This window comes from Actinomadura sp. RB99, from assembly GCF_014706005.1.
GTDB lineage: Bacteria > Actinomycetota > Actinomycetes > Streptosporangiales > Streptosporangiaceae > Spirillospora.
In genome coordinates, this window is the sequence record NZ_JABMCA010000037.1 from 1 (window position 1) to 57,293 (window position 57,293).

Annotated in this window: 52 protein-coding genes and 1 riboswitch (1 of these 53 running past the window's edge); of the genes, 14 read left to right on the forward strand and 38 right to left on the reverse strand. The window is 74.2% G+C overall.

What is annotated here, in order from left to right; genetic code table 11:
• A partial coding sequence (locus tag amrb99_RS28515) for a PucR family transcriptional regulator ligand-binding domain-containing protein (RefSeq protein ID WP_241756028.1) occupies positions 1-1,254 on the reverse strand: 1,254 nt, incomplete at its 3' end.
• A gap of 212 nt (positions 1,255-1,466) precedes the next feature.
• Here amrb99_RS28515 and amrb99_RS53345 point away from each other — a divergent pair.
• The 6 genes from amrb99_RS53345 to amrb99_RS28545 all read left to right on the forward strand — a co-directional run bounded on the left by amrb99_RS53345 (position 1,467) and on the right by amrb99_RS28545 (position 7,997).
• Positions 1,467-2,465 (forward strand): DUF2877 domain-containing protein, encoded by a 999-nt coding sequence (locus amrb99_RS53345; protein ID WP_347256903.1) that lies wholly within the window; start codon positions 1,467-1,469, stop codon positions 2,463-2,465.
• Positions 2,466-2,544: 79 nt separating this feature from the next.
• Complete coding sequence (locus amrb99_RS28525; RefSeq protein ID WP_190861739.1) at positions 2,545-3,987, forward strand: FdrA family protein; 1,443 nt, start codon at positions 2,545-2,547, stop codon at positions 3,985-3,987.
• On the forward strand, positions 3,984-5,396 hold the full coding sequence (locus amrb99_RS28530) for a DUF1116 domain-containing protein (RefSeq protein WP_190861741.1): 1,413 nt from the start codon (positions 3,984-3,986) through the stop codon (positions 5,394-5,396). Before amrb99_RS28525 ends, amrb99_RS28530 begins: the two co-directional genes overlap by 4 nt.
• Positions 5,397-5,425: 29 nt before the next feature.
• Positions 5,426-6,334, forward strand: a complete 909-nt coding sequence (locus amrb99_RS28535; protein ID WP_190861743.1) for an aldose 1-epimerase family protein — start codon at positions 5,426-5,428, stop codon at positions 6,332-6,334.
• Between the two features lie 119 nt (positions 6,335-6,453).
• Positions 6,454-7,581: a hypothetical protein gene (locus amrb99_RS28540; RefSeq protein WP_190861745.1), complete on the forward strand. Its 1,128-nt coding sequence runs from the start codon at positions 6,454-6,456 to the stop codon at positions 7,579-7,581.
• Between the two features lie 155 nt (positions 7,582-7,736).
• A complete protein-coding gene (locus tag amrb99_RS28545) occupies positions 7,737-7,997 on the forward strand; it encodes a peptidoglycan-binding domain-containing protein (RefSeq protein ID WP_190861746.1) in 261 nt (86 codons plus the stop codon).
• Positions 7,998-8,056: 59 nt separating this feature from the next.
• Here amrb99_RS28545 and amrb99_RS28550 read toward each other — a convergent pair whose 3' ends face one another.
• Positions 8,057-9,634, reverse strand: coding sequence for an MDR family MFS transporter (locus amrb99_RS28550; RefSeq protein ID WP_190861747.1), 1,578 nt, complete (start codon positions 9,632-9,634; stop codon positions 8,057-8,059).
• A 153-nt stretch (positions 9,635-9,787) separates the two neighbouring features.
• On the opposite strand from amrb99_RS28550, the gene amrb99_RS28555 reads away from it, so the two are divergent.
• Positions 9,788-10,999: an aldolase gene (locus amrb99_RS28555; RefSeq protein ID WP_190861748.1), complete on the forward strand. Its 1,212-nt coding sequence runs from the start codon at positions 9,788-9,790 to the stop codon at positions 10,997-10,999.
• Positions 11,000-11,025: 26 nt separating this feature from the next.
• Here the strand turns inward: amrb99_RS28555 and amrb99_RS28560 are convergent, their stop codons facing one another.
• Positions 11,026-11,904, reverse strand: a complete 879-nt coding sequence (locus amrb99_RS28560) for a nitroreductase/quinone reductase family protein (protein ID WP_347256904.1) — start codon at positions 11,902-11,904, stop codon at positions 11,026-11,028.
• A gap of 90 nt (positions 11,905-11,994) precedes the next feature.
• Here amrb99_RS28560 and amrb99_RS28565 point away from each other — a divergent pair, with 90 nt between their 5' ends.
• Complete coding sequence (locus amrb99_RS28565; RefSeq protein ID WP_190861749.1) at positions 11,995-12,465, forward strand: MarR family winged helix-turn-helix transcriptional regulator; 471 nt, start codon at positions 11,995-11,997, stop codon at positions 12,463-12,465.
• A 91-nt stretch (positions 12,466-12,556) separates the two neighbouring features.
• Here amrb99_RS28565 and amrb99_RS28570 read toward each other — a convergent pair whose 3' ends face one another.
• From amrb99_RS28570 to amrb99_RS28585, 4 genes are read right to left on the reverse strand one after another with little or no spacing between them, the layout of a single operon-like run.
• Complete coding sequence (locus amrb99_RS28570) at positions 12,557-13,159, reverse strand: nucleotidyltransferase family protein (protein ID WP_190861750.1); 603 nt, start codon at positions 13,157-13,159, stop codon at positions 12,557-12,559.
• Between the two features lie 21 nt (positions 13,160-13,180).
• Positions 13,181-14,302, reverse strand: coding sequence for an XdhC family protein (locus amrb99_RS28575; protein ID WP_190861752.1), 1,122 nt, complete (start codon positions 14,300-14,302; stop codon positions 13,181-13,183).
• Positions 14,283-15,410 (reverse strand): VWA domain-containing protein, encoded by a 1,128-nt coding sequence (locus amrb99_RS28580; protein WP_347256905.1) that lies wholly within the window; start codon positions 15,408-15,410, stop codon positions 14,283-14,285. The genes amrb99_RS28575 and amrb99_RS28580 overlap by 20 nt, the downstream gene beginning before the upstream one ends.
• Before the next feature lie 4 nt (positions 15,411-15,414).
• A complete protein-coding gene (locus amrb99_RS28585) occupies positions 15,415-16,317 on the reverse strand; it encodes a MoxR family ATPase (RefSeq protein ID WP_190861754.1) in 903 nt (300 codons plus the stop codon).
• A gap of 128 nt (positions 16,318-16,445) precedes the next feature.
• Here amrb99_RS28585 and amrb99_RS28590 point away from each other — a divergent pair, with 128 nt between their 5' ends.
• Genes amrb99_RS28590 through amrb99_RS28600 form a run of 3 tightly spaced genes read left to right on the forward strand, consistent with a single transcriptional unit; the run spans position 16,446 to position 19,836 of the window.
• A complete protein-coding gene (locus amrb99_RS28590; protein WP_190861756.1) occupies positions 16,446-17,783 on the forward strand; it encodes a sulfite oxidase in 1,338 nt (445 codons plus the stop codon).
• A gap of 11 nt (positions 17,784-17,794) precedes the next feature.
• Positions 17,795-19,195, forward strand: coding sequence for a selenium-binding family protein (locus tag amrb99_RS28595; protein WP_190861758.1), 1,401 nt, complete (start codon positions 17,795-17,797; stop codon positions 19,193-19,195).
• A 2-nt stretch (positions 19,196-19,197) separates the two neighbouring features.
• Positions 19,198-19,836, forward strand: coding sequence for a hypothetical protein (locus amrb99_RS28600; RefSeq protein ID WP_190861760.1), 639 nt, complete (start codon positions 19,198-19,200; stop codon positions 19,834-19,836).
• On the opposite strand, the gene amrb99_RS28605 is transcribed toward amrb99_RS28600, so the two are convergent.
• Positions 19,833-20,585, reverse strand: a complete 753-nt coding sequence (locus amrb99_RS28605; RefSeq protein WP_190861762.1) for a GntR family transcriptional regulator — start codon at positions 20,583-20,585, stop codon at positions 19,833-19,835. The two genes, amrb99_RS28600 and amrb99_RS28605, sit on opposite strands and share 4 nt — an antisense overlap.
• A gap of 16 nt (positions 20,586-20,601) precedes the next feature.
• Positions 20,602-21,612 carry an adenosine deaminase gene (gene add / locus amrb99_RS28610; protein WP_190861764.1) on the reverse strand — a complete coding sequence of 337 codons (1,011 nt, stop codon included), beginning with the start codon at positions 21,610-21,612 and terminating at the stop codon, positions 20,602-20,604.
• A gap of 140 nt (positions 21,613-21,752) precedes the next feature.
• Between add and amrb99_RS28615 the strand changes: the two genes are divergently transcribed.
• Entirely contained in the window at positions 21,753-22,679 is a 927-nt protein-coding gene (locus tag amrb99_RS28615) for a serine hydrolase (RefSeq protein WP_347256906.1), read from the forward strand.
• Between the two features lie 15 nt (positions 22,680-22,694).
• Here the strand turns inward: amrb99_RS28615 and amrb99_RS28620 are convergent, their stop codons facing one another.
• The 15 genes from amrb99_RS28620 to amrb99_RS28690 all read right to left on the reverse strand — a co-directional run bounded on the left by amrb99_RS28620 (position 22,695) and on the right by amrb99_RS28690 (position 37,677).
• Positions 22,695-23,279 carry a Uma2 family endonuclease gene (locus tag amrb99_RS28620; protein WP_190861766.1) on the reverse strand — a complete coding sequence of 195 codons (585 nt, stop codon included), beginning with the start codon at positions 23,277-23,279 and terminating at the stop codon, positions 22,695-22,697.
• A gap of 102 nt (positions 23,280-23,381) precedes the next feature.
• The gene (locus amrb99_RS28625) at positions 23,382-23,774 is read right to left on the reverse strand and encodes a PH domain-containing protein (protein ID WP_347256907.1); all 393 of its coding nucleotides are present in this window, start codon (positions 23,772-23,774) and stop codon (positions 23,382-23,384) included.
• Positions 23,775-23,820: 46 nt separating this feature from the next.
• Positions 23,821-24,696, reverse strand: a complete 876-nt coding sequence (gene hisG, locus amrb99_RS28630; RefSeq protein WP_190861768.1) for an ATP phosphoribosyltransferase — start codon at positions 24,694-24,696, stop codon at positions 23,821-23,823.
• 46 nt (positions 24,697-24,742) lie between these two features.
• Positions 24,743-25,255 carry a 6,7-dimethyl-8-ribityllumazine synthase gene (gene ribH, locus amrb99_RS28635; protein ID WP_190861770.1) on the reverse strand — a complete coding sequence of 171 codons (513 nt, stop codon included), beginning with the start codon at positions 25,253-25,255 and terminating at the stop codon, positions 24,743-24,745.
• Complete coding sequence (locus tag amrb99_RS28640; RefSeq protein WP_194737268.1) at positions 25,252-26,502, reverse strand: bifunctional 3,4-dihydroxy-2-butanone-4-phosphate synthase/GTP cyclohydrolase II; 1,251 nt, start codon at positions 26,500-26,502, stop codon at positions 25,252-25,254. The genes ribH and amrb99_RS28640 overlap by 4 nt, the downstream gene beginning before the upstream one ends.
• Entirely contained in the window at positions 26,499-27,140 is a 642-nt protein-coding gene (gene pnuC, locus amrb99_RS28645; RefSeq protein ID WP_190861772.1) for a nicotinamide riboside transporter PnuC, read from the reverse strand. Before pnuC ends, amrb99_RS28640 begins: the two co-directional genes overlap by 4 nt.
• Positions 27,137-27,778 (reverse strand): riboflavin synthase, encoded by a 642-nt coding sequence (locus amrb99_RS28650; protein WP_190861774.1) that lies wholly within the window; start codon positions 27,776-27,778, stop codon positions 27,137-27,139. Before amrb99_RS28650 ends, pnuC begins: the two co-directional genes overlap by 4 nt.
• Positions 27,779-27,868: 90 nt before the next feature.
• Positions 27,869-27,999, reverse strand: a riboswitch (FMN riboswitch).
• A 295-nt stretch (positions 28,000-28,294) separates the two neighbouring features.
• On the reverse strand, positions 28,295-28,933 hold the full coding sequence (locus amrb99_RS28655; RefSeq protein WP_190861776.1) for an HAD-IA family hydrolase: 639 nt from the start codon (positions 28,931-28,933) through the stop codon (positions 28,295-28,297).
• A gap of 15 nt (positions 28,934-28,948) precedes the next feature.
• Positions 28,949-29,626: a ribulose-phosphate 3-epimerase gene (rpe, locus tag amrb99_RS28660; protein WP_190861778.1), complete on the reverse strand. Its 678-nt coding sequence runs from the start codon at positions 29,624-29,626 to the stop codon at positions 28,949-28,951.
• A 12-nt stretch (positions 29,627-29,638) separates the two neighbouring features.
• Entirely contained in the window at positions 29,639-30,586 is a 948-nt protein-coding gene (locus tag amrb99_RS28665; protein ID WP_190861780.1) for a phosphatase PAP2 family protein, read from the reverse strand.
• A gap of 7 nt (positions 30,587-30,593) precedes the next feature.
• Positions 30,594-32,015 (reverse strand): transcription antitermination factor NusB, encoded by a 1,422-nt coding sequence (locus tag amrb99_RS28670; RefSeq protein ID WP_190861782.1) that lies wholly within the window; start codon positions 32,013-32,015, stop codon positions 30,594-30,596.
• Complete coding sequence (gene fmt / locus amrb99_RS28675) at positions 32,015-32,941, reverse strand: methionyl-tRNA formyltransferase (protein ID WP_190861784.1); 927 nt, start codon at positions 32,939-32,941, stop codon at positions 32,015-32,017. Before fmt ends, amrb99_RS28670 begins: the two co-directional genes overlap by 1 nt.
• A 59-nt stretch (positions 32,942-33,000) precedes the next feature.
• Positions 33,001-33,546 carry a peptide deformylase gene (gene def, locus amrb99_RS28680; protein ID WP_190861787.1) on the reverse strand — a complete coding sequence of 182 codons (546 nt, stop codon included), beginning with the start codon at positions 33,544-33,546 and terminating at the stop codon, positions 33,001-33,003.
• A gap of 107 nt (positions 33,547-33,653) precedes the next feature.
• Entirely contained in the window at positions 33,654-35,480 is a 1,827-nt protein-coding gene (locus amrb99_RS28685) for a hypothetical protein (RefSeq protein ID WP_190861789.1), read from the reverse strand.
• 100 nt (positions 35,481-35,580) lie between these two features.
• Positions 35,581-37,677 carry a primosomal protein N' gene (locus amrb99_RS28690; protein WP_190861791.1) on the reverse strand — a complete coding sequence of 699 codons (2,097 nt, stop codon included), beginning with the start codon at positions 37,675-37,677 and terminating at the stop codon, positions 35,581-35,583.
• Between the two features lie 151 nt (positions 37,678-37,828).
• Between amrb99_RS28690 and amrb99_RS28695 the strand changes: the two genes are divergently transcribed.
• Positions 37,829-39,499: an MFS transporter gene (locus amrb99_RS28695; protein WP_347256908.1), complete on the forward strand. Its 1,671-nt coding sequence runs from the start codon at positions 37,829-37,831 to the stop codon at positions 39,497-39,499.
• A 372-nt stretch (positions 39,500-39,871) separates the two neighbouring features.
• Here amrb99_RS28695 and metK read toward each other — a convergent pair whose 3' ends face one another.
• The 13 genes from metK to pyrR all read right to left on the reverse strand — a co-directional run bounded on the left by metK (position 39,872) and on the right by pyrR (position 54,838).
• On the reverse strand, positions 39,872-41,065 hold the full coding sequence (gene metK, locus amrb99_RS28700; protein ID WP_190861793.1) for a methionine adenosyltransferase: 1,194 nt from the start codon (positions 41,063-41,065) through the stop codon (positions 39,872-39,874).
• A 167-nt stretch (positions 41,066-41,232) separates the two neighbouring features.
• Positions 41,233-42,453 (reverse strand): bifunctional phosphopantothenoylcysteine decarboxylase/phosphopantothenate--cysteine ligase CoaBC, encoded by a 1,221-nt coding sequence (gene coaBC / locus amrb99_RS28705; RefSeq protein ID WP_190861795.1) that lies wholly within the window; start codon positions 42,451-42,453, stop codon positions 41,233-41,235.
• A gap of 124 nt (positions 42,454-42,577) precedes the next feature.
• On the reverse strand, positions 42,578-42,832 hold the full coding sequence (rpoZ, locus tag amrb99_RS28710; protein ID WP_151542026.1) for a DNA-directed RNA polymerase subunit omega: 255 nt from the start codon (positions 42,830-42,832) through the stop codon (positions 42,578-42,580).
• Between the two features lie 61 nt (positions 42,833-42,893).
• Complete coding sequence (gene gmk, locus amrb99_RS28715) at positions 42,894-43,442, reverse strand: guanylate kinase (protein WP_190861798.1); 549 nt, start codon at positions 43,440-43,442, stop codon at positions 42,894-42,896.
• A 136-nt stretch (positions 43,443-43,578) separates the two neighbouring features.
• Positions 43,579-43,905 carry an integration host factor, actinobacterial type gene (gene mihF / locus amrb99_RS28720; RefSeq protein WP_021597647.1) on the reverse strand — a complete coding sequence of 109 codons (327 nt, stop codon included), beginning with the start codon at positions 43,903-43,905 and terminating at the stop codon, positions 43,579-43,581.
• 999 nt (positions 43,906-44,904) lie between these two features.
• Positions 44,905-45,630 (reverse strand): orotidine-5'-phosphate decarboxylase, encoded by a 726-nt coding sequence (gene pyrF / locus amrb99_RS28725; protein WP_190861800.1) that lies wholly within the window; start codon positions 45,628-45,630, stop codon positions 44,905-44,907.
• Entirely contained in the window at positions 45,627-46,619 is a 993-nt protein-coding gene (locus amrb99_RS28730) for a dihydroorotate dehydrogenase (protein WP_190861802.1), read from the reverse strand. Before amrb99_RS28730 ends, pyrF begins: the two co-directional genes overlap by 4 nt.
• Positions 46,616-47,503: a dihydroorotate dehydrogenase electron transfer subunit gene (locus amrb99_RS28735; RefSeq protein ID WP_190861804.1), complete on the reverse strand. Its 888-nt coding sequence runs from the start codon at positions 47,501-47,503 to the stop codon at positions 46,616-46,618. Before amrb99_RS28735 ends, amrb99_RS28730 begins: the two co-directional genes overlap by 4 nt.
• 67 nt (positions 47,504-47,570) lie before the next feature.
• Entirely contained in the window at positions 47,571-50,954 is a 3,384-nt protein-coding gene (carB, locus tag amrb99_RS28740; protein ID WP_190861812.1) for a carbamoyl-phosphate synthase large subunit, read from the reverse strand.
• Positions 50,954-52,072: a glutamine-hydrolyzing carbamoyl-phosphate synthase small subunit gene (carA, locus tag amrb99_RS28745; RefSeq protein ID WP_190861823.1), complete on the reverse strand. Its 1,119-nt coding sequence runs from the start codon at positions 52,070-52,072 to the stop codon at positions 50,954-50,956. Before carA ends, carB begins: the two co-directional genes overlap by 1 nt.
• Complete coding sequence (locus amrb99_RS28750; protein WP_190861826.1) at positions 52,069-53,355, reverse strand: dihydroorotase; 1,287 nt, start codon at positions 53,353-53,355, stop codon at positions 52,069-52,071. The genes carA and amrb99_RS28750 overlap by 4 nt, the downstream gene beginning before the upstream one ends.
• Positions 53,352-54,293 (reverse strand): aspartate carbamoyltransferase catalytic subunit, encoded by a 942-nt coding sequence (locus tag amrb99_RS28755; RefSeq protein WP_190861828.1) that lies wholly within the window; start codon positions 54,291-54,293, stop codon positions 53,352-53,354. The genes amrb99_RS28750 and amrb99_RS28755 overlap by 4 nt, the downstream gene beginning before the upstream one ends.
• A complete protein-coding gene (gene pyrR / locus amrb99_RS28760; RefSeq protein ID WP_194737279.1) occupies positions 54,290-54,838 on the reverse strand; it encodes a bifunctional pyr operon transcriptional regulator/uracil phosphoribosyltransferase PyrR in 549 nt (182 codons plus the stop codon). The genes amrb99_RS28755 and pyrR overlap by 4 nt, the downstream gene beginning before the upstream one ends.
• Before the next feature lie 474 nt (positions 54,839-55,312).
• Between pyrR and amrb99_RS28765 the strand changes: the two genes are divergently transcribed.
• Complete coding sequence (locus amrb99_RS28765) at positions 55,313-55,807, forward strand: transcriptional regulator (RefSeq protein ID WP_030145002.1); 495 nt, start codon at positions 55,313-55,315, stop codon at positions 55,805-55,807.
• Positions 55,808-56,055: 248 nt separating this feature from the next.
• Here amrb99_RS28765 and amrb99_RS28770 read toward each other — a convergent pair whose 3' ends face one another.
• Positions 56,056-57,293, reverse strand: partial view of an MFS transporter gene (locus amrb99_RS28770; RefSeq protein ID WP_347256909.1) — the 3' portion only. It continues 175 nt past the right edge of the window; 1,238 of the gene's 1,413 nt are visible here — the last part of the coding sequence; its start codon lies beyond the right edge, outside the window — the gene reads right to left on this strand; the stop codon is at positions 56,056-56,058.

Consider the following 57,293-nt stretch of genomic DNA (forward strand, 5'->3'; position numbering starts at 1 on the left):
GAGGAGCGCGCCCCGCACGCCGCGCATCGCCGCGTCCGGGTCGGCCGCCCGCGCCTTCGCCGCGTCGGCGGCACGAGGGTCGGACCCGCGCGGGTCGGACCCGCGCCGGGTGTCGGCGGCGCGACCGCGCCCGGTATCGCCGTGCTTGCGGGTTCTGCCCTCGTTCTCCGGGCTCGGCGTCGGCGCCGGGACGGTCACGCCGGCCGCGCCCGGGGAGCCGGCCGTGCCGCGCGGGCGGCCGTCCAGCTCCGCGACGACCACCGCCACCGGGCGGTCCAGGTCCCAGCCGAACCCGCCGCAGTGCGCGATGACCCGGTCGTCGTCGCCCGCGCGGCCCGCCAGGATGTCGCGCAGGAAGTCGGCGCGGTACTTGCTCTCCACCGCCGCGACGGCCTGCTGCTTGGTCACCACCAGAGCCGCGACGGTCGCGGCCCGCTCCAGGATGCCGAGGTCGGATCCGCGCAGCGTGCCCGCCGGGCTGAACGCGATGATCCGGCCGTGGTCGAAGCCGCCCGCGACGACCGGGACCACCAGGTGGTCGCCGGTGCCGTGCGCGCCGATGATGCCGCAGCCGCCGCGCCCGCAGGCCGCGTGCCGGCCCGCGTCGAAGCCCCGCATCGCCTGGACGTGCTCGTCCGGGCCCGCGCCGGCGAGCACCCGCTGCTCGCCGTCCAGCACCACGACCGCCACGTCCAGCAGCGTCGCGACCTCGTCGACGACCTCCTGCAGGCCGCCGCCGCACAGCACGATCTGCACGAGCGCCCGGTGCACCTCCTCGGTGCGGGCGAGGACGGCCGCCTGCCGGTTCAGGATGTCGGTGAGGACCTGGTTCAGGATGTCGTCGAAGCCGACGTCGTTGGGGAGCAGGATGAGCGGGAAGCCGCGCCGGTCCGCCTGGGCGATCATCTCGGCGGGCAGCGAGTCCAGGTAGCGGCCGAGCTTGATGGCCAGGGCCGCGAGGCCGCGCTCGTCCAGGTCGGCGACCAGGTTGTCCAGCGACTGCGGGGTGTTGCGGAGGGGGTAGCCGGTGGTCAGCAGCAGCTCGTGGGGTTTGACCCACGACAGGATGTCGGGGACCTCCATCACGTTGAGCCGCTGCACGACCCGGTCGAGTCCGGACCGTCCCGCGATGAGGCGCGCGCCGTTCAGGGTGCTGGCGCCGAGGACCTCGCCGACGGACAGGCCGTAGGTCAGTGTTCCGGTGCTCGCGAGCCGGAGGGCCGGTGGGCCCGGGTCCGCGCTGGTGTAACTCATGCCAGGGGTCACCTCGCCTTTTGGTGCGTACATCGCCGCGTGTGGCGTGATCGCTACCGGTTCCTGATCAACACTGACAACAAAGACGAACGATGACAACCATCCTTGGCAGCTTTCCCCATACGTCCGCGCGGAGGCCCGTTCTACCGTCTCAGCGGAGGCCGGGTCGCCCGCGATCCGGGCGGCAGCCGACACCGGCTCCGGGAGGATCCGTGACCGCACTCGTCCGCGACCCGATCCCGCTCCCGGCCCGTCCGGGACGGCGGCCGCCCGCCGCCGGCGCGGCGAGCCTGGCGCTGCGGCCGCTGCTCGACCCGCCGCGCCGCGCGGCCCGGGTCATCGCGGTGTTCCCGTCCGCGCTGTACCTGGAGACCCGCGGGGGCCCCGAGCCGCGCGTGCTGGCCGTCGTCACCTGCGACGCGGTCCGGCTGCCGAACGCCGTGGTGGTCGCCGCCGAGCGCCGCGAGCAGCCGTTCCGGTCCGTCCGGGAGGGCGACGAGGCGACGGTCGGCGACGGCCGCGTGGAGGCGGGGGCGCTGTGCGTGCGGGTGCGCCGCTGGTGGGACCCGACGCCCGTGCTCGGCCCGATCCAGCCCGCCGCGCTGGCCTGCGGCGTCGCCGTCCTGGAGGACGCGTTCGTCGCCGCCGGGATGGCGGGCGGCGGGCTCGCCGGGCATCCCGACCCGCTGGCGCTCGCCGAGTGCTGCGCCGCGGGCGACCTCGCGGGCGCCGTCGAGGCCGCCGAGCGGATCGTCGGCCTCGGTCCCGGGCTGACGCCGAGCGGCGACGACATCCTGTGCGGGCTGCTGGTGTCGCTGCGGCTGGTCGGCGGCGCTGTGACCGCCCCCTCCGTCCGAGCGGGGAAGACCGCCCGCACCCCCCGGGGCGCCTTCGGCACCGTTCCGGAGAGCGGCACGGCGGTGTGGCTGGCCGACTGGCTGGGCGCGGCCGTCACCGCCGACGCCGGGACCCGCACGACCGCGCTGGCCGCGACGCTGCTGCACTGCGCGGCGGAGGGCGGCGCCGGCGGTGAGATCGCCGCGGTGCTGCGCTGCGTCGCCGGGCACGAGCCGCCGTCCGCGGCCGTCCGCCGGCTGCTGGCGATCGGCCACACCTCCGGCACCGACCTGGCGTGGGGGGTCCTCGCGGGCTGCCGCGCCACCCTCGCGCTCGCCTCCCCCGGCCGCCGCCCGGCGGAGCACACGGCATGAGCGAAGCGAACCGGGGGGTGCGGGGGGTCGTCCCCCCGCAAGAGACCCGCATGCCCGGTCCGGGCGGGCGCGGGGCGGCATGAGCGCCGACTGGGTCGAGGTGCGGCGGGGGGCCTACCGCGATTCGGTCACCCTGATGCGGGTGAGCCGCCGGCTGGCGGAGCGGCCGGACGTGGCGTCGGCGATGACGGCGATGGGCACGGAGCCGAACCTGGAGCTGCTCGCGCGGATGGGGTTCGCGGTTCCGGCGGACGCCGGGCCGGCGGACATGGTCGTCGCCGTGCGGGCGGAGGGCGGGGACCTCGACGGGGCGCGCGAGGCGCTGGACGCCCTGCTGCAGGAGGCCGCGCACGTCCCGGACGGTGGCGGGATGCTGGGCGCGCCGCCCGCCCCGCGCACCACGGCGTCCGCCGCGGCGCGCGGCGAGGCGTCGGTCGCGCTGGTCTCGGTGCCGGGGCCGCACGTGTTCCCGGAGGCGATGGACGCGCTCGACGCCGGCCTGAACGTGATGATCTTCAGTGACAACGTGCCGGTCGCGCAGGAGATCGCGCTGAAGGAGGCGGCGGCGCGGCGCGGGCTGATCGTGATGGGCCCGGACTGCGGGACGGCCGTCGTCGGCGGCGCCGGGCTCGGGTTCGCGAACGCGGTGCGGCCGGGGCCGGTCGGCGTCGTGGCGGCGTCCGGGACGGGCGCGCAGCAGGTGATGTGCCTGCTGGACGCGGCGGGCACCGGGGTCCGGCACGTCCTCGGGGTCGGCGGGCGGGACCTGTCGCCGGAGGTCAGCGGCCGGTCGGCGCTGGCGGCGCTCGCCGCGCTGGACGCCGACCCCGGCACCGAGCTGATCGTGCTGGTGTCCAAGCCGCCGGCGCCGCAGGTCGCGGACCTGATCCGGGAGGCGGCGCGGCGGCTGGACACGCCGGTGGTGTTCGCGCTGCCGGCGCCCGGCGAGGACGACCTGACCCGGGCGGTGGAGAAGGCGCTGAGGGCGCTCGGCGCGGCCGTCCCGCGGTGGCCGTGCTGGGCCGCGCCGCGGACCGCGCGGGTGCCGGCCGGCCGGTCGCTGCGCGGGCTGTTCGCCGGCGGGACGCTCCGCGACGAGGCGGAGGTGATCGCGCGCGACGCGCTCGGCTGGGACCTGGAGGCGCGCGGGCACCGGTTCACCGACTTCGGCGACGACGCCTACACCCGGGGCCGCGCCCATCCGATGATCGACCCGACGCTGCGGCTGGAGGCCCTCGCGCGGGAGGCGGCGGACGCGGCGTGCGGCGTGCTGCTCCTGGACGTGGTGCTCGGCCACGGCGCCGAACCCGACCCGGCCGCGTCGCTGGCGCCGGTGCTCGCCGCCGCGCTGCGCGACCGCCCGGATCTCGCGGCGGTGGTGTCGCTGTGCGGGACGCCCGCCGACCCGCAGGGCCGCGACCGGCAGGCGGAGGCGCTGCGGGACGCGGGCGCGGAGGTGTTCGCCTCGAACGCGGAGGCGGCGCGGCACGCGGTCGCGCTGGTGGAGGGGGTGCCCGGATGACGGACGCGCGGCCGCCGCTCGGCGGGCTGCTCACGCGGGACCCGCGGGTCGTCGCGGCGGGCGTGGACGTCCTCGCGGACGCGCTGGCCGGCCAGGCCGTCCCGGTGGAGCGGGTCGACTGGCGGCCCCCGCCGCCGGGGACGGCGGCGGCGCTGGCGGCGGTGCTCGGCGACCCGGGCCACGCGGACGCGAACGCCGAGGCGGTGCGGCGGATGACGACCGCGCGCCCGCACCTGGTGGACGTCCGCCCGGCGCGCGACGTGCTCGGCCTGGAGAAGGGAACGTTCCTGCACGCGGGACCGCCGCTGGAGTGGGACCGCGCGTCCGGGCCGATGCGCGGCGCGCTGATCGGCGCGATGATCCTGGAGGGCCTCGCGGAGACGCCGCGCGGCGCCGAGCGGGAGCTGGAGCGCGGCGCCGCGGTCCTGGAGCCGTGCCACCACCACGGCGCGGTCGGCCCGATGGCGGGCGTGGTCTCCCCGTCGATGTGGATGCTGGTCGTGGAGGACGCCGAGCACGGCGGTACCGCGTGCTGCTCGCTGAACGAGGGCCTCGGGAAGGTGCTGCGGTACGGGGCGTACGGGCCGGAGGTGATCGAGCGGCTCGCCTGGATGGGCGAGGTGCTCGGCCCGGCGCTGCGGGCGGCCGTCCGGCGGCACGGCCCGCTCGACCTGATGGCGGTCATCGCGCAGGCGCTGCAGATGGGCGACGAGCTGCACAACCGGAACCGGGCGGCGACGTCGCTGCTGCTGCGGGAGCTGGCGCCGGACCTCGCCGCCGCTGAGGAGGTGCCGCGCGACCGGGCCGCCGAAGTGCTCCGGTTCGCCGCCGGGAACGACCACTTCTTCCTGAACGCGGGGATGGCGGCGGCGAAGGCGTGCGCGGACGCGGCGCGGGGCGTCGCCGGGTCGAGCATGGTCGTCGCGATGTCGCGCAACGGCACCGACTTCGGCATCCAGGTGTCGGGGACGGGCGACCGCTGGTTCACCGGCCCGGCCGGGGTGCCGGACGGGCTGTACCTCGGCGGGTACGGCCCGGACGACGCCAACCCCGACATCGGCGACTCGGCGATCACCGAGACGGCCGGGACGGGCGGGTTCGCGCTGGCCGCCGCGCCGGCGATCGTCCGGTTCGTCGGCGGCGAGGTGCCGGACGCGGTGGCCGCCACGCAGCGGATGTACGAGATCACCCTCGCCGAGCACCCGGTGCTGCAGATCCCGCTGCTGTCGTTCCGCGGGACCCCCGCCGGGATCGACGTGACGCGGGTCGTGCGGACCGGGATCCTGCCCGTCATCGACACCGGGATCGCCGGGCGGGAGGCCGGGACCGGCCAGGTCGGCGCGGGGATCGTCGAACCGCCGTCGAACGTGTTCAGCGCGGCCCTGCAGGCCCTCGCGGAGATCGCGTAGCGGGTCGGGCAGGGGGTACCGTCCGGGGCATGACCGAGTCGATCACCGGAGCGCAGTACGCCATCGGCGCCGGGCCCTACCGGGCCGTCATCACCGAGTCGGGCGCGAGCCTGCGCGAGCTGACGCACGAGGGGCGGCCGCTGGTGCTGTCGCACGGCGCCGACGAGCCGGCGCCCGCGGCGTTCGGGCACCTGCTGATCCCGTGGCCGAACCGGGTCGACCGCGGCCGGTACGAGTACGCGGGCACCGCCTACCAGCTGGACGTGTCCGAGCCCGACCTGGACTGCGCGATCCACGGGCTCGTCCGGTGGGCGGCGTGGCGGGTCGCCGAGCACGCCGAGGACCGGGTCCGGCTGACGCACCGGCTGCTCGCCACCGCCGGGTATCCGTTCCGCCTCGACCTGGAGGTCGAGTACGTCCTGGATGCCGCGGACGGGCTGCGCGTGCGGCTGACAGCCGCCAACACCGGCGCCCGGACGGCGCCGTACGGGCACGGCGCCCACCCCTACCTGACGGTCGGCGTCCCGATCGACCAGTGCACGGTGACGCTGCACGCCGACCGGTACGTCCCGGTGAACGAGCGGATGATCCCGGTCGGCGGGGACGCGGACGTCGCGGGCACCGACCACGACCTGCGCGACGGGCCGGTGCTCGGCGCGCGGAGGATCGACAACGCGTTCGCCGGGGTGCACCGCGACGAGGACGGGCTGGCCTGGGTGACGCTCAGCGGCAACGGCCGGACCGTCCGGCTGTGGGCCGACGACGCGCACCCCTGGATGGAGATCTACACCGCCGACAACGCCCCGGACCCGCGCGAGGGCCTCGGCGTGGAGCCGATGACCTGCCCGCCCAACGCGTTCGCGTCGGGCGAGGGCCTCATCGACCTCAAGCCGGGCGAGCGCTTCACCGGCACCTGGGGAATCGTGACCCTGCCATAAACGCCCCTTGGCGGCCGTTCGCGTCGGCCATCCCGGGGGGACGTCACCATTGTCATGAGCGGAAATCCGCGACGGCGACGAATTCTCGGTGACGTTTCCTCCGGGAGGATGGCGACGCGATGAACGAGCACTCTCCGCGGCCGCCGTTCGCGGCCAGGTTCCACGAATGGCGCCGCGAGCGCGGTTCGTGGACGCTGTGCGAGCAGCTCCGCTCCAACGCGCGCGAGCTGGAGTCCCTCATCGAGGCGCGTGAGGCTTCGACGGAGATCTCCGCGGAGCACGCAAGGCTGCTGCAGAGCGCGCGCGACGAGCTGCGCCAGGCCCGCGCCGTCATCGATTTCGGCACGCATCGGCGCAGCCCGCGGGCCTCGCACGTGACCGCCGCGCAGCTCCACATCAACTCGGGCCTCTCCCTCTGGTTGCGGACCCTCCCGGCGAAGGAGCTCGAGCCGTGCCTGCCCGGCATGTTCGCCATCGTCAGGCGGCACCTCAGCGCCGAGGACGAGCGCAGGACCGCCGTCGAGCGGATCGCGCTGGAGGTGCGGGCCGCCCAGGAGGCGTCCAGGGACATCGGCCTGGCGCCCGACCGGCTCATGACGATCGTGGAGGCGCTGAAGGCCGCCTGGGACGCCGAACTGCGCGAGAAGCTGCGCGCCCAGAGCTTCGCGCGCCTCGTCCGGTGGATCACCGCCTTCCTGACCGGCCTCGCGGTCGCGGTCGCGGTGATCTCGATGGTCTGGCCGAGGGCGGTGCCGCTGTGCTTCAACCCGCCGGCGGCGCCCGTGCTGGGGGGCGGGTTCGCCGCCGTCTGCCCCACGGCGTCCAGGGAGCGGATCCCCGACATGGGCAAGGCCCGGGCGACCGCGGACGCCGCCGGGCGCGGCGACTACCTCGCCGTGGAGTTCATCGGGCTGACGGCGGCGAGCATCGCCGCGGCCGCCGCCCTGCGGAAGGTCCGGGGGACGAGCACCGCGTTCGGGATACCGATCGCGCTGGCCCTGCTGAAGCTGCCCACCGGGGCGCTCACCGCCGTCCTCGGGCTGCTCCTCATGCGCGGCGGGTTCGTCCCCGGGCTCAGCGCGCTCGACTCGCCGGGCCAGATCATCGCCTGGGCCGTCGTCTTCGGGTACTCGCAGGAGCTGTTCACCAAGTTCGTGGACCGGCAGGGGCAGGCCGTCCTGGCGGACGTGCGGGGCCCGGTGGAGCCGCCGCGCGCGGCCGTCGTTCCCCGACCGGCGCATCCTTGAACGTTGAATTTCCGAACGCCGCATAAATAGCCGCTCGAACGGCTAAGTCGATCTTATTCGCGGCTGTTTGCCGGAATCTTCCCGGGAGCGGATTGCTCGCTTAACGGGCCGTCCGGGAATCTGGATGGGAACCCGACAAAGAAGGGAAGCGACCGATGACGCAGCAGACCGCTCCGGTCAAGGCACCGCCGTTCCCCGGCCGGAACCTCGAGCAGCCGCCGCCCATGAAGGGCGACGACGTCCGGACGTGGCAGGCGCAGATGGGAAACCGGGGGTGGACGATCACCGTGGACGGCGTCTACGGCGCGGACTCGGAGGACATCTGCCGCGAGTTCCAGCAGCGCAAGCACCTGCAGGTCGACGGGATCGTCGGGCCGATCACGTGGAAGGCCGCCTGGGAGGCCCCGATCGACTAGCGCACGGGCGAGGGGAGACGGAGCACGAACGGCTCCGTCTCCCCTCCTCTGCGCGTGCGTCAGGCCGACTCGGCGACCACGTCGGCGGACGGCACGTCCTCCACCGGGGCCTTCGGCGCGGGGGCGCTGCCGCGCAGCGGGACCTCCTTGATGAACCACGCGACGACGAACGCGATCGCCGCGAGGACCGTCCCGCCGATGGCGATGCCGTGCACGCCGCTGGTGACGCCCGCCTCGAACGCGTCGCGGACGGCGGCGGGGAGTTTGCTCAGCATGTCGGGGGTGACGTGCTGGCCTCCGGAGGCGAGCTTGTGCCCGGCGTCCGCGCCGAGCCTGCGCACCGCCTCGTCCTCGAACCGGTTGTTGTAGATGGAGCCGAGGAGCGCGACGCCCAGCGACCCGCCGACGGTGCGGAACAGGGTGACCGACCCGCTGGCCGAGCCCATGTCGCGCAGCTCGACGCTGTTCTGGGTGACCAGCATCGTGTTCTGCATGATCAGGCCCATCCCGAGGCCGACGCCCATGGTCAGGAACGAGCTGGTGAGCGTGCTCGTGTCGACCTTCAGCATCAGCAGGAGCAGCATCCCGCCGGTCAGCACCGCGCCGCCGATGATCGGGAAGTGCCGGTAGCGGCCGGTGCGGGTGATGAGCTGGCCGCTGGTCAGCATCATCGCGAGCATGCCGAACATCAGCGGGAGCAGCAGCAGGCCGCTGGTGGTGGGGCTCGCACCCTGGACGGTCTGCATGTAGAGCGGCAGGTAGTTCACCGCGCCGAACATCGCGGCGCCGACCATGAAGCTGAGGATCTGCGCGGCGGTGAAGTTGCGGCTGCGGAACAGCCGCGGCGGCAGGATCGGCTCGGGCACCTTCGTCTCGGCGAACACGAAGACCACGAGCGCGACGACGCCGACGACGCCGAGCGCGATGATCCGCGCGGAGCCCCACGGGTACTGCGAGCCGCCCCAGCTCGCGACCAGCGTCACGCACACGATCCCGATGGTCAGCAGGGTCGCGCCGACGTAGTCGATGCGGGCCTTGATGCGGGCGGTGTGCAGCCGCATCCCGAACGCGATGACCAGCAGCGCGATCGCGCCGATCGGGACGTTGACGTAGAACGCCCAGCGCCAGCTGAAGTGGTCGGTGAGGAAGCCGCCGAGCAGCGGGCCGCCGACGAACGCGACCGGCATCATCGCGCCGATCAGGCCCTGGAAGCGGCCCCGCTCGCGGGGCGGCACCAGGTCGCCGATGATCGACATGGCGCCGACCATCAGGCCGCCGGCGCCGAGGCCCTGCAGCGCGCGGAAGCCGATCAGCTCGCCCATGTTCTGCGCCAGGCCGGACAGCATCGAACCGGCCAGGAACACCACGATCGACGTCATGAACATGCCCTTGCGGCCGTACAGGTCGCCGAGCTTGCCCCAGATGGGGGTGGCGGCGGCGGTGGCCAGCGTGTAGGCCGTCACCACCCACGACAGGTGCTCCAGCCCGCCGAGGTCGCCGACGATCGTGGGCAGCGCGGTGCCGACGATCAGGTTGTCGAGCATCGCCAGGAACATCCCGAGCATCAGCCCGAAGATGGCGATGTAGATCTGCCGGGTACTGAGCGCCGGGCGCTCGGCCGTCCCGTGTTCGGTCATGGTCACCTTCCCCTGAGGTCCCGCGACACGGGAACCCACTTACTTGCCGCCCGGCTAGTTATAGTAGCCCTAATCCGGAGGAACCGGTCCCGGTCTCCGGTCCGGAAGGGGCGTCTCCTGACAATCGCCCGGCTCTTGGGGGATCATGGCGGGGTGAACCTCAGCGTCTCCTCGTTCGACGACCTGTCCGCGCGCATCGCCGCCGTCCGCGACGAGCACCGCGAGCGCTTCCCGGGGGGCGCCGACGGCCGCCAGCCGGTGCACACGGTCTACGTCCCGGCCGACCGGTTCTCCCGCTCGACGCCCGCCGACTTCGGCGCGGAGGCGCTGCGCCTGCTGAACACCCACACCCCCGGCGCCGGGTCGTTCGGCGCCGCGTTCGGGCTCGACCCGGAGCTGGCCGGCCCGGTCCGCGAGCGGGTCGCCGCCAAGCTCTCCCGCGAGCCGATCGAGGACGTGCGGATCGACTTCGAGGACGGTTACGGGGTGCGCTCCGACGACGAGGAGGACGCGCACATCGCCCAGGTCGTCGAGGCCGTCGCCGCCGCCTACCAGGTCAAGGGGCTGCCGCACTACTGGGGCGTGCGGGTCAAGTCGTTCGCCGACGGCGGCCAGGACCGCGCGATGCGCACCCTGGACGGGTTCCTCACCGCGCTGCGCGACCGGCTGGGCCGGCTGCCCGGCGGGTTCACCATCACCTTCCCCAAGGTCGTCGCGGCCGACCACGTCGCGCTGTTCGTCGAGTACCTGGACCGGCTGGAGACCGCGCTCGGGCTGCCGTCCGGCATCCTGCGCTTCGAGGTCCAGGTCGAGACCACCGAGGCGATCTTCACCCCGGACGGGCGGATCGCGCTGCCCGGCATCGCGGCCGCCGCGGGCGGCCGGCTCACCGCCGCGCACTTCGGCGTGTTCGACTACACCGCCGCGCTCGGCCTGCCGCCCGAGGAGCAGCGCCTCGACCACCCCGCCTGCGACTTCGCGCGGCACGTCATGCAGGTCGCGTTCGCCGGGACGGCCGTCCGGCTGTCGGACGGCTCGTCCAACGTGATCCCGCGCAACGACGGCCCGGACGAGGTCAACGCGACCTGGCAGGCGCACGCCGCGCAGGTCGGGCACTCCCTGCGGCACGGCTTCTACCAGGGCTGGGACCTGCATCCCGCGCACCTGCCGAGCCGCTACGCCGCCGTGTACGCCTTCCACCTGACCGGCGCCGACGAGGTGATCGGCCGGGTCCGCGCCTGGCACGAGCAGGCCGCGGCCGGCGGCTTGCTGGACGAGCCCGCCACGATCCGCGCGCTCACCGACCGGCTCCGCCGCGCCGTCGACTGCGGCGCCCTCGACGAGAGCGTCCTGCCCGCGTCCTGACCCCGCGCGCGCCCAGCCCCCGTGCTCTATGCCCGGTGCGGGCCGGTGCGCCAGATGGGGCCGATGGCGTTGAGCACGGCGCCGAGCTGCTCTTCTTCGTAGGCGAAGTGCGCGTCCAGCTCGGCGGTGATCCGGTCGAGTTCCGCGCGCACACGGCCGGGGTCGGCGGAGCCGAGGTCGTCCACCATGGCCTGGAGCTCCTTGCGGGCGCCGGTCACCTCGACGTGCTCGCGGCGGAGCCGCTCGATGACCGGCGCGAGGCCGGGGAACTGCGCCTCCAGGCGCGGGAACGCGCGGCCCTCCTCGTTGTCGTGGTGCTCGCCGAGCACGTCGCACACCGACACGCAGTGCTCGCGCAGCTGCCCCCGCAGGTCGGGCAGCGGAGCGGGACGCCCGTCGAGGGAGGCGAGGACGGCGTCGCGAAGGCCGGCGAGCTGCGCGCGCAGGTCGTCGTGGATCCGCACCAGTTCGTCGCCGACGGCCCACGCCCGCCCGTCCAGTTGGGCGCGGTGCAGCGCGACGACCGGAATGACGCGGGACGTCTGGCGCTGGTACTCGGCGTAGGCGGGGACGAGTTCGCCCTGGCGCGCGTACAGCCGGTCGCGCTCCTCCCCCTCGACCGGGAGCGCGACGCCCTCGAAGGTCTCCGTCCCGACCTCGACCGTGACGCGCGGGTCGGCGCGGACGTTGCGGTACCACTCCGGGTCGTGGTCGGCGCCGGCGTTGGACGCGAACACCAGCAGCCGGTCGCCGTCGGCCAGGTACCCGAGCGGCGTGGTGCGCCGCCTGCCGGTCCTGGCGCCGGTGGCGGTCAGCAGCAGCAGGTCGGCGCCGGCGAACGGGCCGCCGACCGCGCCGCCGTTCGCCCGGAACTCCTCGATGATCGCCCTGTTCCAGTCGCTCACGAGCCGGTCTCCTATCCTGGACGCACGGAACGAGACTTTGCTTTGCAAGCAAAGTCTTTTATAGAGCAAAGCTATTTTGGACGCAGAGGCATGTCAACCGAAGAGAGCGCGGGACCGGACGTCGACGACGGCATCCGGACGATGCTGCTGCTGATGCCGCGGCTGGTGTCGGCGGCCAAGCGGATCCGGGTCCCGGACGAGCTGGCGGCGTTCGACCTGGCGCCGCGCCACCTGTCGCTGCTGGCCTACCTGCTGTTCGACGGCCCGATGAGCGTCAACGAGCTGGCCGGGCGGCTGGAGGTCGCGCCCGCCACGGTCAGCCTGATGGTCGGCGACCTCAGCCGGCAGGGCATCCTGGAGCGCCGCGAGGACCCCGCCGACCGGCGCCGCACCATCGTCAGCGTCGCCGGCGCGCACCTGCCCGCGATCAACGGGTGGCTCGGGCAGGGCGCGGGCGCGTGGCGCACCGCGCTGGAACCGCTCACCCCCGCGCAGCGCCGCCTGTTCATCGACACGCTCCTGACCTACGAGCGCGCCGTCACCGAGGCCCGCTCCCGCTGACCAGGCGAGCCGCCACGACGAGCCGCCCTGACGAGCCCGACCCGGCGGGTCCGGCCCGTCGGGCCAGCCCGCCGGCCCGCCCCGCGGCGGGTCAGCGGTCGCCGGTGAAGGCGGCGAGGTCCTCCGGGGTGTCGATGTCGTCCGGGGACGCGACGCCGTCGCAGGGCACCCGGGTCACCAGGTCGGGATGGGCGCGCAGGAAGCCGCGCGCGCCCGTGTCCCCGACCGCCGCCTCGGCGGCGGCGGCGAAGTGCTCGGCCCGCAGCAGGACGGGGTTGCGCGGCGCGCCCCCGTAGGTCGCCACGGCGATCTCCGCGCCCGCGTCGTAGGCCGCGACGAGCAGGGCGACCGCGGCGGCGGTGACCCGCGGCTGGTCGACGAGCGCGACGACCGCGGCGGGGCAGCCGGGCGGCAGCGCGGCGAGCCCCGCGCGCAGCGACGAGCCCATCCCGTCCCGCCAGTCCGGGTTCGGCACCACCACCGCGCCGATCACCTCGACCTGCGCGGCGCCCGCCACCACCAGCACCGGGGCGCAGCCGCCGTCGCGCAGCGTCCGGACGCCCCGGTCGACGAGACGCTCCCCGTCCAGCTCCACCAGCGCCTTCGGACGGCCGAGGCGGCTGCCCTCGCCCGCGGCGAGCAGCAGCCCGGCCGGGGGCTCCGCGCCGTTCCGGCTCAACTCCTTCGCGGTCATCCGCCGAGGGTAGCCCGCGGATCAGCCGCCGGCGTGGATCCTGCCACTGGTGTCGGTGAGCGGCCGCCCCGACCCGCCCCAGCGCAGCTGCACCAGCTCCGCCGCGATCGACACCGCGGTCTCCTCCGGCGTCCGCGCGCCGAGGTCCAGGCCGATCGGCGAGCGCAGCCGCCCGAGCTCCGCGCCGGTGAGGCCCGCCTCGCGCAGCCGTGCGAGCCGGTCGTCGTGGGTGCGCCGCGACCCCATCGCGCCGACGTACCCGGCGCGCGTCCGCAGCGCCACCTCCAGCAGCGGGACGTCGAACTTCGGGTCGTGGGTGAGGACGGCGATCGCGGTCCGCTCGTCGATCGCGCCGCCGGACTCCTCCAGGTACTTGTGCGGCCACTTCACCACGACCTCGTCGGCGTCCGGGAACCGCTTGGGCGTCGCGAACACCGGCCGCGCGTCGCAGACCGTGACGTGGTAGCCGAGGAACTTGCCGACCCGCGCGACCGCCGCCGCGAAGTCGATCGCGCCGAACACCAGCAGCCGGGGCGGCGGCGCGAACGAGTGGACGAACACCGCGAGGTCGTCCAGCCGCCGCTCCCCCTCGCGGCCGTAGTGCCGCTGCCCGGTGAGGCCCTGCGCCAGCATGCCGCGCGCGTCGTCGTCGACCGCCGCGTCCAGCCGCGCCGCGTGCGGCTCCCCCGGCGCGAGCGAGCCCGCCGCCCGGTCCCGCCAGACGACGCGGCGTGCGCCGATCCGGCCCGGGCCGGCGACGACCGTCGCGACGGCCACCGGCTCGCGCGCCGCGATCGCCGCGGCGACGTCCGCGAACTCCGGGAACGTCGCGGGGCTCACCGGCTCGACCAGCACGTCCAGGATCCCGCCGCAGGTCAGTCCGACCGCGAACGCGTCGTCGTCGGTCACCCCGTACCGCTGGACGACCGGCTCCCCGCTCTCCATCACCGACCGCGCCAGCTCGTAGACGGCGCCCTCGACGCAGCCGCCCGACACGCTGCCGGCGACCTCGCCGCCCGCCGACACCGCCATCGCCGCGCCCGCCGGGCGCGGCGCGCTGCGGAAGGTGTTCACCACCGTCGCCAGCCCGAACGTCTCCCCCGCCGCGTACCAGCCGGCGATGTCATCCAGCACGTCGCGCATGCGCCCGTCCCCTTCCGGTGTCGGCGATCAGCCGCGCCAGCTCCTCCAGGGCGGCGAGGCTGTGGCCGGAGGTGAAGTCGTCCACGTGCGGGAGCGCCGCCGCCATCCCCGCGGTGAGCGGCTCGTACCCGGGCCGCGCCTTGTGCGGGTTCGCCCAGATCACCCGGTGCGCGAGCCGCCGCAGCCGGGCCGTCTGCTCGCCGAGCAGCGCCGCGTCGCCGCGCTCCCAGCCGTCGGAGGCGATCACCACCACCGCGCCGCGCGCCAGGCCGCGCTGCCCGAACCGGTCGAGGAACTCCTTCAGCTCCTCGCCGAGCCGGGTGCCGCCGCTCCAGTCCGGGATCGCGGCGGACGCCGCCGCCATCGCCGCGTCCGCGTCCCGGTGCCGCAGCTCGCGGGTGAGCCGGGTCAGCCGCGTGCCGGCGCTGAACACCTCCACGTCCCGGCCGCCGGAGCGGGCCGCGGCGTGCGCGAACCGCAGCAGCGCGTCCGCGTACGTGCTCATCGACCCGCTGACGTCCACGAGCAGCACGACGCGGCGCGGCCGGGTGCGGTGCGCCCGGTGCCGCAGCAGGGACGTCTCACCGCCGCGGCGCAGCGTCTCCCGGACGGTCCTGGCCGGGTCGAGGCGGCCCGCCGGCGCCGGTGCGAACCGGCGCGACCGGCGCCGCTCGGCGCCCGCGTCCAGCACCGCGATCAGCCGCGCGACCTCGGCGCGCTCGGCGGCGGTGAGCCGTGCCACGTCCCGGTCGCGCAGCACCTCGACGGCGCTGGCGGTCGCCGCCCTCAGCTCGCCGTCGTCCTCGCCGCCGGCGCCGCCGGACGGCTCCGCCACCGTCGTGCGGCGCACCACCACGGGCGGCGGGCGGCGCGCCGGGCGGGCCGTCGCGCCGGAGAAGTACGCGGCGAAGCAGCGGTCGTAGCGGGCGAGGTCGTCGGGGTCGGCGCAGAGCGTCAGCCGCCCCGCCCAGTACACCTCGGCCGGGTCGAGGACGTCGAGATGGTCGAGCGCGGCGAGCATCGCCTGGACCCGCTCGGGGTCGGCGGTGCCGCCGGCGGCGCGCAGCGTCCTGGCGAACCCGACCATCGTCTCGGTGACGTCCCGCACCCGCTCACCCCCCGTCGAGCAGGGCGTCGAGCCCGCCGGCGAGCACGCGCTGCTGGTCCTCGCGGTACTTGAGCACGGCGCCGAGCGTGACCGCGGCGGTGCCGGGGTCCAGGTCGCGGACGCCGAGCGCGACCAGCGCCTCGGTCCAGTCCAGCGACTCCGCGACGCCCGGCGGCTTGAGCAGGTCCCGGGCGCGCAGCCGCTGCGCCGCGCCCGCGACCTGCCCGGCCAGCCGCTCGGCCGCGGCGGGCAGCCGCCGCCGGATGATGGCGACCTCGCGGTCGAACGACGGATGCTCCAGCCAGTGGTACAGGCAGCGCCGCTTCAGCGCGTCGTGCACCTCGCGGGTCCGGTTGGACGTGACGACGACGACCGGCGGGCGCTCGGCCCGGATCGTGCCGAGCTCGGGGACGGTGATGGTGAAGTCGCTGAGCACCTCGAGCAGGAACGCCTCGAACTCGTCGTCGGCGCGGTCCAGCTCGTCGACGAGCAGCACGCTCGGCGCGGTCTCCAGGGCGCGCAGCAGCGGCCGGGCCAGCAGGAACCGCCGGTCGTACAGCTCGCCTTCCAGCCGCGCGACGTCGCCGACGCCGGCGGCCTCGGCGGCGCGCAGGTGCAGGAGCTGGCGCGGGAAGTCCCAGTCGTACAGGGCCTGCGAGGCGTCGAGGCCCTCGTAGCACTGCAGGCGGATCAGCGGTGCGCCGAGCGCCGTCGCGAGGGTCTTGGCCAGCTCGGTCTTGCCGACCCCGGCCTCGCCCTCCAGGAACAGCGGGCGGCCCATCCGCAGGGCGAGGAAGCACGCGGTGGCGAGGCCCTCGTCGCAGAGGTAGGCGTGCCGGTCCAGCAGGCTCGCGAGGTCCGCGGGCGAGGCGACCTCGTCCGCCGCCGTCGGCGCCGTCTCCACCATGTTCGCCAGGCTACCCAGCGGAGCGGCCGAGTCCCAGACGTCCGCATCCCCCGTTTCCGGCGCCGTTTTCCATGGTGAACCTGTAGGGAAAGTTGACTTTCGGGCGGCCGGTCAGCAGCATCGAGCACATGCGAACCGGTGACACCCCCCACCGTCCCCAGCCCGGCCCCGGCGGCGATCTGACCGACGAGGCGACCTACGAACGCGTGCGCACGGCCCAGGCCGCCTCATCCGGCCGCGCGCTGTCGCGGCGCGGCATGCTGCGGCTGTCCGCCGGCGCGGGCCTCGGCGCCGCCCTCGGCGCGGCCGCCGCCTCACGGCCCGCGTTCGCCGACCCCGCCACCGCCGCCCCGGCCGCCGACACCGCGGCGGCCACCGGGATCGTCAAGCCGCTGCCACCCGAGCTGTTCATCCCGCAGGGCACCAACGCGGAGATGCGCTGGGAGGCCATGCGCGGCCAGGGCCACCTCACCCAGGTGGACCGGTTCTTCGTCCGCAACCACGTCGCGACACCGCTCGTCGACGCCCGCACCTGGCGCCTCAAGCTCTGGGGCACCGGCCTGCGCGGCGCCCCGCCGGAGTCGCGCCCCGTCGAGTTCTCCTACGAGGACCTCCTCGGCATGCGCGCCGAGACCATCACCTCGTTCATCGAATGCACCGGCAACGGCCGCAGCTTCTACGCCTCCCAGCAGGGCCAGGAGGTGTCGGGCACCCCGTGGAAGCTCGGCGCGGTCGGCGTCGCCCGCTGGCGCGGCGTGCCGCTGTCGGCCGTCCTCGAACGCGCGGGTCTCACCCCCGGGGCTGTGGACATCCTCCCCCGCGGACTGGACGCTGACTACGTGGACAAAGGCGAGAACCTCGGCCGGGTCAGGCGCCCCCTGCCCGTCGCCAAGGCGCTCAAGGACGTCCTGCTCGCCTACGAGATGAACGGCGCGCCGCTGCCGCCCGACCACGGCTTCCCAGTCCGGCTGGTCGTCCCGTCCTGGGTGGGCGTCGCCAACATCAAGTGGGTCGGCGACATCCAGGTCGCCGACGAGCCGCTCTTCTCCCCTTGGAACACCCGCTACTACCGGCTCTTCGGCCCCGGCTACCCGCCCGAGGGCAGCGCGCCGCTCACCCGCATGAACGTCAAGTCGGCGTTCGAGCTGCCGTGGGACGCGCCGCTGCCCGCCCGCCCCCAGGTCCTGCACGGACGGTCCTGGTCCGGCACCGGGCGCGTGCGGAAGGTCGAGGTCAGCGCGGACGGCGGCCGCACCTGGCGGCACGCCCGCCTGCGGGACCGGCACGCCGACCCGCGCGGCTGGGTCCGCTGGGAGTTCCCGTGGCGGCCGGACGGCCCCGGACACCACGAGCTGCTCGCCCGCGCGACCGACGACACCGGCGCGTCCCAGCCGTCCACCGCGCCCTACAACACGCTCGGCTACCTGTTCGGCGCCGTCGTCCGCCACCCGGTCACCGTCTCCTGAAGGGACCCTCCATGGCACTGTGGAAGCCAGACCCGACCTTCTACGCCTCGCCGCGCGACGCGGTGTCGGCGCCGCCGGAGAAGCTGGCCTACGTCGCCGCGTTCGACCGCTCGGCGGAGAAGCCGGACGCGATCGCCGTCCTCGACGTCGACCCGGGCTCGGCGTCCTACGGCGACGTCGTCGGCTGGACGGACCTGCCGTACCTCGGCGACGAGCTGCACCACTTCGGGTGGAACGCGTGCAGCAGCGCCCTGTGCCCGTACGCGCCGCACCCGCACGTGGAGCGCCGCTACCTGATCGTGCCGGGGCTGCGGTCGTCGCGCGTCTACGTCATCGACACCAAGGACAAGCCGACGTCGCCGGAGATCGTGAAGGTGCTGGAGGCGGACGAGCTGGCGAAACGCGCCGGGTACTCGCGGCCCCACACCGTCCACTGCGGACCCGAGGGGCTGTACCTCACCGCGCTCGGCGGCGCGAACGGCGAGGACGGGCCGGGCGGGATCGCGCTGCTCGACCACACCTCGTTCGACGTCCTCGGCCGCTGGGAGGTCGACCGCGGCCCGCAGTACTTCGCCTACGACGCCTGGTGGCACATCGCGCACGACGTGCTCATCACCTCCGAGTGGGGCACCCCGTCGATGATCGAGGACGGGGTCGTCGGGGAGCTGCTGCTCGGCCGCAAGTACGGGCACTCGCTGCACTTCTGGGACCTGCGCAAGCGCCGCCACGTCCAGGAGGTCGACCTCGGCGACGAGCACCAGATGGTGCTGGAGCTGCGGCCCGCGCACGACCCGACCAAGCAGTACGGCTTCGCCGGCGTCGTCGTCAGCGTCGAGGACCTGTCGGCGTCGGTGTGGCTGTGGCACCGCGACGGCGACCGGTGGGCCGCGACGAAGGTCATCACCATCCCCGCCGAACCCGCCGACGCGTCGGTTCTGCCGGACGTCATCAAGCCCTTCGGCGCCGTCCCGCCGCTGGTCACCGACATCGACCTGTCGGTGGACGACCAGTGGCTGTACGTGTCGTGCTGGGGCACCGGCGAGCTGAAGCGCTACGACGTCAGCGACCCGTTCCACCCCGTCGAGGCGGGCTCGGTGCGCCTCGGCGGCATCGTCGGCCGCGCCCCGCACCCGGCCGCGCCGGACCTGCCGCTCGCCGGCGGCCCGCAGATGGTCGAGGTCAGCCGCGACGGGAAGCGCGTCTACGTCACCAACTCGCTCTACGGCTCCTGGGACGACCAGTTCTACCCCGACGGCGTCGGCGCCTGGATGGCCAAGCTCGACTCCACCGCCGACGGGTTCGCCCTCGACGAGCGGTTCTTCCCGCACGGCGACGCGTTCCGGGGCCGGCGCCCCCACCAGACGCGGCTGCAGGGCGGCGACGCCTCGTCCGACTCCTACTGCTACCCGTAGCGGTGAAGGACGGTTCGCTCGCCGCGCTCGTCGCGATGGGCGCCTTCCACGGCCTCAACCCGGCGATGGGCTGGCTGTTCGCCGTGGCCCGCGGCCTCCAGGAGCGCAGCAGGGCCCTCGTCCTGCAGTCGCTCCCCGCGATCGCCGCGGGCCACGCCGCGTCCGTCGGGGCCGTCGCGGTCCTCGTCGCGCTCACCCGGTCGGTCGTGGCGACCCAGGCGGTCGCGATCGGCGGCGGGATCGTGCTGGTCGGGTTCGGGCTGTGGCGGCTGCTGTCGCGGCGGCACTTCCGCTGGGTCGGCATGCGGATCTCGCTAGGGCAGCTCGCCGCCTGGTCGTTCCTGATGTCGTCGGCGCACGGCGCGGGCCTGATGCTGCTGCCCGTGCTCACCGCGTCCGGGACCGTCCCCGCCGGCCACCACCACGGCCTCGCGTCGGCGTCCGGGAACGCCGTGTCCGCCGCGATCTTCGTGACCGGCGTGCACACGCTGGCGATGCTGGCGGTCGCGGGGACCATCGCCGTCGCCGTCTACGAGATCGTGGGGCTGGCGATCCTCCGCCGCGCCTGGTTCAACCTGGACCGCGTGTGGGCCGCCGCCCTCATCACCGCCGGCGCCGTCACGCTCGTGACCGCCCTCTAGGAGGTGCCGGCGCGGGTCAGGTGCAGGCCGATGCCGTAGCCGGTGACGACCGTCAGGGTGTAGGCGTCGACCGGCGCGCGGCCGGCGTCGTAGGCGGTGCCGGTGATGGCGAGCGCCGGGTCGCCGGGGGACGCGCCGCAGCGCCCGGCGTCCGCCGCGTCCAGGACGGCGGGTTCGAGTCGCTGCAGGCTCTCGGCGACGCGGCTCCCCGCGAGCGCCAGCGCGTCGACGATCGTCGGGCTCGCGGCGAGCACACCGGGAGTGATGCGCTCGGCGACCGCCTGCGGCACGACGTCGGTCGCGACGCCGTACGGGACGCCGTGGCGGAGCCGGGTGGCGCGGTAGCGGACCAGCGGCGCGCCCACCGGGACCTTCAGGCGCGCGGCCAGCGCCTCGTCCGCGGCGAGCGCGTCCTGCACGCGGTCGCGTTCGACGACGTGGTGCGCCTCGTTGTCCAGGTCGTCGAGGAAACCGGTGTAGACCGGCCCCGACCTCGGCGACAGCGGCTCGATCGGCAGCGGGTCCGCGACGTAGCTGCCCGACCCGCGGCGGCTGGTGACGTAGCCGGTGTCGCGGAGCTCGGCCAGCGCCTGGCGGACGGTGCTGCGGCTGGCGCCCATCGCCGCGGCGAGGTCGTCCTCCCCGGGCAGCCGCTCGCCGGGCGCGTAGTGCCCGGCGAGGATCCGGCTCTTGAGCGACATCGCGATGCGCACGTACAGCGGGCGGTCCGCCCCCGGCGGGCGTGCCATGGCAGGTCCCTCCTCGTCACACCGCGACGTCGTCGAGTTCCCGCCGGACGGCGGCCTTCGTCGCGGCGGGGGCGTACGCGGCCTCCAGCGCGGCGGCCTGCGCGTCCAGCAGCGCGCGGCGGGTGAAGCCGTGCAGGTCGTGGGCCATGCGGAGCTCGTCGTTCAGCGTGGTCCGGAAGTAGGCCGGGTCGTCGGTGTTCAGCGTCACGACCAGCCCGGCCCGCGCCAGCTCCCCCAGCACGTGGCTCCGCGCGTCCTTCACCAGCTTGAGGGCGACGTTGGACGTCGGCGCCACCTCCAGCGGGATCCGCCGCTCGGCCAGGTGCGCGACCAGCGCCGGGTCGTCCAGGCAGCGGATGCCGTGCCCGATCCGGTCGGCCTTCAGCGCCCGCAGCGCGCCCCACACGCTCTCCGGGCCCGCGGTCTCCCCGGCGTGCGGCAGCGCGGCCAGCCCGGCCGCCTTCGCCTTGGCGAACGAGGACGCGAACGGCTCGGGCGGGAACCCCTCCTCCACCCCGCCGAGACCGAGGCCGACGACCCCGGCGGGCGCCGTCCGGCCGAGCAGGAAGTCCACGGTGAGATGCGAGTCCGGCGCCTCCGACTCGCGGGAGATGTCGCAGATCCAGCCGATCTCCACCCCGTGCTCGTCGCGGGCGCGCCGCCGCCCCTCGTCCAGCCCGGCGGCGTACTCCTCCAGCGCGACCCCGCGCCGGTGGTGCTGCACCGGAGTCGTGGTGACCTCGGCGTACCGGACGTTCTGCGCCGCCAGCTCGGCGGCCAGCGCGGCCGTGGCGTCCGCGAAGTCGTCGGCGCCGCGCAGCACGTCGAGGCCGGCGAGGAACAGGCGCGCGAAGTCGCCGAAGTCCTCGAACCGGTAGAGCCCCTCCAGGTCCGCGGCCGACTCCGCGCCCAGGTCGGCGCCGTGGCGGCGCGCCAGCGCCAGCAGCGTCTCCGGGCGCAGCGACCCCTCCAAGTGCACGTGCAGCTCGACCTTGGGCAGCCGCCCGATCCACGCGTCGATTCCCATCGCCCCTCCGATCTGTACGGTCAACCATACAGGTGGATCTGTATGGCGAGTCGTATAAATCCCGATTTCGCCGCGTTTCCGCAGGTGGCGGGCCCGCACGGGTGCTTGAACGCGGCCCGTCCGGCTGGCAGTGTCCGAATGTGATCACCGCACTCGCCGCCCGCCACCGCGCGATGACGCTCGCCGCCCTCCCGCTCGCCGCCGCCCCGCTGCTCGTCGCGGCCCCGGCGCGCGCGGCGGCGCGTCCCGCCGCCGGACCGTCCGGCGTCGTCGCGAAGTCCGCGCTGCTGTACGACGTGACGGACGACGCGACCGCGTGGTCCCGCGCCGCCGACACCGAACGCCCCATCGCCAGCATCACCAAGGTAATGACGGCGCTCGTCGTCCTGCACGAGGGCGGGCTCGGCCGGAAGATCACGATCAGGCGCAAGTACCTCACGTACGCGAAGAAGCACGACGGCAGCACCGCCGGCCTGCACGCGGGCGACCGGCTCACCGCGCGCGAGCTGCTCAGCGCGCTGCTGCTGCCCTCCGGCTGCGACGCCGCCTACGCCCTCGCCGACACCTACGGCCCCGGCAAGGCGAGGTTCGTCGCCAAGATGAACGACGCGGCCCGCGAACTCGGCCTCGACCACACCACCTACGCCAACTTCGACGGCCTGCCCTGGCCGACCGCCACGTCCACCCGCTCCACCGCCCGCGACCAGGTACGCCTCGCCGGCTACGCGATGGACGACGGCACGTTCCGCGCCACCGTCGCCCGCCGCACCTACAGGCTCGCCAGGACCAGGACCCACCACGCCTACACCTGGACCAACACCAACCGGCTCCTCGGCTCCTACAAGGGCGCGATCGGCATCAAGACCGGCACCACCGACGCCGCCGGCTACTCCCTGATGTTCGCCGCCCGCCGCGACGGCCGCACCTTCACCGGCATCGTCCTCAACAGCTCCACCACCGACGAGCGCGCCCGCTTCACCGACGCCGCCCGCATGCTCGACTGGGCCTTCGGCGCCACCGACGCCTACCGCGTCCCACCCGCCCCCACCAACACCACCACCGACTGACCGGCCGCGGTAGGCCTACCGCCGCTTCCCCACGGCGTTGAGGTCGATGTCGAGGTCGAACGGCACCGTCACCTTGAGCCGGTCGTGGTAGATGCCCGTGGGCACGTACGAGGCGGTGCCGGGGTCGAGTTCGTAGACGTACACGACGGTCCGGCCCGCATCCTCCTCGACCCGCCAGAAATGCTTGATCCCGGCTGCGGCGTACTTCGCGGGCTTGGTCCCCCGGTCCCGCTCCTCAGAGTCCGGCGAGACGGCCTCGACAGCGAGCACCAGGTCCTCGGGATGGTAGTAGGTGGCCGGTTCCTCCCGGTCGTACGCCTCAGCGGTCACCAGCAGCACATCGGGTTCCGTCACCTGCCGCTTGGCGAGCTTCACGGCCATCTCCCGATCGACTCGCAGATCCTCCGGCGCCTGGCGGTCGAGTTCGTCCCAGAGAAGGTTGATCACCCTGCTGTGCCACTTGCGCTGCGGGCTCACGAAGACCAGGCTCCCGTCGATCAGCTCCGTGTGCCGGGGCAGACCGCGCATGCTCAGGAAGTGGTCGGCGGTGAAGCCGCCCGGCGGGGGGATCACCCAGTCTGGCAGCGCCTCACGCTCCATGTGACCACTTTCCGCACATGACTCGATACTCTGCGCGCTCATGTCCATACAATGACACATGACTAAGCGCCTGGTCCTGCCAACAGCCTAGAACAGGCGGTGTCAGGCGGGGTCGGGGGTTTCGCTGCGGGTGCGCAGGAGGGCCTTCAGCTCGGTGAGCTGGCGGGCGGCGAGGGCCTTCTCGGCGCCGTTGATGCCCATCGCGCCGATGGACGTCCCGTCGGCGAGGTCGAGGGTGGGCCAGGGGTCGCCCTCGACCATCGACACGCCGAGCACCTCGGGCCAGGCGAGGCTGCGGGTGCGGAAGGCGTTGACGACCGTGAGGCCCGCCTCGCCGGCGACCACGCGGCAGCGGGCCAGCATGTGCAGGACCCACGCGACGACCAGGCCGAACACCACGATCAGCACCCGGTCGAACAGCTTGAACTGCGGGGCCACCACCACGGCGAGCGCGATCAGGCCGACCACGACCACGCCCGCCGTGATGTAGGCCACGAGCCGTGTGGTGCGCGGGCGCCACACGACCGGAAGGGCCCTGACCTCAGTCAACGATCTTCGAGATGGGGATCTCGAGGATGTCGTGGGCGCCGGCCGCCTTCAGCGCGGGGATCAGCGTGTTCACGCCGCGCTTGGCGACCACGGACTCGACCGCGCTGGAGTCGCCGCCGGCCAGCGAGGTGACCGTGGGCGCCGACATCGACGGCATGATGTCCAGGACCTTCTGCAGGTCGGACTGGGCGACGTTCAGCTTCAGCAGCACGTTGCCGCGCGCGCGGATCGCGCCCTGCAGCAGCAGGGAGACGTCCTCCATCGCGGCGCGCTTCTCGGCGTCCTCGTAGGCCTCGCGGTTCGCGACCAGCTCGGTGTAGCTGGTCAGCAGCGTGTCGAGGATGCGCAGGCCGTTCTTGCGGAGCGACGAGCCGGTCTCGGTGAGGTCGACGATCGCGTCCACGATGTCGGGGACCTTCGCCTCCGTCGCGCCGTAGGACGGGACGACCTTCGCCTTGACGCCGTGCTTGTCGAGGAACCGCTTGGTCATCGCGGGGAACTCGGTGGAGATCCGGACGCCCTCCGGCAGGTCGGACACGCTCTGCCAGGGCGCGTCCTCCGGCACCGCCATGATCACGCGGACCGGGTTGGAGGTCGCCTTGGAGTACTGGAGCTCGCCGAGGCTGACCACGTCGGAGTCGGTCTCGGTGATCCAGTCGCGGCCGGTGATGCCGAGGTCGAACAGGCCCTGTTCGAGGTAGGTCGGGATCTCCTGCGGGCGCAGCACGCGGACGCGGTCGATGCGCGGGTCGTCGATCGAGGCGCGGTAGTCGCGGTCCGAGGCGCGCCGGACGGTGAGATCGGCGGCGTCGAACAGCTGCATGGTCGCCTTCTCCAGCGACCCCTTGGGCAGGACGAGTGACAGCACGGAATTGCCTTTCGGAATGGGTTGCGTACGGGTGACCGGGATGACCTCAGGAGCCCAGATGCTCCAGGCCGTGCCCGGCGTGACCGTGATGCCGCAGACCTCGCAGGGTCAGTGCCGTGTCGAGTGCGGCCACAGTCGCCTCCCATCCCTTGTCCTCGGAGCTGCCCGGCAGCCCGCTGCGTTCCAATGCCTGCTCAATGGTGTCACATGTGAGGACCCCGTTGCCCACCGGAGTCGACTCGTCCAGTGCAACGCGTGTCACACCGCTCGTCACGGACTCGCAGACATAGTCGAAATGGGCGGTCGCGCCCCGGATCACCGCGCCGAGGCAGACGACGGCGTCGAGGTCGCGGGCCATCTGCTGGGCGATGACGGGGATCTCCAGGGCGCCGGCGACCCGGACGACCACGGGCGCGTCGATCCCGCACGCCTTCGCCGCGGCGAGGGCGCGCTCCAGCAGCTGGTCGGTGATCTGCCCGTGCCAGCGGGTGCAGACGACGCCGAGCGTCAGCCCGGCCGCGTCGACGACCGTGTCCTCGGGGCGTCCCGCGCCGCTCATGAGAGTCCCTCGATCTCGTGTCCGAGACGGTCCCGCTTGACCGTCAGGTAGCGCCGGTTGTGCTCGGTGACGACGACGGGCATCGTCTCGCGGCCGCGCACGTCCAGCCCGAACCCGTCCAGGCCCGCCAGCTTGTCGGGGTTGTTGGTGAGCACCCGGATCGAGCGGACGCCCAGGTCACGCAGCATATGCGCCGCGTTGGAGTACTCGCGCGCGTCGGCGGGCAGGCCGAGTTCGAGGTTGGCGTCGACGGTGTCGGAGCCGGCGTCCTGCAGGGCGTAGGCGCGCAGCTTGGCGAGCAGGCCGATGCCGCGGCCCTCGTGTCCGCGCAGGTAGACCACGACGCCGCGGCCCTCCTCGGCGATGCGCTCCATGGCGGCGTCGAGCTGGGTGCCGCAGTCGCAGCGCTCGGAGTGCAGGACGTCGCCGGTGAGGCATTCGGAGTGCGCGCGGACCAGGACGTCCTCGCCGTCGGCGAGGTCGCCGAGGACGAGCGCGAGGTGCTCGCCGCCGTCGATCTCGCTGGAGAACCCGACGGCGCGCCACATCCCGTACCGGTTCGGCAGCCGGGTCTCGACGACACGGGTGACCATCGCCTCGGTGCGGCGGCGGTGCTCGGCGAGCTGCTCGATGGAGATCAGCTTGAGGCCGTGCTCCTTGGCGAACACCTGCAGCTCGGGGAGGCGCGCCATGGTGCCGTCCTCGTTGACGACCTCGGCGAGGACGCCCGCCGGGGTGAGCCCGGCCATCCGGGCGAGGTCGACGGCGGCCTCGGTGTGGCCGCGGCGGCGCAGCACGCCGCCCTCGCGGTAGCGGAGCGGGAAGATGTGGCCGGGGCGGACGAGGTCGCCCGGCTCGGACGCCGAGTCGGCGAGCGTCCGGATCGTCCGGGCCCGGTCGCCGGCGGAGATGCCGGTGCTGACGCCGAGCCGCGCGTCGACGCTGACGGTGTAGGCGGTGCGCATGCGCTCGCTGTTCTGCGCGGTCATCAGCGGGATCTGCAGCCGGTCGAGGTCGGCGCCCTCCATCGGGACGCAGATCACGCCGCTGGTGTACCGGATCGTGAAGGTGAGCAGCTCCGGCGTCGCCTTCGACGCGGCGAAGATGATGTCGCCCTCGTTCTCGCGGTCCTCGTCGTCGACCACCACGACGGGGCGTCCCGCCGCGATGTCGGCGACCGCCTCCTCGATGGGGTCGAAGATCCCGCCGCCGTTCGGTCCGTCGTTGAGTCCGTCGTTGCCGCTCATGCGGTCACCGCCTTGTTCCCGGGGGCCGGTACTGCCTTCGCTTCCCGCAGCCAGTTCCTGAACCCGACCATCACCATCACGAAGAAGATCACGTAGACCGCGCCGGACACGTACAGCCCGGAGTGCAGGGCGACCGGCACGCCGACCAGGTCGACCAGCACCCACACGATCCAGAAGTCGACGAGCGCGCGGCTCTGCGCGAACGTCGCGACGGCGCTGCCGACGAAGATGTAGGCGTTCGCCCACGGCGACCAGGCGGCCTTGAGCCAGTCGACGTGGAGGAACAGCTCGGCGACCGCGGCGGTGCCGACGACGAGGGCCGCGATCAGCACGGCGCGCTCCTTCGCCGTCGCGCTCCGCACGACCAGGGGGTCGCCGCCGCGCCGTCCGCGCGCCCACATCGCCCACCCGTAGACGGCGAGGACGCCGAAGAGCACCTGCTTGAGGGCGTTGCCGGGGACGTCGGCGTGCACGGACGCCGCGAGCAGCAGCAGCGCGCCGACCAGTTGCACCGGCCACGTCCAGAGGGTCTTGCGCATGGCGAGCCACACCACGGCGAGCGACAGCACGTTGCCGACGAGGTCGGTCCAGAGGATGTGCTCGCCGAAGATGTCGAAGCCCGCGCCGAGCCAGCTCATGCCGCGCCGCCCGCCGGGTCGGGATCACTCGCCGGGCCGCCCGCCGCCGCGCGGTCGCCGAGCATCCGCTCGACGTACTTGGCGACGACGTCGACTTCGAGGTTGACGGGGTCGCCGGGCTTCTTGTGGCCGAGCGTGGTGAGGGACAGCGTCGTCGGGATGAGCGCGACGCTGAACCGGTCGGCGCCGGCCTCGACGACCGTGAGGCTGATGCCGTCGACCGTGATCGAGCCCTTGCCGACCACGTAGCGGGCCAGGGGCGCGGGGAGCGAGACGGTGACGACGTCCCAGCGTTCGCCCGGTTCGCGGGAGAGGATCGTTCCGACGCCGTCGACGTGGCCCTGGACGAGATGGCCGCCGAGCCGGTCCGAGAGCCGGACGGGCCGCTCCAGGTTGACCTTGGACCCGGGTTCCAGCGCGCCGAGGCTGGACCGGTCCAGGGTCTCCTTCATCGCGTCGGCGGTGAAGGTCCCGTCCTTGACGTCCACCACGGTGAGACAGACGCCGTTGACGGCGATCGACGCGCCGTGGACGGCGTCCTCGGTGACGAGCGGGCCGCGGATCGTGAGGACGGCCGAGTCGCCCTCGGCCTCGACCGCAACGATCTCGCCGAGCTCCTCGACGATGCCGGTGAACATTCCCCGGGCCTCCTTGTTCCGCTGCTACGGAACCCGGCTCCGGGGGTACGTGCGTCGACACTGCGGCACCCCTGGGTCACCAGGGGTGCACTGCGCGCTGCCTCCCATCCGGACTTTCACCGTCGGTCCTGGAGTTCCACCAGGTCAACCGGCCGATGGCTTCGGCCGGGTCGCGGACTGTCACCGCCGGTTCGGAATTGCACCGACCCCGGAGCACGCGTTCATGCTTTGGGAACCAGTGTGCCATGCGAACCATTCCCCGCCCTATGTGAGCATCGCCACGGCCGCATGCGGCCTACCAAGCGCTCGCTCGGCCTATCCTTGCGCGGTTCAACGTTCAACGATCTCCGGCGCCGGGTAGACCCCGATCCGGACCCCGCCTCCGCTCCCCGCACCCGACTCCGCGCCGCCGAGCCCGTGGTGACCGCCATCCCAACGTGGGCCCGGCGGCGCGGCCACGACTCGGCCACGACTCGGCCACGACTCGGCCCGTCCCCGCCGGCCGGGCCGGGCGGCTCAGGGGGCGAGGCGCAGGCCGCCGGGCGCGGTGGCGACGTGCGTCAGGTCCGGGACGATCGCGTGCGCCCCGGTCAGCTCGGCCCGGTCGTGGCTGGTGCCCACGGCCAGGACGGTCGCGCCGGCGGCGCGGCCCGCGGCGATGCCGGCCGGGGCGTCCTCGACGACCACGCAGGCCGACGGGTCGACGCCGAGGCGGCCGGCCGCCAGCAGGTACCCGGACGGGTCGGGCTTGCCGCGCGAGACGTCCTCGGCGGTGACGACGACGGGCGGCAGCGGGACGCCGGCGACCCCGGTGCGGACCCGGAGCTGCTCCTTGTCCATGGACGTCACCATCGCCCACGGCATGCCGTTCATCGCGGTCAGCAGGGCCAGGGCGCCGGGCAGCGCGGTGATCCCGTCGGTGCGCTCGGCCTCCAGCGCGTCGAGGCGGGCGGTGGCCGCGGCGACCCGGTCGGCGGGCAGGAAGTCGGCGACGCGGTCGCTCGTGCGGCGGCCGTGCGCGCCCGACAGGAACTCGTCGGCGTCGAGCCCGTACTCCGCCGCCCAGACGCGGGCGGCGGCCTCGACCAGCGGGGTCGAGTCGACGAGCGTGCCGTCCACGTCGAAAAGGACGGCCGTACAGGGCAGTGTCACCATGCGGTCATCGAACCATCACCACGAGGCGGCCGCGGTCGCCTTCTCCGCCTGCGCCTTCAGCCTCCGGACGGCCTCGGACGGGTCGTCGGCGCCGTAGACGGCGCTGCCCGCGACGAAGACGTCCGCTCCGGCCTCCGCGCAGCGCTCGATCGTCTCGGCGCTGACGCCGCCGTCCACCTGGACCCACACCGGCAGGTCCCGGCCCTTGATCATGTCGCGGGCGCGGCGGACCTTCGGCAGCACGACGTCCAGGAACCTCTGCCCGCCGAACCCGGGCTCCACGGTCATCAGCAGGAGCATGTCGATCTCGCCGAGGAGGTCCTCGAAGCCCTCGACCGGAGTGGCGGGATTCACACCGAGCCCGGCGCGCGCGCCGGCCGCGCGGATGGCGCGGAGCGTGCGGATCGGCGCCTTGGCGGCCTCGGCGTGGATGGTGACGGAGCCCGCCCCGGCCTCGGCGTACTGCGGCGCCCACCGGTCCGGGTCCTCGATCATCAGGTGGCAGTCGAGGGGCAGCGCGCTGTGCTTGAGCAGCGCCTCGACGACCGGGAGGCCCAGGGTGAGGTTGGGCACGAAGTGGTTGTCCATGACGTCGACGTGCACCCAGTCGGCGGTGCCGGAGATGAGCGCGACGTCCTCGGCCAGGCGGGCGAAGTCCGCGGAGAGGATGCTGGGTGCGATCTGTGGTGCCATGATGCCCCGAGTCTATTGGGCCGGTTCGTCCGGCCCATCACCCGGCCGGGTGAGCGGAGGGGTGGCCCGGCGCGCCAGGCCGAGCCGGACGAACGCCTCCGGCGCGCCCGCCGTCGCCCACAGGGCGAGCAGCGCCTGGACGGTGAACGCCTCGGCCGCGCGGGGCCAGGGAAGCAGGTCGAGCGAGGAGATCACGCCCGCGCCCGCGGCGCCGACGACCAGGCGCGCGAGGCGGCGCCCGAGGGGGCCGCCCGCGTCGAACCAGCCGCGCGCGGCGGCGATCGACATCCCCGCGAGGATCCCGAACAGCCCGCCGGAGGCGGCGGCCGCCTCGTTCACGGTGATGGGGCGGGTGTGCCCGCCGTCCGCGACGATGGCCCTCGCCCACGCGGCCGGCCAGTGCCAGCCGTGCAGGGAGCGGACGGCGAGCCAGGCGCCGCCCAGGAACGCCAGCGCGATCACCAGCGCCATCGCCGCCTGGAGGAGCAGCGGGCGCGCGCTCCACCACGGGACGACCCGCGGTTCGAGCCACAGCCCCGCGACAAGGACGCCCAGGCCGATCGCCCATCCGGCGAGGACCTGGCCGGACGAGTGCACGCCCAGGTAGACCCGGGACGCCCCGATCAGCGCGATGACGGCGGCCGCCGCCGCCCACACGCCGGGGCGGCGCGTCCGGGACGCGAAGAAACCCCAGGTCACGACCGCGTTCTGGGCGTGTCCCGACGGCATCCCGAACGAGGCGAGCGGCTGCCGCCCGTGGACGGACGGGTCCGTCCAGAACGGGCGCGGGGCGTGCCACACCAGCTTCAGGACCGTGTTGAGCGTCGACCCGAACGACAGGAGGACGATCGCGCGCGCGGCGAGCCGCGGATGGACGCACCAGTAGAGGACCACGAGCGCCGGGATGTAGAACCCGGCGCTGCCGAGGTACGTCATCGCGAGCATGAAGCCGGTGAGCACCGGCGAATCAGTCCCCGCGGCGCAGGAGGGCGAGGAACATCGCGTCGGTGCCGTGCCGGTGCGGCCAGAACTGCGCGTACGGGCCGTCGCCCACGCCGGTGAGGTCCGCCGCGACCGAGGCGAGGACGGCGGGCGCGTCGAGCCGTTCGACGTCGCCGCGGTCGCGCAGCACGTCGTCCACCACCACCCGCGTCTCGGCGAGGTGCGGCGAGCAGGTGACGTAGGCGACGACGCCGCCGGGACGGACCGACTCCAGCGCGGTCGCCAGCAGCCGGCGCTGCAGCGGCCCGAGTTCGGCGACCGACTCGGGGCCGCGGCGCCAGCGGGCCTCGGGACGGCGCCGCAGCGCGCCCAGGCCGGTGCAGGGCGCGTCCACCATCACGCGGTCGAACGCGCCGGGGCGCCACGCCGGGGCGGTGCCGTCCGCCGCGACGACGCCCGTCCGGTCGTCGACCGCGCGCCGGACGAGGCCCGCGCGGTGCGGCTGGACGTCGGCGGCGAGGAGGCGCGCGTCGCGTCCGGCGGCCACGGCGGCCAGCAGGCCCGCCTTGCCGCCGGGGCCGGCGCAGACGTCCGCCCAGCGGGCGTCCCGCCCGTCCAGCGGGGCCGCCGCGAGCGCGAGCGCGACCATCTGGCTCGCCTCGTCCTGGACGGCGGCGCGGCCGTCCCCGACGGCGTCGATGTGCGCCGGGTCGCCCTCCGCCAGCACGGCCGCGTACGGCGAGTACGGGGCCGGTGCGGCGCCCGCGTCGTAGAGCTCCTGCGCGGTCGCGCGGCCGGGGCGGGCGACCAGCGTCACCCGGGGGCGCGCGTTGTCGGCCTCCAGCAGGGCGCCGATCTCGTCGCGGTCGGGGCCGAGCGCGTCGCGCAGCGCCGACACGATCCACTTCGGGTGGCTGTGCGCGATCGACAGCCGGGTGGTGGCGTCGGCGTCGGCGGGCGCGACGATCGCGAGCCAGGCGTCCAGGTCGCGGGAGGCGACCTTGCGGAGCACCGCGTTCGCGAACTTCGCCTGGCCGGGGCCCGACACCGACCGCGCCAGCTCCACCGCCGTCCCGACCGCGGCGTGCGGCGGGATGCGGGTGGCGAGGATCTGGTGGGCGCCGAGGCGCAGCACGTCCAGCAGCGGCGCGTCGATGCGGCGCAGCTCGCGGTCGCTGCACAGGGCGAGGACCGCGTCGTAGGTGCCGCGGCCGCGCAGCGTGCCGTAGGTCAGCTCGGTGGCGAGGGCGGCGTCGCGGCCGGTGATGCCGCGGTCGCGCAGGCGGGTGGGCAGCAGCAGGTTCGCGTACGCGTCGCGGGTCTCGACGGCGCGGATCACGTCGAACGCGGTGCGCCGGACGAGGTCCTGCGGGCGGCCCGTCTTGCGAGGGCCGCCGGGCCTGCGGTTGCGGTCGGGGCGGCCGCGGCCGCCACGGGTCGGCGGCATCAGTGCAACGCGTCCTTGTCGGTGAGGTCGACGCCGCGGATCCAGTCGGCGGCCGCCATGCGGCGCTTGCCCTGCGGCTGGACGTCGCCGAGCGCGACGGGGTGCGTGGCCGTGCCGACCAGCACCTCCTTCTTCCCGGCGCGCAGCTCGCCCGGCGCCAGCCCCTCCGCGTCCGGGGCGGGGCGCACCGGGCCGAGCTTGAGGCGGGCGTCGCGGAACGTCGTCCACGCGCCGGGCGCGGGCGTGCAGGCGCGGACCAGGCGGTCGATGTGCAGTGCGGGCGTCCGCCAGTCGACGCGGCCGTCCTCGGGGGTCAGCTTGGCCGCGTGCGACACGCCCTCGGTGGGCTGCGGGCGCGGTTCGAGGACGCCGGCCTCGATGCCGTTCATCGTGTCGAGCAGCAGGCCGGCGCCCGCGACGGCGAGCCGTCCGAGCAGGTCGCCCGTGGTGTCGGTGGGGCGGATGGGTTCGGTGAGCACGCCGTAGACCGGGCCGGTGTCGAGGCCCTCCTCGATCTGGAACGTGGCCGCGCCGGTGACGTCGTCGCCGTGCAGGATCGCCCGCTGGACGGGCGCCGCGCCACGCCACGCGGGCAGCAGCGAGAAGTGCAGGTTCACCCAGCCGTGCCGGGGGATGTCGAGCGCCTCGCGCGGGAGCAGCGCCCCGTAGGCGACGACCGGGCAGCAGTCGGGCGCGATCGCGCGGAGCCGGTCGAGGAACTCCGGGTCGCGGGCCTTGGCGGGCTTGAGCACCTCGACGCCCGCCTCGGCGGCGCGGACCGCGACGGGGCTCGCCTCCAGGTGCCGGCCGCGGCCGGACCGGGCGTCCGGCCGGGTCACCACCGCGGCCACCTCGTGGTCGGACGCGAGCAGCGCGTCCAGCGCCGGGACGGCGGTCTCGGGGGTTCCCGCGAAGACGAGGCGCATCAGCCGCTCACCTCGCCGGGGGCGTGCCGGTGCGGTGCGTCCGAAGGGGCGGGCGGCATCTAGATCGCCTTCCCGAAGGTCCGGTGCGGCGACTCCTTCACGACGGGCGCCGGGTCGCCGAACCACTCGGCCTCCCGGATCGCCTTCATCGCGGCCTTGCGCTGCTCGGGGTCCATCCGGTCGATGAAGATGATGCCGTCGAGGTGGTCGGTCTCGTGCTGGACGCAGCGGGCCAGCAGGTGGGTGCCCTCCAGCGTGATCGGCTCCCCGTGCATGTTGAAGCCCTTCGCCACGACGCCGACCGAGCGCGGCGTCGGGAACGCCAGGCCGGGCAGCGACAGGCAGCCCTCGTCGTCGGTCTCCTGCTCCTCCGACAGGTCGAGCGTCGGGTTCACCACGTGCCCGAGCCGGTCGTCGACGTAGTAGGTGAACACGCGCAGACCCACGCCGAGCTGCGGCGCCGCCAGGCCCGCCCCGGGAGCGTCGATCATCGTGTCGGTGAGGTCCTTGACGAGCTGGCGCAGCTCCTTGTCGAAGTCCTTCACCGGCTCCGCGGGCGTGCGCAGCACAGGGTCGCCGAAGAGGCGGATGGGCTTGACGGCCAACGAGGACTCCGTTCCTGCGGGTGGGGCGCCGCGCGCCGCTCGTGGGGGCGCGCCGGGCGGGACCGTGGGTGTCGCGGCCTCCAGTCTACGGAGGGATCACGCGGACCTCACACGCCGCCGTTCCCGGCGGCCCCCGCCGAGCGGGCCTTGTAGGCGGCGGTGCGGGCGGCCTTGGCGGTCGCCTTGTCGGGATGGTGGTCGCCGAGCGCCTCCAGGACGTCCGCGACGCCCGGGTGGTCGGTGCGCCACAGCTCGTCCACCATCTCCCGCATCTCCGCCCCGGGCGGCGCGTCGACCAGCGCGGCCGCGACGGCCTCCTCCGGTTCGGCGGTCTCCAGCATGCCGGCGACGGTGTCGACGAACACCCACAGGTACTCGGCGCGGGACAGCTCCCGGCCGGCCGGGTCGCCCGCCGCGTTCAGCCAGAGCGCCGCGTACGGCGACACGAGCGGGTGCTCCTGCGCGGCCCGCACCACCGGCGCGGCCTCCGGGCCGACGCGGTGCAGGACGGCGGCGGCGAGGTTGCGGGCGCCCGGCCCGCCGCCGCGCATCACGTCGAGCAGGTCGGCGGCGGCGTCCTTGACGTCGTGGGAGGCGAGCCACCCGTCGATCTCCTCGTCGGCGGTCTCGGGCCGGTGCCAGGCGAGCCCGGCGACCAGCTCGGCGGCCGGCGCGCCGGCCAGCTCCCCGACGACCGGCGCGGTGAACCCGTCCGACAGCAGCAGCTCCCGCACGCCCCACACGCCGAGCGGGGTGAGCGCGCGGCCCCCGTCGCCGGCGGGCTCGACGACGCCCCAGCGGGCCAGGTCGTCCAGTTCGAGGACGAGCGCGTCGCGCACCGCCGTCGCCAGCGACCGCTCGTCGGAGATCTCGTAGGCCTCGGCGACGTGGCCGAGCAGCGCGTCGGCCAGCTCGTCCGGGGGGGCGGGCTCCTCCTGCTCGTACAGGTGGATCAGCACGCCGGTCAGCTCGTTCTGGACCAGCTCGATCGCGTCGAGCCCGTCGGACGGGTCGTGCTCGGGGACGGCGACGGAGTCCAGCAGCCGCAGCCAGAGGCGCAGCACGCGCTCGTCGTCGCCGGAGTCGAGGTCGTGCAGCGCCGGGCCCGCCGCGGCCTTGCCGGCCTCCGCGCGGATCACCTCGGCCTCGGTCGCGGCCCACCAGAGCCGGTCGAGCTCCGGCAGGTCGGTCTGGTCGCCGACCTCGACGTCGGGGAGGCGGCGCGGCGTGGCGAGGCCGAGCGCGGCGACCGCGGCCTCGGCGTCCGCCGCGGTCAGCTCGTCCAGCTCGGTGAGCGCCCGCTCGCCCGTCCACTCGGCCAGCGCGCGGATCTCGGCGGTCAGCCCGGAGCGGCGCGCCGCGTCCGCCAGGTCCGCCGCCGGGGCCAGCCGGACCGGCGGGACGACGAGGTCCTCGGTGCGGCGCAGGTACTCCTCGGCGCGGGCGTAGCGCTCCTCGTCCGGCAGCGCCTCGAACTCCCGCATCCACTCCTCGACGGCGGGCTGGTCGTCGAGGGAGATCCCGTCGGCGTCCATCAGCCCGGCGACGACCTCCGCGGCGACCTGCCGCTCGGCGCTGTCGGTCGCGGCGACCACCTCGGTGAACTCCGGGGCGAGCCGCTCGATCTCGGCGGCCAGCTCCGCGGCGCGCTCGCCGGGCACGACCCCGGTGTCGCCGAGGAACGCCGCGATGAGGCGCAGCGTGTCCAGCACGGACGGCACCTCGTCGGCGCCCGCGACCACCGTGTCCGGGAACACCTCCAGCAGCAGCCCGCGGAGCGCGGCGGGGGTGAGGGCGTCCGGGCCCTCCAGCCCCATCTCGCGCCCGGCGAGGTCGAGCAGCAGCTGAGCGCCCTGCCCGTCGATCTTCTCGCCGCGTTCGTCCGCCCAGCGCCGCAGGTCGCCCGCGGTCGTCTCCACCCAGTTGTCGGCCACCCGAGAACCCTATTGGCCCGCGCCTCCCGCGGGGGCCAACTCCGCGCACACCCGCGCCGCGCCGCCGCGATCCGCTCCGGGACGGACGCCCTCGCCGGGATCAGATGAGTTCGAGGGGGTCGATCTGGACGCGGACGGTCTCGGTCGCCTTGCGCGCGCTGCGGACGCCCTGAGCCTCCTTGAGCGCGCGCGCGAGCGCGGGCCCCGCCGCGCGCGGCACCCTAACGAGGGCGCGCTCCTTCTCCGGCCCCTCCGCACCCGGCTGCCTCGGCACGGGCACCGGCCCGAGCACCTCCGCCCCGTCCGGCAGCCGCGCGTCCGCCAGCAGCTCCCGGATCGCCGCCGGGGTCGCGGTCAGCGACGCCATCCGCGCCGCCGGCGGGAACCCCGCCTCCCGGCGCTCGGCCAGCTCCCGCTCGGCGTAGGTGACCGGGTCCCACCGGACGAGCGCCTGGACGGCCGGCAGTGCGCCCTCGGCCGCCACCACCACCGGCCCCTCCGGGCGGACGAGCGCCGCCGCGTTCATCCACCGCCGCAGCGTCTCCTCCCCCGCCCGCAGATCGGGCCGCCCCAGCAGCACCCAGCCGTCCAGCAGCAGCCCGGCCGTGTAGCCGCCGTCGGCCGGGGGCTCCGCACCCGGCGTCGACACCACCAGCGCCCGCTCCGGTCCGACCCGCTCCAGGATCGCCTCCCGCCCGGACGTCCGCACCGGCACGCCGGGGAACGCCCGGCCCAGCTCCTCCGCCGTGCGCTTCGCGCCCACGACGATCGCCCGCACCTGGAAGAAGCCGCACTCCGGGCAGTGCCAGTCGCCCGCGATACGGCCGCACCAGCGGCAGTAGGGAGCCGCGTGCGACGACGACAACGCCAACGGCCCCTGGCAGGCGACGCAGTGCGCCGGAGTACGGCACCGCCCGCACGCGATGCCCGGCACGTAACCGCGCCTGGGGACCTGCACGAGCACCGGCCCGTCCTCCAGCGCGCGCCGCGCCGCCTCGAACGCCAGATTCGGCAGCCGCGCCGTGCGCGCCGCCGCGTCCCGGGCGAGCTGCGCGTCCTCCCCCACGTACCGGACGCGCGGCATCGCCCGCCGCACCCGCGCCCGGTCGGCGGCCAGGGCATGCGCCCATCCCGTCTCGACCAGCACGGTCGCGTCCGTCGTCCGGGTGAACCCGCCGATCAGCGCGCCCGCCTTCGCCCGGTGCGCGCGCAGCGCCAGCACCTCACGCGGATGCGGATAGGGGGCGTGCGGCTCGGCGTGCACGTCGTCGCCGTCGTCCCACAGCACGGCGAGGCCCAGATCGGCGACCGGCGCGAACATCGCGGCCCGCGTCCCGACCACCGCCCGCGCCTTCCCCCGCAGCACCGCCAGCCACCGCCGGTACCGCTCGGCCGGACCCAGCTCCGCCGTCAGCGCGACGTGCCGCCCCTCCCCCAGCTCCGCGGACAGCGCCGCGTCGACCCGGGCCACGTCGCGGCCGTCCGCCACGACGACGAGGGCGCCGCGCCCGGCGCGCAGCGTCACCGCCACGGCCCGCGCGATGGCCGCCGCCCACTCCGGGCCCGGGAGCGCCGTCCACACCGCCCGCGGCGCCCTGCCCTCCGCCAGCGCCGTCAGGAACGACACGCCCGCCGGATATTCGAGCCAGGGGTTCTCGCCCTCGTCCGGCCCGGCCGCCGGCGGCTCGCCGGTCTCGTCCTTGACGGCCTCGCCCTCCACGCGGGCATGCCGCGGCGGGACGGCGAGCCTCAGCACGTCCGCGAACGTCCCGGCGTACCGGTCGGCGACCTCCCGCGCGAGCGAGGCGATCTCCGGGGTGAGGACGGGCTCCGGGGACGTCACGCGCTCCAGGTACAGGAGCTTCCCGTCATGGCCGCTCTCCTCGACCCGCTCCAGCAGGAACCCGTCGACGAGCTGCCCCGCGAACCGCACCCGCACCCGGCACCCCGGCACGGCCTTCGCGTCGAGCTCCACCGGGACCAGGTAGTCGAACGGGCGGTCCAGATGCGGGAGGGACATGTCGACGGCGACACGCGCGACGGGCCGTTCCTCCGCCGGGCGCCGCGCCCCCTTCTTCGGGGCCTTCCCGCCGCCCCTGCCGGCCGCCGCCGTCGCCTGCCGCGCCTTGCCCGCGGGCACTCTGGGGACGTCGTCCAGGCCCGGGATCAGGTCCGCCCCGCCTCCGTCCTCGGTCACGTCCCCGTCCTACCAGATCAGCCCGACGGTCAGCGGCGCGCGCTAAGGTGTGGTCCGTTTGAACGGGGCGCGCATCAGGCCGATCCGCGAACAAGCGGGGTCGCCCGACGCCCTTCGCGCTCCCGCCGTCCGACGAGCACGTGCAGGCGATGTGACCACAGCGCATTCTCCAGAGCTGACCGACGCCCGGACCCGGGCCGGGTCATCGGCCCGCCCGGGCCGCCCCGGCGCGTCCTGGTGGAAGCGGTGGACCAACCCCCGCAACCCCGTCGTGGCCGCCACGGTCGCCGCCGCCGTCATGCACCTGGTCTGGGCCCTGTACCTGGCGACCGAGGGCGGCGACCTCGCCGCCCAGGCCGCCTGGACCGACTTCGCCTGGAAGCACCCCACCGCCGCCTACAGCTTCGCCTGGTACGGCGGCATGCACCCCGCCTCCTACAGCCTCCTGTCCCCGTACCTGATGGCGCTGTTCGGCATCCGGACCGTCGCCGTGGTCGCCGGCACCGTCTCGGCGGGGCTCACCGCGCACCTCCTGAGGCGGTTCAAGGCCCCCATGGCGCTGCCCGCCGCGCTCTGGGCCGCGTTCGCGCTGTCGTGCAACACCGCCTCCGGCCGCGTGACGTTCGGCCTCGGCCTCATGTTCGCGCTGATGGCGGTGCACGTCGCGTTCACCCCGCGCGGCACGCCCGCGCTCCGCTTCGCCGGGATGGTCGGCCTCGGCCTGCTCGCCACGGCGTCCAGCCCCGTCGCGGGCCTGTTCCTGCTCGTCCTCGCCGCCACGCTCTTCCTCACCGGACGGCGCCGCGCCGGCGTCTCCGTCGCGATCGGCATGCCCGTCGTGGTCGGCACGACGAGCCTGCTGTTCCCCTTCAACGGCGTCCAGCCGATCGACTTCACCGCGATCGTGCTGTGGGCGATCATCAGCGTCGTCGCGATCCTCGTCTTCGCCCCGCCGAGTTGGCGGTTCGTCCGCGTCGGCGCCGGCGTCTACCTGCTGGGCATCCTGCTCACCTGGGCGATCCCGTCCCCCGTCGGCAGCAACGTCGAGCGCCTCTCGCTGGTCTTCGGCGCGATGTTCTGCCTGTCCGCCGTCGCGCGCGCACACGGCCGCGTCCGCATCGCGGTGCTGTCCCTGGCGTTCATCGTCACCGGCTCATGGCAGGTCGTGAAGCCCATCGAGGACCTCGTCCACACCACCCCCGCCGCGTCCGCCGCCGCCAACGCCCAGGGCCTCGTCGACGAACTCCACGCCCTCGGCGCCCAGCGGACCCGCATCGAGGTCGTCCCCCTCCGCTCCCACTGGGAGGCCGCCGGCCTCAGCCGCCACTTCATCCTCGCGCGCGGCTGGAACCGCCAGGTCGACGCCGAACGCCACGGGCTCTTCTACAAGGACGGCGCCCTCACCGCCGCCAGCTACCACGACTGGCTGCAGAAATGGGCCGTCCAGTACGTCGTGCTCCCCGAGCAGGAGGCCGACTGGTCCGGCAAGGGCGAAGCCGCGCTCGTCAAGGCCGGCCAGCCGTACCTCGCGGAGGTCTGGCACGACGAGCACTGGCGGCTCTACCGCGTCGCCTACCCCACGCCGCTCGTCGACCCGCCCGCGACCGTCCAGACCCTCGACTCCGGCGAGCTGACCGTGGAGATGCCGTCGGCCGGCTCCGTCCTCGTCCGCGTCTCCTGGTCCCCCTGGCTCAGCGTCACCGGCGGCGACGCCTGCCTCGCCCGCGCCGGCGACTTCGTCCGGATGAACACCAAGGGCCCCGGCCACTACACCATCGCCGCCCACTACGGCCTCCACCGCGGCAACCACTGTGTTGGCTGAATCCCAGCCCAGGGCCCTCGCCTAGCGGCTCGGCCCCTGACTGGTCTTCGGCGAGCGCGAACTCGCTTCGCGAGCTTCCCGGTGGGGCTCGCCTCCGGCTTCGCCCCACCGGTCAGATAACGCGCTCGCGCGACGGCTGAGGCTGTCGGATGGTTTCCCAGCCCGCTCGCTGATCGGCGTGCGGCCGCCTTCGACCACAGGGGCGGGCGGCACGATGAACACTCCGAAGGCCCTTGCGGAGCCTCTGGTCGTCGCTGTGCGGCTCGGAGGAGCGCGGGCGGGGCTGAGAGCGGTCAGAAACGGCTCAGGCATGCGGAAGGGCCCTGGAGGTGCTCCAGGGCCCTTCCGCGCGTCAGGGACGCTTACGGCTCGTCAGAGGCCGGCGGCGGAGGCCAGGTCCTTGGCGCGGTCCGTGGACTCCCAGGAGAAGTCCGGCTCCTCGCGGCCGAAGTGGCCGTACGCGGCGGTCTGCGAGTAGATCGGGCGGAGCAGGTCGAGGTCGCGGACGATCGCGGCGGGACGCAGGTCGAAGACGTCGGCGACGGCCTTCTCGATCTTCTCCGGGGCGACCTTCTCGGTGCCGAACGTCTCGACGAACACGCCGACCGGGTGGGCCTTGCCGATCGCGTAGGCGACCTGGACCTCGGCGCGGTCGGCGAGCTGCGCGGCGACGATGTTCTTGGCGACCCAGCGCATCGCGTACGCGGCGGACCGGTCGACCTTGGACGGGTCCTTGCCGGAGAACGCGCCGCCGCCGTGCCGGGCCATGCCGCCGTAGGTGTCCACGATGATCTTGCGGCCGGTGAGGCCGGCGTCGCCCATCGGGCCGCCGATCTCGAAGCGGCCGGTCGGGTTGACCAGCAGCCGGTAGCCGTCGGTCTCCAGGTCGAACTGGGCGAGCACCGGGTCGACGACGTGCTCCTTGACGTCCGGGGCGAGCAGCTCCTTCAGGTCGATGTCGGGAGCGTGCTGGCTGGACACCACGACGGTGTCGAGGCGGACGCCGCGGTCGCCGTCGTACTCGATGGTGACCTGGGTCTTGCCGTCCGGGCGCAGGTAGGGGACGGTGCCCTCCTTGCGGACCGCGGACAGCCGCTGCGCGAGCCGGTGCGCCAGCGTGATCGGCAGCGGCATCAGCTCGGGGGTCTCGTTGGTGGCGTAGCCGAACATCAGGCCCTGGTCGCCGGCGCCCTGCCGGTCCAGGTCGTCGACGCCCTCGCCCTCGCGGGTCTCGTAGGCGTCGTCGACGCCCTGCGCGATGTCGGGCGACTGCGCGCCGATGGACACCGACACGCCGCAGGAGTGGCCGTCGAAGCCCTTCTTGGACGAGTCGTAGCCGATCTCGAGGATCTTCTCCCGGATGACGCCGGGGATGTCCACATAGGTCTCGGTGGTGACCTCACCGGCCACATGCACCTGACCGGTCGTGATCATCGTCTCGACGGCGACCCGGCTCTTCGGGTCGTCCTTGAGCATCGAGTCGAGGATCGCGTCGCTGATCTGGTCCGCGATCTTGTCCGGGTGTCCTTCGGTGACGGACTCGGAGGTGAACAGGCGGCGAGACACGTACGTGAACTCCTTGCAGCGGCTGCTGACTGACGTCGCAGGACGGATATGTCATCGAGTTCGGCGGGGACCTCCCCGCACGGGCGTTCAAGGGTGGTAAGCCCGCAGTCTAGCGGGATCGGCTCCGGACGCCGGTATGGCGTTGGTCGCGGTCGGGCAGCCTCCGGTCAATCCGCGGGCAGGGGATCAAGGCGCGCGGCGACCAGATCCCAGACGACGTCGGCCAGGGCCTCCTTCGCGCCGCGCTCGACCTCGGTGCTCGACCCGTCGGCGCCGAGGATCACCGCGGCGTTGTCGGGGCGGCCGAAGGTGAGGTCCGCCCCGACCTGGTTGACGACCAGCAGGTCGCTGCGCTTGCGGGCGAGCTTGGCGCGGCCGTTGGCGAGCACGTCGTCGGTCTCGGCCGCGAAGCCGACGATCACCTGCCCGGCGCGGCGGCGCTCGCCGAGCTCGGCCAGGATGTCGGGGTTCTTGGCGAGCCGGATCGGCTCCGGTTCGCCCCCCTCGGTCTTCTTGATCTTCGAGTCGCGGTAGTCGACCGGGCGGAAGTCGGCGACGGCGGCGGCCATCACCACCGCGTCGGCGTCGCCCGCGGCCTCCAGCACGGCCTTGCGCATGTCCTCGGCGGACCCCACCGGCACGACGCGCGCGCCGGCCGGGTCGGGCAGCGCCACGTTGGCCGCGACGAGCGTCACCCGCGCGCCGCGGGCCACCGCGGTGCGGGCCAGCGCGTACCCCTGCAGGCCGGACGAGCGGTTGCCGAGGAACCGGACGGGGTCGAGGGGCTCGCGGGTGCCGCCGGCGGACACCACCACGTGCCGCCCGGCGAGGTCGCGGTCCGCGCTTCCGCGCGCGAGCGTGCGCCGGGCCACCTCGAACAGCTCGGCGGGGTCGGGCAGCCGGCCGGGGCCGGTGTCCTTGCCGGTCAGCCGGCCGGACGCGGGCTCCACCACGATCGCGCCGCGCTCGCGGAGCGTCGCGACGTTCGCCCGGGTGGCCGGGTGCTCCCACATCTCGGTGTGCATCGCGGGCGCGAACACCACCGGGCAGCGGGCCGTGAGCAGGGTGTTGGTGAGCAGGTCGTCGGCCAGGCCGTGCGCGGCCCGGGCGAGCAGGTCGGCGGTGGCGGGGGCGACGAACACCAGGTCGGCGCCCTGCCCGAGGCGGACGTGCGGGACCTGCGCGACCCCGTCCCACACGGCGGTGGAGACGGGGTTGCCCGACAGCGCCGCCCAGGTCGGCTCGCCGACGAAGCGCAGCGCGTCCTCGGTCGGGACGACGGTGACGTCGTGACCCGACTCGGTGAGCCGCCGCAGCAGCTCGCACACCTTGTACGCGGCGATCCCGGCGCTCACACCGAGGACGACGCGCGGCTTACGGGAGGTCATGCGGACACTGTCCCATCAGGCCCGGGAACCGGTCGCACCCGGGGTCGCCGCCTGGGCGGCGCTCCGGGGGCATCGGCGGGGCCGCCCGCCGGCACGGCGGGCCGCCTCACCCGGACCGGGGCGCTCAGCCCTCGATCGGCTCGGCGTTGAGGAGGCCCTCGCGCGTCTCGCGGAGCGCGATCGACAGGGGCTTCTCCTGCACCTGGGTCTCGACGAGCGGGCCGACGTACTCCAGCAGGCCCTCGCCGAGCTGGGCGTAGTAGGCGTTGATCTGCCGGGCGCGCTTGGCCGCGATGCTCACGAGGCCGTACTTGGTCTCGACGACCTCGAGGAGCTCGTCGATCGACGGGTTGGTGATGCCTTCGCTGCTGGCTGCCACTCCGTGGCCTTCCACTAGTGATTCACTGCGGTGCCGGCCGCCGTCACGGCGGTCGCCGACACTAACGACCAGCCATCAAGGTTAGCAGCTCGTCGCACACGTCCTGGACGGACGTGTTCACCAGGGTGACGTCGAACTCCTTCTCGGCGGCGAGCTCGACGCGGGCGGCGTCCAGCCGGCGCTCGATCACCTCGGGCGGCTCGGTGCCGCGGCCGGTGAGGCGGCGGACCAGCTCGTCCCAGCTGGGCGGCGCGAGGAAGACCAGGCGCGCCCCGGGCATCGTCTCGCGGACCTGCCGGGCGCCCTGCAGGTCGATCTCCAGGAGGACGGGCTCGCCGCGGGCGAGGCGCTCCTCCACGGGCCGGCGCGGGGTGCCGTAGCGGTTGCCCGCGAACTCGGCCCACTCGAGCAGCTCCCCTTCGGCGACGAGCCGGTCGAAACCGGCGTCGTCGACGAAGAAGTACTGCACACCGTGGGTCTCACCCGGGCGGGGGGCCCGGGTGGTCACCGAGACCGACAGCCACACCCGGGGGTGTGAGCGCCGGATCTCGGCGACGACCGTGCTCTTGCCGACGCCCGACGGTCCGGACAGGACCGTCAGGCGGGACATGAGCGGGCCATGCGGTTGTTCGGAGCCCTCCGGCGCAGTGATGGGTGCGCCGGAACCGGGCGAGATGGTGCCGGATCCGGAGAGCCCGGACCCGGCCGCGGCGGCCTCGCCACCGCGCCCGCCCGTGAGTCGCGCGTCAGCGGTTCGCACTTCCGCCGAACTCACGCTCCAGGGAGGCGCGCTGGTTGGCGCCGAGGCCCCGCACGCGGCGGGACTCGGCGATGCCCAGGCGCTCCATGATCTGCTTCGCACGGACCTTGCCCACACCGGGCAGCGATTCCAGGAGGGCCGACACCTTCATCTTCCCGATGACGTCGTCGGACTGACCCTCCTTGAGAACCTCGGCCAGCGAGGTCCCCCCGTGCTTGAGCTTGTTCTTAACCTCGGCCCGCTCCTTGCGAGCCTTGGCAGCCTTCTCCAGGGCTGCGGCGCGCTGTTCGGGGGTTAGGGGCGGAAGAGCCACGCCGGGTCACCTCAGGTTTCCACTCGACGGAGTCGGACGGGTTGGGAAACTAGCGAGTTCACGCCCCATAAGGCAACGTGAAGTGCCGTTTAGCCCGCCACAAAATCACGAAAATCACTCCCTGGAGTGTCCTGAATACAGAGTGTACTCGACTTGGACCCTCCGGAGGCGCATCCCCTTGCCTTGCTGGGACTTTCGCATGATCGTGAAAATCCGCCCTTTCTGCCCCGATTTACGGCACTCGGCACCGCCCCGGCGCGGCGGTCCGCTCCCTCCGGGGGCCTCCGCACCATGATCCCGCCACCCCCCGCCGGCCGGGATCCGGCCCCCCGCGAGGGCCCGGTGTGAAGTCCCCCACAACCCGTCCCGACCGAGTGACGCTCGTCACGCCGGGCCGTTCCGCACGTCGCGGGCGCACCGCAACTGCCATCCTCGACAGCACACCCGCCAAGATCGTTCAGCAGACCGGAGCCGCCTCCTCCCGCACTCCCAGCTCCCATCCCGCGCACGCCCGCCTCCCCTCGTGCGCCCGGACGCCCCGTCCGGACCCCGCGGGCGTCCCCGGACCGCGAATCGGGTCGAACCGACTTCGCCGTCCCCCCGTATCGCTTTGCGGATCCCCGGCCCGGCATTCGCGAGCGAAGTAAAACGACAATGCGCACTCCCGCACGCCCAAGAACACCGCGCTAAATCCACCCCCAAAACCAAATCCATCCCCCGCGTCCCAATCCCGCCGCCCCTCACCTCGTCCGCGGACTCGACTGAGCACCGCCGCGAAGGACCGGCCCCGCTACCGCCAAGACGCGAAATCCCGCCGAGCACCACCGCGAAGGGCCGAGCCCCCACGACGTGGAACCCGGCTGAGCACCGCCGCGGAAGGCCAGACCCCGGCCACCGCCACGGGCAGGCACGCGGAGCGAGTGCAGCGAGCGCAGCGGGCCTGCCCGCCGGTTGAGGGGCTGTTTCGCGCGGAGCGCCAGCGGAGCGGGAAACAGCCCCTCAACCGTGACGGGGGGCTCCGGGGGGTCGCTCCCCCGGGAACTTCCTGAGCGTGGCCGCCATCGCCGCCGCGGCCGCGCCGGGGTCGGGGGCGGCGGTGATGGGGCGGCCGACGACGAGGAGGTCGGCGCCGGCGGCGAGCGCGGCCTCGGGGGTGGCGACGCGGGCCTGGTCCTGGGTGTCGGCGCCGGCGGGGCGGACGCCGGGGGTGATGAGGGTGATGTCGGGGCCGACCTCGGCGCGGACGGCGGCGGCCTCCTGCGGGGAGCAGACGAGGGCCTGGGCGCCGGCGCCGACGGCGAGGGCGGCGAGGCGGCGGACGGCGTCGGGCGCGGGGCCCTCGACGCCGACGGCGCGCAGGTCGGCCTCGTCCAGGGAGGTCAGCACCGTCACCGCGGCGATCTTGGTGGCGGGGGCGGCGTCGACCGCCTCGCGGATCATGGCGGGGCCGCCGGCGGCGTGCACGGTGAGGTAGGCCGGCTTGAGCCGGGCGACGGCGCGGGCGGCGCCGCGCACGGTGGCGGGGATGTCGTGCAGCTTGAGGTCCAGGAAGACCTGGACGCGGCTGGCGCCGCGGACGCTGGCGACGACGTCGGGGCCGTACCGCAGGTACAGCTCGAGGCCCACCTTGACGGTGGAGACGTGCGGGGTGACCAGGGTGGCCCAGCGCGCGGCCGTGTCCAGGTCGGGCGCGTCCAGCGCGACGGCGATGGGGGCTGCGGTCACAGCTTCTCCTTCTCGGGCTCTTGGGGCCGCACCTGGGGCGGCACGTAGCCGGCGGGCTTGTGGGCGAGCCCGACGGCGTCGGCCAGGCGCCCGATGCGGCGGGCGGCGAGGGCCTCGTCCAGCTCGCGCAGGACGCGGGGGCCGGCCGCGGGGTCGTGGAACAGGGCGGTGCCGACGGCGACGGCGGACGCGCCGGCCAGGATGAACTCGAGCGCGTCGAGGCCGGTCGCGATGCCGCCGACGCCGATGATCGGCGTGGTGGGCAGCGCGGCGTGCACCTGGTAGACGCAGCGGACGGCGACGGGCCGGATCGCGGGCCCGGACAGGCCGCCGGACACGCCGGTGAGGGCGGGCCGGAGGGTGTGCGGGTCGATCGCCATGCCGTCCATGGTGTTGATCAGGGTGAGGCCGTCGGCGCCGGCGTCGACGCAGGCGAGCGCGATCCCGACGATGTCGGTGACGTCGGGGGCGAGCTTGGCGAAGATCGGGGTGCCGGGCCGGGCGGCGGCGCGGACGGCGCGGAGCACGGACGCGGCGGCGGACGGGTGCCAGCCGAACATGCGGCCGCGGTCCTCGACGTTGGGGCAGGCGACGTTGACCTCGATGGCGGCGACGCCGGGGACGTGGCGGAGCCGGCGGGCGAGGTCCCCGAACTCCTCGACGCTGTTGCCGGCGATGGACACGATGGTGCGGACGTCCTGTTCGATGAGCCAGGGAAGGTCACGTTCCAGGAACGTCTCGATGCCGGGTCCGGGGAGGCCCATGGCGGTGAGGAGGCCGCTGGGCGTCTCGGTCACGCGCGGGGTCGGGCGTCCCGCGCGCGCTTGGGACATCACCGAGGTGGTGACGAACGCGCCGAGGCGGGTGAGGTCGAAGAACTGGGCGAGCTCGCGTCCGGTGCCGCCGCAGCCGGAGGCCGTCAGGACGGGGTTCGGAAGCTCCAGGGCGCCGAGGGCGGTCCTCACCCGGCCGCTCGCGCGGTCGCTCACTTGGAGCCTCCTTCCGTGACGCTGAGGACGCGCGGGGCGCCGAGCGCGTCGAACGGGATGGTGCCGAGGTCGCCCCAGCGGACGCGGTCGCCGCGCAGGACGGGCCCGTCGGCGCAGGCGCGGACCATGCGGGTGACGCCGTCGTCGCCGTGCACGGGCAGCATGCAGGTCATGCAGACGCCGATGCCGCAGGCGCCGGTGCGCTGCAGGAACTCCTCGACCGACACCTGGGACGGCAGCCCGAACTCGCCGGCGATCCGGGTGACCGAGCGCAGCAGCCCGGTCGGCCCGCACGCGTAGACGACGTCGGCGCCGGTCTCCTGGACGACGCGGGGCAGCACGTCCCGCATCGTGCCCTTCTCGCCGAGCGAGCCGTCCTCGGTGACGACGGTGGCGGAGTCGCCGATGCGCTGCGCCATCCGGGACCCGAACACCTGCCGGGCGGACGGGCCGGCGAGCACGAAGTGGACCTGGCAGCCGCGGCGCAGCAGCGTGTCGGCGAGCGCGAACACCGAGGCGCCGCCGGGGCCGCCGGCGGCCAGCAGGCAGCTGACGGGGTCGCGGGGCAGCCGGAACGGGCGGCCGAGGGGGCCGAGCAGGTCGAGCTGGTCGCGGGAGCGGCGGCCGGCGAGCCAGCCGGTGCCGGGCTCGGTGTCGGCGAACACGACCTCGACGGTGCCGCCGTAGTCGGACTGGACCTGGTGGACGCCGAAGCAGCGGCGGACCAGCCGGGCGGTGTGCTCGCCGCCGACGGCGACGGCCACGAACTGGCCGGGCCGGAACCGCTCGGCGATGGCGGGCGCCACCAGCGTCATCGCGTGGTAGTCCTGCACCTGGCGGACCGTGAGGACCGTCGCCGACGTCTGCACCGGCGTGTCGGACACCCGTCTCCCTCTCCTCGTCGCGTTCGCCGCGCGGGCGGGACCACCGGCCCCGCCCGCGCGGCGGCTGTCACCCGGGCGTCACCGTGCCGTCACCCGCCCGGGTGACCGCGCCGGTGCGCCCGTGGGCGCCGCTGAGCCGCTCGGCGTGCTCCTGGAGGGAGCGGACGCCGACCTGGCCGCCCGCGACGGCCTCGATGCCCTGGACGGCGGCGGCGAGCCCTTGGACGGTCGTCACGCACGGTACGCCCCGCAGCACGGCCGCGGTGCGGATCTCGTACCCGTCGAGCCGCGGCCCCGACTGGCCGGGGCTTCCGAAGGGAGTATTGACGATGAGGTCGACCTCGCCGTCCAGGACGCGCCGCACGATGGTGGGCTCGCCGTCCGGGCCCGTGCCTTCGCTGTGCTTGCGCACGATCTTGGCACGCACGCCGTTGCGGCGCAGGACCTCCGCGGTCCCTTCCGTGGCAAGAATCTCAAAGCCCAGGTCAGCGAGCCGCTTGACCGGGAAGATCATGTGCCGTTTGTCGCGGTTGGCGACCGACACGAACGCGCGGCCCTTGGTGGGCAGCGAGCCGTAGGCGGCCTGCTGCGACTTGGCGAACGCGGTGCCGAACACCTCGTCGATGCCCATGACCTCGCCGGTGGAGCGCATCTCGGGGCCGAGGACGGTGTCGACGCCCTGCCCGCGCTCGTTGCGGAACCGGTCGAAGGGCAGCACGGCCTCCTTCACCGCGATCGGCGCGTCCAGCGGCAGGGAGCCGCCGTCGCCGGCCTCCGGCAGCAGCCCCTCGGCGCGCAGCTCGGCGATCGTGGCGCCCATCATGACCCGGGCGGCGGCCTTGGCGAGCTGCACCGCGGTCGCCTTGGACACGAACGGGACGGTCCGGGACGCGCGCGGGTTGGCCTCCAGGACGTACAGGACGCCCGCCGCCAGCGCGTACTGGACGTTCATCAGGCCGCGGACCCCGACGCCCTTGGCGAGCGCCTCGGTGGACTCGCGGATGCGGCGGATGTCGTCGTGGCCGAGGGTGATGGGCGGCAGGGCGCACGCCGAGTCGCCGGAGTGGATGCCGGCCTCCTCGATGTGCTCCATGACGCCGCCGAGGTACAGCTCCTCGCCGTCGTAGAGGGCGTCGACGTCGATCTCGATGGCCTCGTCGAGGAACCGGTCGACGAGCACCGGGTGCTCGAGCAGCGTTCCCGCGGCCCCCGCTACGGTGGCCCGCGCCATGTACGACTCCAGCGTGGTGTCGTCGTACACGATCTCCATGCCGCGCCCGCCGAGCACGTAGGACGGGCGGACGAGCACGGGGTAGCCGATCTCGTCGGCGATCTCGCGGGCCTCCTCGTAGGAGGTGGCGGTGCCGTGCTTGGGCGCGAGCAGCCCGGCCCGGTGCAGGACGCGGCCGAACGCGCCGCGCTCCTCGGCGAGGTGGATGCTCTCGGGGGACGTCCCGACGATCGGCACGCCGGCGTCCTTGAGCTTCTGCGCCAGGCCGAGCGGGGTCTGCCCGCCGAGCTGGACGATGACGCCCGCGACCTCGCCGGACTGCTGCTCGGCGTACACCACCTCCAGGACGTCCTCCAGGGTGAGCGGCTCGAAGTAGAGCCGGTCGGAGGTGTCGTAGTCGGTGGAGACGGTCTCGGGGTTGCAGTTGACCATCACGGTCTCGTAGCCGGCCTCGGCCAGCGCGAACGAGGCGTGGACGCACGAGTAGTCGAACTCGACGCCCTGGCCGATCCGGTTGGGGCCGCTGCCGAGGATGATCACCTTGGGCTTCTCGCCCGGCGGGACCTCGGTCTCCTCGTCATAGGCGGAGTACAGGTACGGGGTCTGCGCGGCGAACTCGGCGGCGCAGGTGTCGACGGTCAGGTAGACGGGGCGGACGCCGAGCGCGTGCCGCAGCTCCCGGACGACCTCCTCCGACAGGCCCCGCAGCTCGCCGATCTGCGCGTCGGAGAACCCGTGCCGCTTGGCGCGCAGGAGCTTGTCCCTGGTCAGCGCGTCGTCGGCGGTGCGGATCTCCTCGGCGATCTCGTTGATCGCGGCGATCTGGTCGAGGAACCAGGGGTCGATCCCGGTCGCCTCGTAGACCTCCTGGACGCTCGCGCCGGCCCACAGCGCCCGCTGGACGTCGCGGAGGCGCCCGTCGTGCGGCCGCCGCGCCGACTCCAGGAGCGCGGCGTCGTCGGCGGCGCCGGCCCAGCTGAACGACGAGCCCTTGCGCTCCAGGGACCGCAGCGCCTTCTGCAGCGCCTCGGTGAAGCAGCGGCCGATCGCCATGGCCTCGCCGACCGACTTCATGTGAGTGGTGAGGGTCGGGTCGGCGCCGGGGAACTTCTCGAACGCGAACCGCGGCACCTTGACCACGACGTAGTCGAGGGTCGGCTCGAACGACGCGGGCGTCTCGCGGGTGATGTCGTTCGGGATCTCGTCGAGGGTGTAGCCGATGGCCAGCTTCGCGGCGATCTTGGCGATCGGGAAGCCGGTGGCCTTGGAGGCGAGGGCCGACGACCGCGACACCCGCGGGTTCATCTCGATGACGATCATCCGGCCGGTGCCGGGGTGCACGGCGAACTGGATGTTGCAGCCGCCGGTGTCGACGCCGACCTCGCGGATCACCGCGATCGCGACGTCGCGCATGTTCTGGTACTCGCGGTCGGTCAGCGTCATGGCGGGGGCGACGGTGATCGAGTCGCCGGTGTGCACGCCCATCGGGTCGAGGTTCTCGATGGAGCAGACGATGACCACGTTGTCGGCGCGGTCCCGCATGACCTCCAGCTCGTACTCCTTCCAGCCGAGGATCGACTCCTCCAGGAGCACCTCGCTGGTCGGGGACGCGTCGAGGCCGGCGCCGGCGATGCGGCGCAGCTCGTCCTCGTCGTGGGCGAAGCCGGAGCCGCGGCCGCCCATGGTGAACGACGGCCGGACGACGAGCGGGTAGCCGAGCTCGCCGGCCGCCGCGATGATCTCGTCCATGGTGTGGCAGATCACCGACCGGGCGGACTCGGCGTTCAGGCCCTGCTCGCGCGCGACCTTGGCGACGATCTCCTTGAACCTCTCCCGGTTCTCGCCGGCCTGGATCGCGTCGACGTCGGCGCCGATCAGCTCGACCCCGTACCGGGCGAGGACGCCGCTCTCGTAGAGCGCGATGGCGGTGTTGAGGGCCGTCTGGCCGCCCAGGGTGGGCAGCAGCGCGTCCGGCCGCTCCTTGGCGATGATCTTCTCGACGACCTCGGGGGTGATCGGCTCGACGTAGGTGGCGTCGGCGAACTCCGGGTCGGTCATGATCGTGGCGGGGTTGCTGTTGACCAGCGTCACCCGCAGGCCCTCGGCCTTCAGCACCCGGCACGCCTGGGTGCCGGAGTAGTCGAACTCGCACGCCTGGCCGATGACGATCGGCCCCGAGCCGATGACCAGGACGGACTTCAGGTCTTCGCGGCGCGGCATTACTTCGACGCCTCCATCAGGTCGCAGAAACGGTCGAAGAGCCCGGAGGCGTCGTGCGGGCCCGCCGCGGCCTCCGGGTGGTACTGGACGGAGAACGCCGGGCGGTCCAGCAGGCGCAGCCCCTCGACGCAGCCGTCGTTGAGGTTCACGTGGCTGACCTCGGCGCGCCCGTAGGGCGTGTCGAACGGGCCGTCGGTGGGGGCGTCCACGGCGAACCCGTGGTTGTGCGCCGACACGTCGACCTTGCCGGTGGTCCGGTCCTGGACGGGCTGGTTGATGCCCCGGTGCCCGAACCGCAGCTTGTAGGTGCCGAGGCCGAGCGCGCGGCCGAAGATCTGGTTGCCGAAGCAGATGCCGAAGAACGGCTTGCCGGCGTCCAGGACGCCGCGCAGCGCGTCGACGGCGTAGCCGGCGGCGGCGGGGTCGCCGGGGCCGTTGGAGAAGAACACCCCGTCGGGGTTCAGCGCGAGGATCTCCTCGGCGGTGCTGCCCGCGGGCAGCACGTGCACCTCGCAGCCCCGCTCGGACATCCGGTAGGGGGTCATCGCCTTGATGCCGAGGTCGACGGCGGCGACGGTGAAGCGCTTGCCGCCCCGCGCCGCGACGACGTAGGGCTCGGCGGCCGAGACGTCCCGGGCGAGGTCGGCGCCCTCCATCGACGGGCTCCGCCGGACGCGCTCCAGCAGCGCGTCCTCGCCGGGGGCGAGGGCGTCCGGGCCGCTGAAGACGCCGGCGCGCATCGCGCCCCGGTCGCGCAGGTGCCGCGTCAGCGCGCGGGTGCCGGGGATCGCGATGCCCACGACCCCCTGCTCGCGCAGCAGCGACCCGAGCGAGCCGGTCGCGCGCCAGTTGGACGCCACGCGCGCGGGCTCGCGCACCACGTACCCGGCGACCTGGACGCGCGCGGACTCCGGGTCCTCGGCGTTGACGCCGGTGTTGCCGATGTGGGGGGAGGTCATCGCGACGATCTGGCGGGCGTAGGAGGGGTCGGTGAGCGTCTCCTGGTAGCCGGTCATGCCGGTGTTGAAGACCATCTCGCCGAAGGTCTCGCCCGTGGCGCCGTAGGCGGTCCCGCGGAAGACCCTGCCGTCTTCCAGAACGAGCAGTGCAGGGGTCACTGAAGCTTCCCTTCCAGGACGGTCGGCTCGCCGCGCAGGAACGTCGCGACGACCCGGCCGGGCAGTTCCAGCCCCGCGAACGGGGTGTTGCGGCTCTTGGAGGTCATCGCCGACGGGTCCACGGCGCGGCGCGGCGACGGGTCGTACAGCGTGATGTTGGCGGGCGACCCCGCCTCCAGCGGACGGCCCTGTCCGGAAAGGCGGCCGATCTTCGCGGGGCGGTACGACATCCGGTCGGCGACCCCGGCCCAGTCCAGCAGGCCGGTGTCGACCATCGCCTCCTGGACGACCGGCAGCGCGGTCTCCAGCCCGATCATGCCCATCGCGGCGACCGCCCACTCGGTCTCCTTCGCCTCGACCGGGTGGGGGGCGTGGTCGGTGGCGACGCAGTCGATGGTGCCGTCGGCGAGCGCGTGCCGCAGCGCGGTGACGTCGTCGGCGGTGCGCAGCGGCGGGTTGACCTTGAAGATCGGGTCGTAGGTGCCGGCCTTGGCGTCGTTCAGCAGCAGGTGGTGCGGGGTGACCTCGGCGGTCACCGGGCAGCCCTTGCTCTTCGCCCACCGGATGATCTCCACCGAGCCGGCGGTGGAGACGTGGCAGACGTGCAGCCGCGACCCGACGTGCTGGGCGAGCAGCACGTCCCGGGCGATGATCGCCTCCTCGGCGACGGCGGGCCAGCCGCGCAGCCCGAGCGCGGCCGACATCTCGCCCTCGTTCATCTGCGCGCCCTCGGTGAGCCGGGGCTCCTGCGCGTGCTGCGCGACGACGCCGTCGAACGCCTTCACGTACTCCAGCGCCCGCCGCATGATCACCGCGTCGGACACGCAGTGCCCGTCATCGGAGAACACCCGGACCGCGGCGGCGGAGTCGGCCATCGCGCCGAGCTCGGCGAGCTGCTCGCCGGCGATCCCGCGCGTCACCGCCCCGACGGGCTGGACGTCGCAGTACCCGGCCTCGCGGCCGAGCCGCCACACCTGCTCGACGACGCCGGCGGTGTCGGCGACCGGGTCGGTGTTGGCCATCGCGTGGACGGCGGTGTAGCCGCCCATCGCGGCCGCCTTCGTGCCGGACTCGACGGTCTCGGCGTCCTCGCGGCCGGGCTCGCGCAGGTGGGTGTGCAGGTCGACCAGGCCGGGCAGCGCGACGAGGCCCGCCGCGTCGACGGCCTGGGCGCCGGACTCGTCGAGGCCGGTGCCGATCCCGGCGATGACGCCGTCACGGACGAGGATGTCGGCCGGCTCGCCGCCGAGGACGCGGGCGCCCTTGATGATGTACGCGGTCACTGGGAGACCTCCTGGCCGATGGCGGGCTCGGAGCCCCCGAGCAGCAGGTAGAGGACCGCCATGCGGGCGCTGACGCCGTTGGCGACCTGCTCGACGATCGTGGAACGGACGGAGTCGGCGACCTCGGCGGCGATCTCGACGCCGCGGTTCATCGGGCCGGGGTGCATGACGATGGCGTGGTCGGGGAGCGCCGCCATGCGCTCGGCGTCGAGGCCGTAGCGGCGGCTGTACTCGCGCACCGTCGGGAAGTAGGCGGCGTTCATCCGCTCCTGCTGGACGCGCAGCATCATGATGACGTCGCTCTTGGGGAGCACGCCGTCCAGGTCGTAGGAGACCGAGCAGGGCCAGGTGTCGATCGCGACCGGCAGCAGCGTCGGCGGCGCGACGACGGTGACGTCGGCGCCCAGGGTGTTGAGCAGCAGCACGTTGGATCGTGCCACCCGGCTGTGCAGGACGTCGCCGACGATCGTGACGCGGCGGCCCTCCAGGTCGCCGAGCCGCTTGCGCATCGTGAACGCGTCCAGCAGCGCCTGCGTCGGGTGCTCGTGGGTGCCGTCGCCGGCGTTGACGACGCTGCCCTGCACCCAGCCGGCGAGCCGGTGCGGGGCGCCGGACGCGCCGTGCCGGATGACGACGCCGTCGGCGCCCATCGCCTCCAGGGTGAGCGCGGTGTCCTTCAGGCTCTCGCCCTTGGACACGCTGGACCCCTTCGCGGAGAAGTTGATCACGTCGGCGGACAGCCGCTTGGCGGCCGCCTCGAACGAGATCCGGGTGCGGGTGGAGTCCTCGAAGAACAGGTTGACGACCGTGCGGCCGCGCAGCGTCGGCAGCTTCTTGACGGCGCGGCTCGCGATCTGGGCGAGCTCCTCGGCCGTGTCCAGCACCAGCAGCGCGTCGTCGCGGGTGAGGTCGGCCGCCGAGATCAGATGGCGTTTCACTTGGCTCCCTCCGCGGGGACGGGCGCCCCGGCCGCGGGGCCGAGCAGGACGGCGTCGCGGCCGTCGTTCTCGGCCAGCAGCACCCGGACGTTCTCGCGCATCGAGGTGGGCAGGTTCTTGCCCACGTAGTCGGCGCGGATGGGCAGTTCCCGGTGCCCGCGGTCCACCAGGACGGCGAGCTGCACGGCGCGCGGCCGCCCGAGGTCGTTGAGCGCGTCGAGCGCGGCGCGGACCGTCCGGCCGGAGAACAGCACGTCGTCGACCAGGACGACGACGCGGTCGTCGACCCCGTCGGACGGCAGCTCGGTGCGGCCGAGCGCGCGGGCGGGGCGCATGCGCAGGTCGTCGCGGTACATGGTGACGTCGAGGGACCCCCACGGCACCGGCCGGCCCTCGACGTCGCGCAGCAGCCCGGCGAGCCGCTCGGCGAGCGTCACGCCGCGCGTCTGGATGCCGAGGAGCAGGACGTCGTGCCCGCCCTTGGTGCGTTCGAGGATCTCGTGCGCGATCCGGGTCAGCGCCCGCCTGATGTCGGGACCCTCCAGAACGGCCTTGGGCCCGGGGTCCGTGTCCGCGCGCGCCCCCGCAGGCCGTTCCGGCCTGGAGGCAGCATTCACCACCGAAACCTCCTTTCCCGCCTCACGGGACGGGTCTTAAAGGACGTCTTGTCCCGGACACGGTAGCAGCCGGGCGCGGCTGCTCCGCACCCGGCCCTCTCGCGTCTTGCCTGGTGAGAGGGGTCACACTCGGCCCGCCCTGGAGGCCGTCCGGCGGCCGCCGGCGGGCCCGCGCCCCCTGTCCGCCAGGGGTTGCGGGGATCCGGAGCGACCGGATCGAGACCTACGGATTCGACCGCTTTTTTCCAATCAGCTTGACCTAGGGCCCTCACCGTTTTACCGTCACTGTCCGTAACCATCCCTGGGGACAGGGTCTTGGGCCCCAATGGCTCCGGGAATCTGTCTCCCCCCGGCGTCCGCCGGGGTCCAACGACGACGAACGTGAGCCTGGGGGGCCGCAGAATGCCGTCTGAATACGCAAAGGCTCTCGGCGCGCGCCTGCGCGCCATCCGCACCCAGCAGGGGCTGTCGCTGCACGGTGTGGAGGAGAAGTCCCGCGGCCGCTGGAAGGCCGTCGTCGTGGGTTCGTACGAGCGGGGCGACCGCGCCGTCACCGTTCAGAAGCTGGCCGAGCTCGCCGATTTCTACGGCGTGCCGGTTTCCGAGTTGCTGCCCGGCGGAGCCGCGCCGAGCCCGCTCGGGCCCACGCCCAAGCTCGTCATCGACCTTGAGCGGCTGCAGCAGCTTCCGAAGGACAAGGCCGGTCCTCTCGCCCGTTACGCCGCGACGATCCAGAGCCAGCGGGGCGACTACAACGGAAAGGTCCTGTCCATCCGCCAGGAAGACCTGCGGTCCCTGGCGGTCATCTATGACAAGTCCCCGACCGAGCTGACCGAAGAGCTCATCACCTGGGGCGTGCTCGACCCGGAGGCGCGCCGCGCCGTCGAGTCGTTCTGATCGACCGCACCACCTGATCGACCGCACCACCTGTTCGACGCACCACCGTGACGGGGCCCGGATCACCTCCGGGTCCCGTTCCGTTTCGCCCGCGCGCCCGGCCGGGCGGCGGCGAACTCGATTGCGTTTCCGCCCGGATTCCTTCGCGGGCGGGAATTTCCCGGGAAAAGCGCGGAGGTCTCTTCCGCACGCCCCGGTTCCCCGGGGCCCGCGGGCCGCATCCATCACTCTGCGTCCACGCCGCCGCATCACGACACGGGAGCGGTCCGGCATTCCTGCCCGCGGGACGCGACCCCGCCGCGCGGGCGGCGGCCCCGGCGCGGGACGAGCAGCGCGAGCGGGAGCACGGCGACCATGACGGCGGCGCTGACCGCGAACCCCGCCGAGAAGCCGCGCTCGCCGGGCAGGCCCGCCACGATCACGGCGCTGACCTGCGTGCCGAGGGACGCGCCGACGGTGCGGATGAGGGTGTTGATGCCGGTGGCGACGCCCGTCTCCCCCGCCGGGACCGCCGCGACGACGAGGTTCGCGACGGCGGCGTAGGCGAACCCGAGGCCGATGCCGCGGCCGAGCCCGCCGACGTAGAGCTGCCACATCGCCGCGTGCTCGACCACCACGAAGGCGTAGCCGGCGGCCGTCAGCACGGCCCCGCCGAGCAGGACCAGCCGCGACCCGATCCGGCGGTCGAGGAGCCCGGCGGTCATCCCCGCCGCCGTCATCCCGATGCTGGCCGGCAGCTGCAGCAGGGCCGCCTGGGTGGCCGTCCCGCCGAAGCCGTAGCCGGTGCTCGCGGGCAGCTGGACGAGCAGCGGGAACAGCAGCCCGCCCGCCATCAGCGCGTACCCGGACAGCAGGGACGCGGCGTTCGCCGTCCAGACCCCGCGGACCCGCATCAGCCGCAGGTCGACCAGGGGCTCGGCGACGCGGGCCTCGACCCGCAGCCACGCCGCCGCCAGCACCGCGGCGAGGCCGAGCAGGCCGAGGACGCCGGGGGACGTCCAGCCCCAGTCCATCCCCTCGGTCAGCGCGGTCAGCGCCGCGACCAGCCAGCCGGCGAACAGCGCGGCGCCCCACCAGTCGACCCTGGCGGCCTCCCGGGGCTCGGATGCTGGAACGATCCACCAGGCGAGCAGGACGCCCGGCACCAGCCCGGCCACCGGCACCCACAGCAGCCAGCGCCAGCCCAGCAGGTCGATGATCGGCCCGGCCAGGCACCACGACACCGCGCCGCCGAGGCCCAGCATGGACGACATCAGGCCGACCGCCGACGCGGTCCTGGCGGGCGGGAAGACGTCCCGGATGATCGTGTAGGCGAGCGGGAACACGCCGCCGCCGATCCCGCTCAGCATCCGGCCGAACAGCATCAGCGGGAGCGACCCCGCCGCCGCCGCGACGACCATGCCGACGGTCGCGATGATCAGCACCGCGAGCAGCACCCGGCGCGGCCCGTACAGGTCGCCGAGCCGGCCGACCACGGGCGTCGCCA

Coding starts and splice junctions, on each gene's coding strand:
- amrb99_RS28525 (WP_190861739.1), top strand. CDS start 2,545: ATGAGCGCCGACTGGGTCGAGGTGCGGCGGGGGGCCTACCGCGATTCG.
- amrb99_RS28530 (WP_190861741.1), top strand. CDS start 3,984: ATGACGGACGCGCGGCCGCCGCTCGGCGGGCTGCTCACGCGGGACCCG.
- amrb99_RS28535 (WP_190861743.1), top strand. CDS start 5,426: ATGACCGAGTCGATCACCGGAGCGCAGTACGCCATCGGCGCCGGGCCC.
- amrb99_RS28540 (WP_190861745.1), top strand. CDS start 6,454: ATGAACGAGCACTCTCCGCGGCCGCCGTTCGCGGCCAGGTTCCACGAA.
- amrb99_RS28545 (WP_190861746.1), top strand. CDS start 7,737: ATGACGCAGCAGACCGCTCCGGTCAAGGCACCGCCGTTCCCCGGCCGG.
- amrb99_RS28550 (WP_190861747.1), bottom strand. CDS start 9,634: ATGACCGAACACGGGACGGCCGAGCGCCCGGCGCTCAGTACCCGGCAG.
- amrb99_RS28565 (WP_190861749.1), top strand. CDS start 11,995: ATGTCAACCGAAGAGAGCGCGGGACCGGACGTCGACGACGGCATCCGG.
- amrb99_RS28570 (WP_190861750.1), bottom strand. CDS start 13,159: ATGACCGCGAAGGAGTTGAGCCGGAACGGCGCGGAGCCCCCGGCCGGG.
- amrb99_RS28575 (WP_190861752.1), bottom strand. CDS start 14,302: ATGCGCGACGTGCTGGATGACATCGCCGGCTGGTACGCGGCGGGGGAG.
- amrb99_RS28585 (WP_190861754.1), bottom strand. CDS start 16,317: ATGGTGGAGACGGCGCCGACGGCGGCGGACGAGGTCGCCTCGCCCGCG.
- amrb99_RS28590 (WP_190861756.1), top strand. CDS start 16,446: ATGCGAACCGGTGACACCCCCCACCGTCCCCAGCCCGGCCCCGGCGGC.
- amrb99_RS28595 (WP_190861758.1), top strand. CDS start 17,795: ATGGCACTGTGGAAGCCAGACCCGACCTTCTACGCCTCGCCGCGCGAC.
- amrb99_RS28605 (WP_190861762.1), bottom strand. CDS start 20,585: ATGGCACGCCCGCCGGGGGCGGACCGCCCGCTGTACGTGCGCATCGCG.
- add (WP_190861764.1), bottom strand. CDS start 21,612: ATGGGAATCGACGCGTGGATCGGGCGGCTGCCCAAGGTCGAGCTGCAC.
- amrb99_RS28620 (WP_190861766.1), bottom strand. CDS start 23,279: ATGGAGCGTGAGGCGCTGCCAGACTGGGTGATCCCCCCGCCGGGCGGC.
- ribH (WP_190861770.1), bottom strand. CDS start 25,255: ATGAGCGGCGCGGGACGCCCCGAGGACACGGTCGTCGACGCGGCCGGG.
- amrb99_RS28640 (WP_194737268.1), bottom strand. CDS start 26,502: ATGAGCGGCAACGACGGACTCAACGACGGACCGAACGGCGGCGGGATC.
- pnuC (WP_190861772.1), bottom strand. CDS start 27,140: ATGAGCTGGCTCGGCGCGGGCTTCGACATCTTCGGCGAGCACATCCTC.
- amrb99_RS28650 (WP_190861774.1), bottom strand. CDS start 27,778: ATGTTCACCGGCATCGTCGAGGAGCTCGGCGAGATCGTTGCGGTCGAG.
- amrb99_RS28655 (WP_190861776.1), bottom strand. CDS start 28,933: ATGGTGACACTGCCCTGTACGGCCGTCCTTTTCGACGTGGACGGCACG.
- rpe (WP_190861778.1), bottom strand. CDS start 29,626: ATGGCACCACAGATCGCACCCAGCATCCTCTCCGCGGACTTCGCCCGC.
- amrb99_RS28670 (WP_190861782.1), bottom strand. CDS start 32,015: ATGCCGCCGACCCGTGGCGGCCGCGGCCGCCCCGACCGCAACCGCAGG.
- fmt (WP_190861784.1), bottom strand. CDS start 32,941: ATGCGCCTCGTCTTCGCGGGAACCCCCGAGACCGCCGTCCCGGCGCTG.
- coaBC (WP_190861795.1), bottom strand. CDS start 42,453: ATGACCTCCCGTAAGCCGCGCGTCGTCCTCGGTGTGAGCGCCGGGATC.
- gmk (WP_190861798.1), bottom strand. CDS start 43,442: ATGTCCCGCCTGACGGTCCTGTCCGGACCGTCGGGCGTCGGCAAGAGC.
- carB (WP_190861812.1), bottom strand. CDS start 50,954: ATGCCGCGCCGCGAAGACCTGAAGTCCGTCCTGGTCATCGGCTCGGGG.
- amrb99_RS28765 (WP_030145002.1), top strand. CDS start 55,313: ATGCCGTCTGAATACGCAAAGGCTCTCGGCGCGCGCCTGCGCGCCATC.